The following is a 57,513-nucleotide window of genomic DNA, read 5'->3' as shown; positions in this document are numbered from 1 at the left end:
TCCGTCCCCAACCTCACCGTGATCCTCGGCGTGCTCGGCATTCCCGCCTTCATGCGCGTGGCTCGGGCGGCGACGCTGACGCTGGCGCGGCGGGAATTCGTGATCGCGGCCGAGGCGCTCGGCGCCAGCCATGCGCGTATCCTGCTGCGCGAGCTGTTGCCGAACGTGATCCTGCCGCTGCTCGCCTTCTTCCTGCTCGGCGTCGCCGTCACCATCGTGGTCGAGGGGGCGTTGTCCTTCCTCGGCCTCGGCGTGCCGCCGCCGATGGCGAGCTGGGGCAGCATGATCGGAGAGGGGCGCGACAGCCTCGACGTCGCGCCGCGGCTGGCGTTCCTGCCGGCGGCCGGACTTTTCGTGACCGTGCTGGCCTTCAATCTGGTCGGCGACACCTTGCGGGCGCTGACCGATCCGCGGCAGGGGGCGCTGTGAGCGCCCCGCTATTGACCATCGCGGACGTCACGGTCGAGCTGCCGACGCCGCGCGGCAATTTGCGCGCGGTGGATCATGTCGACCTGTCGCTGGAGGCGGGCCGCACGCTCGGCATCGTCGGCGAATCCGGTTGCGGCAAGACCATGCTGTCGCGCGCGGTCCTTCAGCTGCTGCCGAAGAAGGCAAAGCTCACGGGCCGGGTGATGTTCGACGGCCAGGATCTGGTGCGGCTCGCGCCGGAGAGCCTGCGGCGCCTGCGCGGCCGCGATCTCGCGGTCGTGTTCCAGGATCCCATGACCTCGCTCAATCCGGTGCTTACCATCGGCACGCAGTTGATGGAGACGATCCAGGAGCATCTCGAGCTCGATGCTCCTGAGGCACGGAAGCGCAGCATCGAGCTGCTGGCCGCCGTCGGCATTCCCGCGCCGGAGCAGCGGCTCGGGCAATATCCGCATCAATGCTCCGGCGGCATGCGCCAGCGCATCGCGATTGCGATCGCGCTGTCCTGCGAGCCGAAGCTCTTGATCGCGGACGAGCCGACGACCGCGCTCGACGTGACCATCCAGGCGCAGATCCTCGATCTGCTCGCGCGCGAACAACGCCGCCGTCACATGGCGATGATCATCATCACCCACGATCTCGGCGTCGTCGCCGGCCGTGCCGACGAGGTCGCGGTGATGTATGCGGGCAGGGTGGTGGAGCGCGCGCCGACCTCGGCGTTGTTCAAGCGCATGCACATGCCCTACACGGAGGCGTTGCTGGCAGCGATTCCCAAGCTAGATGCCGCGCCGCATGCGCCGCTGCCGGCCATCTCCGGCCGTCCGCCCGATCCGACGCGGCCGCTGCGTGGCTGCTCCTTCGCGCCGCGCTGCCGTTATGCCACCAGCCGCTGTCGTGAGGCCAAGCCGGCACTGACGAGCGCCGAGATGCCTGATCATCTCTATGCGTGCTTCCACCCGATCCAGATGGCGGAGGGAGTTGGCGCATGATGCAGCTTGCCGTGCGCGCCGAGCCGCTTCTGAACGTCGACAGTCTCGTCGTCGAATATGGCTTCGGCAACAAGACGGTGCATGCCGTCTCCGGCGTCAGTTTTCAGGTCGCGCGCGGCGAGACGCTGGGGCTGGTCGGCGAATCCGGCTGCGGCAAGTCGACGCTGGGGCGGGCGGTGCTGCAATTGCGCCGGGCCAAATCCGGCCGCGTGCTGTTCGACGGCGAGGATCTCACCGCGATGGAGGGCGAGGCGCTGCGCAGGATGCGCCGCCGGGTGCAGCTGATCTTCCAGGATCCGATCGCGTCCCTCAACCCGCGCCGTCGCATCGGCGACATCGTGGCCGAGCCGCTGATCATCGCCGGCGTCAAGGATGCGGCCGAGCGCAAGCGCCGCGTCCATGAGGTGCTGTCGGCGGTCGGGCTTGATCCCGACCTCGTCGCAGGGCGATTGCCGCATGAGTTCTCCGGCGGGCAGTGCCAGCGCATCTGCATCGCACGGTCGCTCGTGCTCAATCCCGAGTTCATCGTCTGCGACGAACCGGTCTCGGCGCTCGACGTCTCCATTCGCGCGCAAATCCTCAACCTGCTCGAGGAGATGAAGGCGCGCTTCGGCCTGACGCTGCTGTTCATTGCGCATGATCTTGCGGTGGTCAAAGCGGTCAGCGACCGCGTCGCGGTGATGTATCTCGGCCGGCTTTGCGAGGTCGGCCCCTCCGAGCAATTGTTCGCGCGGCCGGCGCATCCCTATACGGAGCTGTTGTTGCAGGCGATTCCGGTGCCCGATCCGGACGTTCGTCCCGCCGAGAGTGTAGCGGGCGGCGAGCCGCCATCGCCGATTGCACCGCCGTCCGGCTGCCGCTTCCGCACCCGCTGCCCGCGGGCCGATCAGCGATGCAGCGCGGAGATACCGGAGTTGCGTCAAGTCGCACCCGGCCAGTTCGCGGCTTGCCATCATCCGCTGGCCTGAACTAAGACCGGTTTGTCTCGCCTTGCCGGCCATGGCATGGTGGCGCGGCGACAAGAAGCATGCGGGAGGACGCCGATGAAGAGTTTCAAGGTTGCCGATTTCAAGGCGCCGCTGCAGGAGTTCGACGAGGCGACGCCGCAGCCGTCGGGCACGCAGGTGCTGATCAAGGTGAAGGCCGCCGGCGTCTGCCACAGCGATCTCCACATCTGGGAGGGCGGTTACGATCTCGGCCACGGCCGCAAGCCGCTCTCGCTGAAGGACCGCGGCATCAGCCTGCCGCTGACCATGGGCCACGAGACCGTCGGTGAAATCCTGGCGTTCGGCCCCGACGTGAAGCCGACCGACCAGGGCGAGCTGAAGATCGGCGATGTCGGGCTGGTCTATCCCTGGATCGGCTGCGGCAAGTGTGCCACCTGCCTTGCCGGTGACGAGAACATGTGCCTGACGCCGCGCTCGCTCGGCGTCTATTGCGACGGCGGCTATTCCGATCACATGCTGGTGCCGCACCCGCGCTATCTGCTCAATCTGAGAGGGCTCGACCCGGCGACGACCGCGCCCTATGCCTGCTCGGGCGTCACCACCTACAGCGCGCTGAAGAAGGTCGAGCAGCATTTCGACACGCCGATCGTGATGTTCGGCGCGGGCGGTCTCGGCCTGATGGCGCTGTCCCTGTTGAAGGCGATGGGCGGCAAGGGCGCGATCATGGTCGATATCGACGCCAGGAAGCGCGAGGCGGCGGAGAAGGCCGGCGCGCTCGCCACCGTCGACCCCAAGGCACCGGATGCGCTGGAACAGCTTGCCAGGAAGGCGGGCGGGCCGATCCGCGCCGTGATCGACCTTGTCGGCAACGCAGCGACGACGCAGCTCGGCTTCGACTGCCTGACCAAGGGTGGCAAGCTCGTCATCGTCGGTCTGTTCGGCGGCGGCGCGACCTGGGCACTGCCGCTGATTCCGATCAAGGCGATCACGATCCAGGGCAGCTATGTCGGAAACTTGCGCGAGACGCAGGAGCTGCTTGAGCTCGTGCGCACCAAGAAGGTGCCGCCGATCCCCGTGACGACGGCCCCGCTCGCCAAGGCCAATGACGCGCTGCTGCAATTGCAGCAGGGCGCGGTGGTCGGGCGCACGGTGCTGACGCCGTAATCCCTCTGTCATTCCGGGGCGGTCCGTAAGGACCGAACCCGGAATCTCGAGATCCCGGGTTCGGTCCTGCGGACCGCCCCGGGATGACGCATCCCTACAGGAACCCCCATGTCCGCAAATAACGCCTTCCACATTGCCGTGCTCGCTGGGGACGGCATCGGTCCCGAAGTCATGGCGCCCGCACTCGAGGTGCTGCGCAAGGTCGGCGAGAAATCAGGCCTCGGCTTCCGTTTCACCGAGGCACCGGCAGGGGCGACCAATTATCTCGCGACCGGCAAGTCGATGCCGGATTCGACGATCAAGCTGTGCGAGGAGGCCGATGCGATCCTGCTCGGCGCCTGCGGCCTGCCGTCGGTGCGCTACCCCGACAATACCGAGATCGCGCCGCAGATCGAGCTGCGCTTCATCTTCGATCTCTATGCCGGCGTGCGGCCCGCGCGCCTCATTCCCGGCGTGCCTAGCCCGATCGTCGGTGCCGACCAGCGCGGCATCGATCTCGTCGTGATTCGCGAATCCACGGAAGGGCTGTTCGCGTCGATGGGCAAGGGCGTCGTCACCCACGAGGACGCGCGCGAGACCATGGTGATCACGCGTCGGACCTCCGAGCGTCTGTTCGAGTTTTCGTTTCGCCTGGCCGAGCGGCGCAAGGCGCGCGGCAAGCCGGGGATGCTGACCTGCGTCGACAAGGCGAACGTGTTCAAGGCGTTTGCATTCTTCCGCGGCATCTTCGACGAGATCGAGAAAAAGCATCCTGACGTGAAGACCGACCGGCTCTATGTCGATGCCTGCTCGGCGATGCTGGTGAAGCGCCCCTGGGATTTCGACGTGATGGTGATGGAGAACATGTTCGGCGACATCGTCTCCGACATCACGGCGAGCTTGATCGGCGGCCTCGGCATGGCGCCCTCGGCTGACATCGGCGACAAGTACGCCGTGTTCCAGCCGTGCCATGGCACCGCGCCCGACATCATGGGGCAGGGCAAGGCAAATCCCACCGGCATGATCCTGTCGGCGGCGATGATGCTGGACTGGCTGGCGGACAGGCACGGCGTCGAGAGCGCCGCGGAAGCGGGCGAGACGATCGAGCGGGCGGTGGACAAGATCTATGCCGGCGGCATCAAGCCGATGGAGTTTGGCGGCAGCAACGGCACGGCCGACATCACCAAGGCGGTGCTCGCGGCGCTGTAGTCTGCGCGTTTCACCTCTCTCCGCTTGCGGGGAGAGGTCGGATTGCATCGAAGATGCAAGAGCAGACCGCCGCCACTGCGGCTCGAGTTGATCGAAAGAAAAGGGGCCCGCGGGCCCGCAGCAAGCTGCACGAGGAATTTAATCTTCCTGGACAGAGGTTCGGCTATTTGCCCTGGAACTTGGGCTTGCGCTTCTCCATGAAGGCCTGCCGGCCCTCGCGGAAATCGGCGCTGTCCATGCAGGCATGGCCGATCGCCTTGATGGCGTCCATGTCGCGCTGGCTTTCGTCCTTCAGCACCTGCGCGATCGTGATCTTCGCGGCCTTGATCGCGAGCGGGGCGTTCTCGGAGATGGCCTGCGCGATCGTCATCGTCTCACCCCACAGCTCATCGATCGGGAACAAGCGCTCGACGAGGCCGATACGCAGCGCCTCCGCGGACTCGATGCGCATGCCCGTATACATCAGCAGCCGGGCCCAGGACGGGCCGACCAGCGACACCAGGTGCTTCAAGCCGTCATAACCATAGGCGATGCCGAGCCGGGCTGCGGGAATGCCGAACTGGCTGCCGTGTGCGGCGAGGCGGATATCGGCGAGCATCGCGATCTGCATGCCGCCGCCGAGACAGAAGCCCTCGATGCAGGCGATGGTCGGCTTGGGAAAGTCGGCGAGCAGGGCGCGCTGGGCCGCGCTGCGCTTGGCGTATTCCTCGGACGCCGCCGCGTTATGGCGGGTCTTCTCGAACTGGCTGATGTCGGCGCCGGAGACGAAAGCCTGGCCGCCGGCACCGCGCAGGATCACGACGCGCACCGTCTCGTCGTCGCGCAAGGCCGTCAGCGCCCCGCCAAATCCCTCCCACATCTCCAGCGACATCGCGTTGCGCTTGTCGGGATTGTTGAAGGTGATCACGCCGACGCCGTCAGTGACGTGCTTGAGGATCTTGCCGTCGGCGTAGGATTTCTCACTGGAAGTGTCGGGCATCGCGCGCTCGCTTGTCATTGACAAGATGCAATGTGCTGCGGCGGCACCGCCGCGGTCAACGGCAACAGGCGAGGCAGCTTGCATCCGCCTGTGCCGCCATTGCATGACGGCGGTGCCGCTGCGTTCGCAAGACAGGACGAGCGACAGGGAAATCGACAACAAAAAGAGGCGGTCAGGCCGCCCCGAGAAGCGAAGGCCGCACGCGGAGAGCGCGCGGGCCAAGACGGACGCAAGGACATGCGATCCGGGTCTCGTTCAATCCGGCCGCGCCCCCTGGCGCGGCGGATTGAAGATCGGCCGTAAAGGCAGATCGTCGGTCGATCTCAGCTTTCGTTCGCTGCGATCGATTCCATCAACGAGACGAGCTGACGCTGCACCGTCTGGTCCTTGATCTTGCTGTAGGCGCGCAGCAGGCGAAGGCTGAAGGCCGAATCGAGGAAGAGCAGGCTCTCGACTTCGCGCGCCTTGTTGTCGCCGTCGTAGAAGAAGGTCACCGGTACGTCGAGCGCGGAGGCGATCTGCTGAAGCCGAGCCGCGCCCACGCGATTGACGCCCTTCTCGTACTTCTGCACTTGCTGGAAGCTGACGCCGAGCTTCTCGCCGAGCTCGGCCTGCGAGATCTTCATCTCGACGCGCCGCAGGCGGATCCGCTTGCCAAGCTCGATATCCGGCTTGCCGGCACTACGCTGCTTCATCCTCTTTGCCGCTGCTTTCATGTTCGTTCTCACCTTTGTTCTTCGGTAGAAAATCCCCCGAAGAGCTGGGTCAGGGGTTCGCCCATATACGAGTCCTTGAATTCATGCGGGTGCACGAACTCTTCCTTAAACCACGGGAAACGAGCTGGACTGAAAGCTTCGATCAGCCAGTCGATCATGTGCCGCACGCGCGGAATACGGCCGCTACCGGGATGGTAGGACAGCCAGATATCCAGCGGCCGGTTCAGCTCGACCTCCAGTGGAATCAACTTCCCCCCAAGCGCAATGGCGTAGCTGGGGAAGACGCCGATGCCGGCGCCATTCGCGACCGCCCAATAGTTGGCGCTCGAGACATTGGTCTTCATGACCAGAAGGTCCCGTTCCGAAACGCCCGGGAAGAAGCTCTCGAAAGATTCCTTGGCGGCGAGCTGATCGGCGAATTGCAGCACCAGGCGATGCTTGATCAATTCCGCGGCCGTACGCGGCGCGCCATGTTTTGCGATGTATTTCTCGGAGGCCCAGAACATCAGGTGCATGCGGCCGAGCCGCACCAGCTTGATGTCGAGGGCCGAGGGACGCGACAGATGGATGGCGACGTCTGCCTCGTGGCGCGAGACATCGGCCGAGCGCATCGCGCAATGCAGGTCGACCAGGATCTTCGGATAGGCCTGCTGGAACTCAACCAGGCGCGGGGCGAGCCAGAACGTGCCGAGCCCCTCGGTGACGGCGACCCGGACCTCGCCGGACAGCGCGTTGGCCATCGAATCGCTGGCCCGCAGCACGTCGAAGGTGGCAGCCTCCATGCGCTCGACGGCGGACACCACCAGCGCGCCTTCATCGGTCAGATGGGTGCCGTGGACGTCGCGGGTGAATAGCGTGGTGCCGGTCTGGCGTTCGAAATCGTCGATGCGCCGGCGCACGGCGTTGATCGACAACGACAGGCGTTCGGCCGCCGACCGGAAGCTTCCGCATCGGACGACTTCAAGAAATATGCGGGCCGCATCCCAATCCGAGAGGCCGCTGAGATTTGTCTTTTGGCGTTCCGTCAGAGGAACGCCCCTTTCCGCCAAGGAGTGCATACAAGTCCTTTCGGACTGCTAAACTGGCAGAATCCAGCGCAAACCACAACCACTGCGGGTTGGGGATGATGAGTTTTGAACTGTCATCCTTACTATCTAGTGGGGTGGTATTTAGATGCTGGCATGGGCTGGGAATTTGGGTGGATTTGTCGCCCGCATAAGGGGTGTGGCGTGAGTTCCGTTGCAAGCCGTGAAAGGGCTGCGGGATTGCAGGCGCAGTCCGCAATGACTGTCTTTGCGCGCAAGCCGGCGTCGTTTCCTTCAGTGGATCAATTGCAGCGCGCCAAGCGTTCGCTTCCGAACTGCCTCGCGCATCGTCAACAGCGCGACGCGGCGATGGTGGCCGGAGCCGCAGTTCCGCGACAGAAACCCACCGAAATCAGGTTCAGAGGCGCGGTGGCCTCATGCTATCCTCGGTATTCCAGGGGTGCCGAGGGGGTCGTCACAATCACGTCTCGCAGGCCGAATTAACGGAAAGAACGCCGGTGTCGCATTCAGACGAACAGTTGCAGTCGGTGCTGGAAACGCTCGAGGAGTGCCGCAAGGTTCTCAATGCGTGCAACAGCCGGGAGTCGGCCGATCTGCTGTCCATAGTCATCCTCGACGTCAGGATGAAGCTCAAAGGAATAGACAGTGCCGATCTCAAGGCATTGTGCGACGAAATGCTGCGGAGCGCTGCGAGCGCGCCGCCGCCCCCTTCCAAGCAGACGCAGGACCAGCCCCGGCGTCCGCTGCTCCGCGTGGTGAAGTAGCCGCGCCGCCGAACCTCGCTTTTTGGCGAGATTTGTGCGCGTCTCGATGCCGCACCTGTGATCGCAGACGGCATCGAGAGGAGCCCTGGTTTCGTGCGCCTCTGTTGCGCATTCTCCGGCATCGGCTACACCAGAGCCGGTTCGGCTCCGGCCGGGCGCATTTCCCGCGCGCCGTACCGGTACCTGAGATGGCTCAGACGGCATCATGCAAAATGTTTCGATCCCGGCGGCGCTGATTGCCGGCCTCGTCAGCTTCCTTTCGCCTTGCGTCCTGCCGCTGGTCCCGCCCTATCTGATCTACCTCACCGGCGCCACGATCGAGCACGTCGAGAGCGACGAGCCGCCCTCGGCCTCCAAGCGCGCAATCCTGATGTCGGCGCTGCTGTTCGTGCTGGGCTTCTCCACGGTGTTCGTCGCGCTCGGCGCCAGCGCCTCGCTGATCGGCGGGCTGATCCGGGCCTGGTCGGCGGAGCTGTCGATCCTCGCCGGCATCGTCATCATCGTCATGGGCCTTCACTTCCTCGGGCTGACGCGCATCGGCCTGTTGATGCGCGAGGGACGGCTGCCGATCCCGAAGCCGGTCGGCCTGTGGGGCGCCTATATCATGGGGCTCGCGTTCGCCTTCGGCTGGACGCCCTGTATCGGCCCGATCCTCGCCGCGATTCTGTCGATCGCTGCGGCTGAAACCACGGTGACGAAGGGCGCGGGCCTGCTCGCGGTCTATTCCGCGGGCCTCGGCATTCCCTTCCTGATCGCCGCCCTGATGATCGAGCAGTTCTCGGCGCTGTTCGCGCGCATGAAGGGCCATCTCGTCAATGTCGAGCGCGCCATGGGTGTCCTGATGGTGATCACCGGCATCGGCTTTCTCACCGGCGCGGTCTCGAATGTGAGCATCTGGCTGCTGGAGACCTTTCCAGCGCTGCAGACGATCGGCTAGCTCCCATGGGAACCGGGTTTTCACGGATGGAACCGCTGAGAACCGTCAGGCATGCTGCCTGAGAGCGGCAGGCTCCCCAAACCTTTCCGATCCCGAGGCGTTGGAGCAGGGACAGCCGCATGGTGGGAGATCACGTGACCAAGACGGTGCGCCTAGAGCCCATATCGGGCAACGTGGCCCTGGTGGCCTGGCAGTTCGTGGGACAGCCCTTGCAGGAGTGGCCGAGCTGGGTTCAGTCGAGTTGCTCGCTTCAGAAGGATGCCGAGGGAAAATTCGAGCTTCGGCACGAGCGGCGTAGCGGCACCCAGATCGTCTATCTCGGCGAGTGGCTGGTGCGAGATCTAGATGGCGGCGTCGACTTCTACACCGACACCGAGATCTGGGCGCGGTTCGCCGCGAAACGCTGAAGCGCGACGAGATCGCCGCGCATCGTGCGTCGCGCCTTAGTCTCACTTGCTCGAGCTTCGGGCGATCAAAAGCCTGTGTCGTCAGTGGGGCAAATAGCCTCGCCGGTAGGACTCACCCATGAAATGCAATCTGTGGTAATATTTCCTTGTACTGCACCCTGAGGGGCAATTTTCAAAAGCCTATACTGAAACGGGAATTTCAACCCAATCGACAACTTCGTCGCCCCTCTCCCCGCAGCATTTTAAGGTAGGAGCAAGCGATGGGAACCGAGGTCAACGTTCATCCCGGTCACGGCAAGGCCGGACGTCAGCCGACACGACAATTCCTCGATACGCTTTCCGGGCACGATGACCCGGGCATGTTTGGTCGGATGTTTCCGACCCTGGAGCCGCTGGCCGTCGACGACGGTCCGCTCCATGAACTCGCCGATGCGATGAAGGACCCCAACCCGGGCGATCCCGCGGGAAACAATGCCAACGTACCGGCCGGCTTCACCTATCTCGGCCAATTCGTCGACCACGACATCACGCTCGACCTGACCTCCTTTGGCGAGAAGGAAGCCGATCCGACGGCGGTCACGAATTTTCGCACGCCCGCCCTCGACCTCGACAGCGTCTACGGTCTCGGGCCGGACGGAAGCCGCCATTTGTACGCGCGCAATTCGGCTAGCGACACCGGCAAGACTCCGGGTCCCAAGCTCCTGATCGGCAAGACCGTCAACGTCGATGACATCACCGGGGACCATCGCAACGACCTACCGCGCAATCCCGAGGGGTTTGCCCTCATCGGCGATCATCGTAACGACGAGAATTTGCTGGTCGCGCAAACCCATCTTGCGATGCTGAAGTTTCACAACAAGGTCTGCGACCAGCTCGCGGCGTCGGGCAAGCCGCAGGGCGAGATCTTCGAGGAAGCGCGCCGGATCGTGACCTGGCACTATCAGTGGATGGTTCTGCACGATTTCGTGGAGCGGATCACCGAAAAGGGGATCGTCGCGAAGATTCTCGAGCAGGGGCGGCGCTTCTACCGCTTCAAGAAGACACCCTACATGCCCGTCGAGTTTTCCGCGGCGGTCTACCGTCTCGGCCACAGCATGGTTCGCCAGGTCTATAGCCACAACCGGATCTTCACGCCGGGCGGCCTCGCTCCAGCGACGCTCGACCTGCTGTTCAGGTTTACCGGGCTCTCGGGCGGAATCATCGGCGATCTCGCGCCTAATCCGATCCAGCCACCGCTCCCGCTTCCGGTGCTCTCAAGCAACTGGATCATCGACTGGCGGCGCTTCTACCAGATCCTGCCGAACAATCCTCCGGGCGTGGGGTTCAATCCGTCGCGCAAGATCGATCCGTTCGTCGTGCCGCAGCTCCACACCTTGCCGGGCGATGGCGGCAGCCTGCCGTTCCGCAACCTCAAGCGCGGCGTGCTGTTGGGATTGCCGTCCGGACAGGACGTCGCCAAGGCCATGAAGATCAAAAATCCTCTGACCCCGGCCGAGATCTCCAAGGGGACCGACGGTGCCGTGGCGAAGAAGCATGGTTTGCACGAGCACACCCCGCTCTGGTACTACATCCTCAAGGAAGCGGAGCAGCGGGGCGGCGGCGAAAGGCTCGGACCGGTCGGGGCGACGCTGCTTGCCGAGGTCTTTGTCGGCCTCGTCCATGGCGATCACCAATCGTACCTCTGGCTCAAGGCCAAGAGCTGGAAGCCGACGCTTCCATCGCAAGTGCCGGGCGAGTTCACGATGGCCGACCTGCTGCGCTTCGTCGGTGATATCAGCCCGATCGACGGCATCTCGACCGTGTAGAACGTGATCCGGAACGCGTGAAGCGATTTCTCCGGAATGCCCGAACGATGAGCTCAAGCGCGATGACGATTTGTTTCAGTCTCATCGCGCTTGGGACGTTCGGCGATGTCCTTTCGTTCACCGTGCCTCGTCCAGCGTGCAGACCACCGTGCAGACCACGCCGCGCGGCAGGAAGTCGACGGTTGCTTCGCCGTCGAGCTGGTCGCGGGCGCTGCGCTCGATCAGGCGCGAGCCGAAGCCGCGCCGCACCGGCGCCGTCACCGGCGGTCCGCCGATCTCGGTCCAGATCAGCCGGAGCCGCGGCTTCGGCGCATCGGTGACGACCTCCCAGTCCAGCGTCACCCGCCCGGTTTCGTTGGACAGCGCTCCATACTTCGCGGCGTTGGTGGCGATCTCGTGCACGATCATCGACAGCACCACGGCAAGCCGCGGCGACAACGGCACGGCGGGACCGGCCATGCGGATGCGGTCGGGGCTGCTCAGCAGGAACGGCTGAAGCGCGCGGGCGATCACGTCGCGGAGCTCGGAGCCCGCCCATTTCTCCTGGCTCAGCAGGTTGTGCGCTTCGGCCAGCGCGCCGAGCCGGCCCTCGAACTTGATCCGCTCGTCCCGGCTGGCGCTGCGGAAGGTCTGCACCGCGATCGCCTGCATCAAGGCCAGCGTGTTCTTGACGCGATGGTTGAGCTCGTCGATCAACAGATCGTGCAGCATCTCGCCGCGTGCGATCGTGGTCGCCATCCTGACGGCGAAGGTCAGGCCGGTCAGCAGCAGGATGCCGCCGATCAGGCTGGTGATCGCGATGTTGCGCCAGAGCGGCGCGATCAGCGAGCTCTCGGCGACGCCTGCCACGACGGTCCAGCCGGTCAGGGGCGACTTGGTAAAGGCAGAGGATAGCGCCACCCCGTCGAGCGAGACGGTCGAAAGGGCGGCCTCCGAGGTGCGGGACATCGCATCGTAGAGCGCCCCGGAAGCCTGCTTGCCGACCGTCTCGCTCGGGTTCGGTGCGCGCGCGAAGACGATGCCCTTGGTGTCGAGCAGGGATACGGTCCAGAGCTGGTCGGGCCGTTGCTTTTCCACCAGCTCCTGGAAGATGCCGATCGGCGGGCTGAAGCAGAGGTCGTAGATCACCTCGCCGTCGCGGAACACCGGAACCTCGACGGTGAGCACCTGCCGCCCGTTGATCGCGCTGATGAACAGGTCGGAATATTGGGGCGACCTGTTTGTAAACACTCTCTCGATCGTCTCGAGATGGCTGCGCGGCGGCAGGCTTGCGGTGTCCTCCGTCGCGGAGGAAAACAACAGCCGGCCCTTGCGGTCGGAGATCAGCACCAGACCGCCCTTGCCATATTGCTCGACGAAACCGAGCGCGATGCGGCGGAAGGTCTGGAAATCGTCGTGGCGCAGGGAATTGGTCAACGCGAGCACCTGCAGGCCGCCGGTCATGCGCTGAACCTCGGAGTCCAGGACGAGGCGCATGCTGCGCACGTTCGCCACCACCCGGCGCGTCGCGTCGCTGCGGTCCTGCTTGTAATTATAAACGGCAATACCGACCGCAAAGACGATCAGCGGCAACATCGTTCCCGTGACCAGAAGAGCGAGCCGGACCGGCAGGGTAAGCTTTGACAAGCGCGGGCGTCCCGGTTCCAGCGCAGCGGCGCCGGATTATGATTTTGGGAGGACCATACGGGCGCGACTTGCGCGGCGCCACGATTTTCACATCCGGCGGCATTGATCTGATCGGCCATATGCACCAGGCCGCGTGCCCGCAGAGGCGCGAGTTGCAGTGCAGCAGGTCGTGGCGGGGAGCCCTGCGACGAAGGAGTACCCCCAGCGCAGGCGAAATGACTTCCGTCCCGCCGAGGTTTTTCATACGCTTCCTCTCGCAAGCCGCATACCGGCTGCACTCACGGCCCGGCGACAGGGTCGGAGCATCAAAGGGAGGGGAGACGATGAGGCGAAGGTCATTTCTCGCGGGTATCGGCGCGACCACTGCGGCGGCTACGATTGGCTTGCCGTCGATCCTCAGGGCGCAAACGCCGATCACGCTGAACGGCGCCGTGCAGTTCAACGACGACCACGCCTTCAACCGGGCTCTGCTCCGGTTCGAGGAGCTGGTGAAGAAGTATTACGGCAAGCCCGTCAATTTCACCCTGCACAGGAACTCTTCCCTCGGCCTCGAGAAGCAGTATTTCGAGTACATGTCGCAGGGCAAGGCGGTGGATTACGGCATCGTTTCGCCGGCGCACATGTCGACCTTCGCCAAGGCGGCCCCGTTCATCGACGCGCCCTTCGTGTTCAAGGGCATCGAGCACATGAACAAGGTGGTCGAAGCCAATATCCTGGCGCCGGTCGCCGACGAGGTCGCGGCGAAAGCCGAGGTCGTTCTCATCGGTTACGCTGGCGGCGGCATCCGCAACATCTTCGCCAACAAGCCGCTCAAGAACCTTGCCGACCTCAAGGGGCTCAAGGTCCGCGTGCAGGGTGCACCGATCTGGTCGAAGACCTTCGCGGCGGTCGGCATGAGCCCGACGGTGATCGCCTATAACGAGATCTACAACGCGATCCAGAACGGTGTGATCTCGGCCGGCGAAAACGAGGCGGCCGGCGTCGAGGCCATGAAGTTCTACGAAGTGGCCCCGCATCTCAACCTCACCCAGCACGCGGTGTCGATCCGGCCGATCTGCTTCTCGGTAAAGACGCTGAAGACCTTGCCGAAGGATCTGCAGGACGCGATCATGAAGGCCGGCAAGGAGGCCGGCGATTACGGCCGTCAGCTCGAGTCGAGCGAGGAGGTCGTCAAGCTCGACACGCTCGAGAAGGCCGGCAAGCTCAAGCGCGTCCCCTTCGAGGAGCGGGACGCCATGAAGAAACTCGCCGACCCCGTGATGGCCACCTACGCCAAGGAAATCGGCGCGGAAGGCATTTTCGAGAAGATCAACGCCGTCTGAGGTCTTTGCGTCCGCCGACAGCAGCCCCGGGCAGGCCCCGCTTCCTGCCCGGATGTGGCGGATGTTCTGCCGCTGGGAGTCCCAATGCCTGAAATGCCCGTCCCGTCCACACCGTCGCTGTGGCGCCGCGTCACGGCGGCCTATGCCAAATTGCTGGAATTCCTGCTGGCCGCCTGCGTCGGCATCCTCGTTATTCCGGTCACGCTGCAAATCATCTCACGCTACACGCCGTTCATTCCGTCCTACATCTGGACCGAGGAAATGGCGCGCTTCATGTTCATCTGGACGATCATGATCGGTGCGATGGTCGGCGTGCGCGAAGCGCAGCATTTCGAGGTTGACGTGTGGCCCGACCTGTCGCGGCGGTCGGAAGCCGCAGTGCGGATACTGGCGCGTCTCGGCATATTGGCGCTGGCGCTGGTGTTCGTAACGGCGGGCCTCGAGTTCACCCGCTTTGCCTGGAACAGAACGTCGGAGCTAGCGGATCTGCCGCTTTGGCTGATTCACGTGGCCTGGCCTGTTGCCGGCGTAACGTGGATCGTCTTCGCGGGCGAACAGATCATCGATGAAATGCGTGTTGTGGTCGGGGCAAGGCAATGAGCGGCAATGTACTCTCCGCCGGACAGGCCGCGATGGTGCTGTTCGGGGTCTTCGTCGGCCTGCTCATCGTGCGCGTGCCGGTCGCTTTCGCGCTCGGCCTTGCCTGCGTGCCGATCCTGCTGATCGAGCCGCATCTATCCTTGATGACGCTCGCGCAGGAAACCTTCAATGCCTACAATTCATTCATCCTGCTGGCGGTGCCGTTCTTCCTGCTGACGGCGAACCTGATGAGCATCGGTGGCATCACCGACCGCCTGGTGACGTTGTCGCGCTCGATGGTCGGGCACTGGCCGGGATCGCTGGCACAGATCAACGTCGTGCTGTCGGTGTTCTTTGCCGGTATATCGGGCTCCTCGACGGCCGATGCGGCGAGCCAGTCCAAGATATTCATCGATGCGCAGAACAAGGAGGGCTACGACCTTTCGTTCTCCATCGCCATCACCGCGGTCTCGGCGGTGCTTGCAGTCATCATTCCGCCGTCGATCCTCATGATCGTGTGGGGTGGGCTGATCTCGACCTCGATTGCGGCGATGTATCTGGCCGGCATCGTTCCGGGCCTGCTGATCGCTGGCGCGCAGATGGTGACGGTGCACATCTATGCCGTGCGCCGGGGCTACCCCACCTATCCGAAATCGACCTGGGTCGAGATGGGATCCGCTGTCTGGCGGTCGATACCGGCGCTGATGACGCCGTTCATCGTCGTCGGAGGTATTCTGCTCGGCTGGTTCACCGCGACCGAGTCGGCCTGCGTCGCCGTGCTCTATTCCGTGGTGCTCTCGGCGTTCTTTTACCGTGAGACGGGGATCCGCGAGTTGTACAGGGCCTTGCTCGACACCGGGAGGCTTGCCGGCGTGGCGCTGTTTTGTGTCGGCACCGCGAGTGCGTTCGGCTGGCTGCTCGCCTATTACAAGATCCCGCAGGAGCTGCTGGCCAACGTCTCGACATGGGGCATGGGCGCCGTTGCAGCCGGCTTCTTCATTTCCTTCTGCTTCCTGGTGGTGGGCTGCTTCCTCGACGCCATCCCGGCCATCATCATCGTCGGCACAGTGCTGGAGCCGCTCGCCAAGTCGGTCGATCTCCATCCGGTCCAGTTCGCGATCATTTCCATCGTGTCGCTGGCCTTCGGACTGGTGACGCCACCCTATGGCCTGTGTCTGATGATCGCCTGTTCGATCGCGGGCGTACGGCTGCGCTATGCGCTGAAGGACACAGTGATCATGCTGATCCCGATGCTGCTGGTGCTCGCGGCCGTCATCGTCTGGCCGAGCGTGTCGCTGTTCCTGCCGCGTCTGATCGTGCCGGAGATGCTCAAATGAGCCTCGGCAAATGAGCTTCCGAGAGTGCGATCCCGCGGACGACGGCCGCGGGACCTGGGCCATTGGCTACAGATTGCTCTCGGTGATGGCGGCGTAGACCATGCTGCGCAGCTCGCGCCGGATCGGATAGGCGCTCGACGGCAGCACCTGCGTCATGAAGATCGCAATCAGCTCCTCGGCCGGATCGATCCAGAACGAGGTGGTGGCGGCGCCGCCCCAATTGTATTCGCCGGGGCTGCCGGCGATCAGCGTCTCGGCCGGGCGCATCGTCACGGCAAAGCCGAGGCCAAAGCCGATGCCATTATAGGTCGCTTCGGAGAACAGCGAGCGGGATACCTCCGGCAGCGCATGGCCGCCCGGAATGTGGTTGGTCGTCATCAACGCCAGCGTCTTCGGTCCGATCAGCCTGACACCGCCGAGCTCGCCGCCGTTGAGCAGGGCGCGGCAGAAGGTGAGATAGTCGGCAACCGTCGAGCACAGCCCGCCGCCGCCGGAGATGAAGGAGGGCGGGGTGAGGAACGAGCTCGTCGCCGGATCGTCCTGGAGCGTCAGGCCCTCGCGCCGCTGGCCGGCGTGGAAGGTCATGCCGCCGCCGGGATCGGCGGAATAGCAGGCGGCAAACCGATGCGCCTTGGAGGCCGGCACATGGAAATCGGTGTCGGTCATGCCAAGCGGGTCGAGGATGCGTGATTTAAGGAACTGCTCGAAAGGCACCCCGGAGATCTTGCCGATGAGATAGCCGAGCACGTCGGTCGAGACCGAATAGTTCCAGGATTCACCGGGGGAGAATTCCAGCGGGATCTTGGCAAGGCCCTCGATCATGGTCTGCAGCGTGCCCGACTTCTCGACCTCGCCGATCTTTTCAGTGCGGTAGGCGGCATCGACATTCGAGCGCTGCTGGAAGCCGTAGGTCAGGCCGGAGGTGTGGCGCAGAAGGTCGACGATCAGCATCGGCCGGGACGGCGGCCGGGTCAGGAAGGCCGGGTAGGTGCCGGCAACGAAGACGCCGAGATCCTTCCATTCCGGAATGTACTTGGCGACGGGCTCGTCGATCGCGACGAGGCCTTGCTCGACCAGCATCATGAAGGCGACGCTGGTGAGCGGCTTGGTCATGGAATAGATGCGGTAGATGGTGTCATCCTTCACCGGCAGCTTGCGCTCGACATCGGCAAGGCCCTGGACCGAGCTGTGCGCGACCTTGCCGCGGCGGTAGACCAGAAGATGCGTGCCCGGGAAGCGGCCGGCATCGATGTACCGGCTCTTCAGATGCGCATCGATGCGGTCGAGCGCGGCCTTGGACATGCCGACGGATTCGGGCGAGGCGGGGGTGGGCGCGAGCATCAGTTTCCTCCGGGCGATTTTGTCGCTCCGTTGATAGCGAAATGACGGCTGCATTCCAAGCCGCTCGCGCTTAACGCACGGGTGCCAGCTGGTGTAGGCTGTCCCTGGAACGCCGCCAAGGAGCCCCCGGGGGCGAACGAGAAGAACACAGGGCAAGCCATCATGACCCAGTTCAACGAGACCGATCTTACCGAAGCCGTCGTCAAGAGCTTCGACAGCACCCCCAATCCCCGCGCGAAATTCCTGCTCCAGGAATTGGTGAAGTCGCTGCACGATTACGTGAGCAAGACCGGCCTGACTTTCGAGGAATGGGACTACGCCATCGATTTCCTGACCCGCACCGGGCAGAAATGCACCGACACGCGCCAGGAATTCATTCTCCTGTCTGACGTGCTCGGCGTGTCCATGCTGGTCGACGCGGTCAACCATCGCGACCGCGAGGGCGCGACACAGACCACCGTGCTCGGCCCGTTCTATGTCGGCGAGCACAAGGTGACCGCGCACGGCACCGACATCTCGCCGCACAACCAGACCGGCGAGAAGATGTTCGTGCAAAGCCGCGTTACGGATCTGAAGGGCAAGCCGCTCGCCAACGTCCCCGTCGACGTCTGGCATGCCGATGATGACGGCTTCTACGATTCACAGAAACCGAACTATGACGAAGTCGGCGCCTCGGCGCGGGCGCGCTTCATCACCGACAATGACGGCCGTTTCTTCTTCCGCACCATCCTGCCTTGCAGCTATCCGATTCCGACCGACGGCCCGGTCGGCGAGATGATCGTGCAGACGGGCCGCCATCCGATGCGCCCCGCGCATGTGCACTTCCTGGTCGATGCCAAGGGCTTTGAGCCGCTGATCACCCACGTCTTCATCGGCGGCGACAAATATCTGGATTCCGACGTGGTGTTCGGCGTGAAGGACGATCTCATCGCCAAAGTCGAGCCGCGCAACGACCCTGAAATGCCGGACGGCACGAAGGCGAGCGGGACGTGGCACCTGATGACTTACGAATTCCACCTCAAGCCCGGCGGCGGCATGGCGCCGAAGCCGCTGGGGGTGAGGGCCGAGGAGCCGGCGTGACGGCCAGCTGGAAAGCGCGGCAGCCTTGGCGCGGAGGACGGCCGCTGTGCTCTTGAAAGCGGTGCAATCACGGAGCTCGATCAATCTCCTGCCAGCGACCACACTTGGTAGGCTGATCCCGATTCACCAGCCCGAGTCTAACTGAGCCCAAGTCAACTTAAGTATGGCCACTTGATACCTGCGTGCGATGGCGCCGACCAAGTGCTTGGTGCTACCGATATATCCAGAGTGAAAAGCAACGGAACCGGCCCTGCGAGCCGGCATTTGCGGGACAAGGCCGGCGGCGTAGTGCCCGCCGGCCCTTCTTCCGATCCAGCGGCGCTTTGCCGCTCAACCAATGCTACCGCCCTGGTTGGTGCAGAGGGTACGCCATGAGAAACATCGCCGATCTTCTGATGCGGTTCTGGCAGCCGGCCCCCGCGTCCCAGACTCAGGTTGCGACTGCGGTTGCAAACCGAGATCGATCCAGTATGGCAGATTTTGTTCGGATCCTGCAGACCTACGATCAAGCCCAGTCGGGCAGGAATTAGGGGCGACCGCGTCGGTCCGTGATAACCGCCGTTCAGGGGCATTCGCGTCGACGCGACCGCATCGCTCGACAGGGCCCGTCAGGGAGAAATCTTGAAGGCTCGGATCTAGGCTGCGCAACGCACAATGCGTTGCACTATCATCGATCGCGATTGGGAACCCATTCCTCCGCGGTAACGTCCCAATGATGTGTGTCGTCGAAGTGCTTCCAGGGTGGCCGCCTTCGCTTGGTTTCATCGTCCTGTCGGTTTGCATTCGACGTGCGGAGTCTGACGACCAGCGTTCCAGCCATCATCACCCATTCGCGAGTGCTATATCGGGAGTTCCATTTGATTGCCGCGAACATTGGATGCCTCCTTCAAATAAGAAGCTTTCGCCACATTAGCCCGGCCAAGAACACAGGAATGTAAACCACTTCACAGTCAGTCGGCATCTTCGACATGGCCGCGGGCGATCTCACTGAGCGATGGCCACACTATGTTCGCACGATATTGCGGCGTCCGGCTCGGGTCACGCTGCCGCGCGATCAAAACACACGCGACGAAACGTAGCATTGTACTTGTACGCGAAGACGCGTCCTTTTGACAGAGTGCATGTCAGCGCTGGTGAGCTGTGCGCTCGATAGAGGTCAGGGCATGCTTGAGCTTTGGAACAGCTGGTACGATACGCTGGTCTCGGTGGAGGCGCTTGCCACGGTCATCGTCATTGTCCTAGTGGCTGCGGGCGCCATTACGCTGGCGGAGAGCCGGCGGCGATAAACGCGTCCGACAAAAGATTGATTTGGGAGACCCTGACCCTTCCGCCCTTAGGTCCTATCGCGCGTGCAGCAGCGCCAGCAGCACGACGACAGCGCAGGCAAGCGCGGCCGAGGTCAGCTTCCAGAACATCAGCGGGCTGCGCTCCAACAGCGGCGTGATCCGCGTGTCGAGATAGGCCGGATTGGGCGTGCGAAGCTCGAACACGAACTCGGAAAGATCCTCGTGCCGTTTGTAGGGATCGGGATGCAGAGCGCGCCGTCGACCCAGGCAGGCACGTTGCGGTCATCGTCGGCCGGGCGGTATTTGAGCCGCCGCACGTCCGCCTTGCGGCGGATCCTGGCGATCTGGGCGCCGTAGGGCAGCTTTCCCGTCAGCATCTGGTAGCAGATCACGGCCAGCGAAAACATGTCGGAGCGCGGCGAGCCGCCTTGCCCGAGAAAATACTCCGGCGCCGTGTACTGCATCGTTCCCAGGATTTCGTCGGCCTCGTCCGGCGGCGCGGCCTCGGCGACGCCGGCGACCCTGACCGATCCGAAGTCGATGATCTTTGCGGTGCCGGTCTTGTCGATCAGGATGTTGTCGGGCCTGAGGTCCTGGTGAAGCATCTCCATGCGGTGGAAGGCGCGCAGGCCCGCGGCGATCTGCTCAATGATGTCGCGCACGGTTTCGAGATCGGGGCGCGGATTGTCGGTCATCCACTGCTTCAATGTCTGCCCCTCGACGAATTCCGTCGCGACGTAGAGATAGCTGCGACGACGCGATTGCGACAGCGGCTTCAGCACATGCGGGCTGTCGATCCGGCGCGCGATCCATTCCTCCATCAGAAAGCGCTTGAGATAGGCGGCGTTGTCGCGCAGATCGACCGAGGGCAGCTTGAGCGCGACCGGCTGCTCGGTCTCGGTATCGACCGCAAGGTAGATATGGCTGCGGCTGCTGCCGTGGATCTCGCGGACGATCCGGTAGCCGTCGAAGACCGCCCGCGGCTCCGGCAGCGCGGGAAGCGGCAATTCCGCGGTCTGATTGAAGATGCCGGCCGGCTCGCGTTGCGGCACCGCATCGATGCGAATGATCTGGACGGTGATGTTGTCGTCGCTGCCGCGCCGGTAGGCTTCCTCGACGATCGCCCTGGCCGCTCCGTCGAGCTCGGCGGCATGCTCGCTCAGCGCGCTCGTGACGAAACGCGCGTCGACGAATTCGTAGGCGCCGTCGGTTGCCAGCAGGAAGGTGTCGCCGGCCTCGACCTCGAACGCCTGGTAGTCGATCTCGAGCTGCGGATTGATGCCGAGCGCACGGCCGAGATAGGTCTGCTCGGACGAGACGATGATGCGGTGATCGTCGGTCAGCTGCTCCAGCGCCTTGCCGGCGACGCGGTAGATGCGGCAATCGCCGACATGGAAGATGTGCGCGGTGGTCGCCTTGACGACCATCGCGCTGAGCGTGCAGACATAGCCCTTGTCGCGGTCATAGGCGTATTGGCTCTTGCGCGTCTGCGCGTGCAGCCAGGAATTGGTGGCATTCAGCACGCGGCGGGCGGACGTCTTCACCGTCCAGGATTCCGACGTGCAATAATAGTCCATCAGGAAGCTCTTGACCGCCGACTCGCTGGCGATCTGGCTCACGCTGCTGCTCGAGATGCCGTCGGCGAGGACCGCGGCGATGCCCTTCAGGCTGAGCAGCGGCTCCTGCGGAATCAGGACGCCGTGAAAATCCTGGTTGACGGGCTTGCGGCCCTTGTCGGAGTGCTGGCCGACCGAAATCAGGAGTCCGCGGGTCATCGTCGTCACCAGGAGAGGGGAGCCTCACCCTGATCGGGCGAGGCTTCCCTGTCGAGATGGATCTGATCAGGCCGCAACGCGGGGCTTCGCAGCCTTGGCGGCCTGGCGCTTCGGCAGGGTCATGACGTGCGTGGCATAGAGGGTCATGCCGGTGAAGGCGAGGCCGCCGACGAGGTTGCCGAGCACGGTCGGGATCTCGTTCCAGATCAGATAGTCCATGATCGAGAACTTTGCGCCGAGCAGCAGCCCGGACGGGAACAGGAACATGTTCACGACGGAATGCTCGAACACCATGTAGAAGAACACCAGGATCGGCATCCACATCGCGATGACCTTGCCGGGCACCGAGGTCGAGATCATGGCGCCGACGACGCCGGTCGAGACCATCCAGTTGCAGAGCATGCCGCGCAAGAACAGCGTCGCCATGCCTGCCGCGCCGTGCGCCGCATAGCCGAGCGTCCGGCCCTCGCCGATGTTGCCGATCGCCGCGCCGACCTTGTCGGGGCCCTGGGTGAAGCCGAACGTCGTCACGAAGGCCATCATGAAGGCCACGGTGAAGGCGCCGGCGAAGTTGCCGACGAAGACGAGACCCCAATTGCGCAGCACGCCGCCAAGCGTCACGCCCGGGCGCTTGTCGATCAGGGCGAGTGGCGAGAGCACGAACACGCCGGTCAGAAGGTCGAAGCCCAGCAGATAAAGCATGACGAAACCGACCGGAAACAGCAGCGCACCGACCAGCGGCTGCCCGGTGTTGACGTTGATCGTGACGGCGAACCACGCCGCCAGTGCCAGGATGGCGCCGGCCATGTAGGCCCGGATGATGGTATCCCGGGTGGACATGAAGATCTTGGACTCGCCGGCATCCACCATCTTGGTGACGAATTCCGAAGGCGCGAGATACGACATCAATGGTTCCTTTGCTTCGTAAGTGAGATCGACACGCCCTCTGCGAGAGCGCGGCTGAACGTCCTGGGTCGTGCGGGCGGCCGGCCGCGCACGAGGGCTATGGAAAGTTTGGAAGCCTTGGGAATCGCGTCACGAGGATTGAGCCGGCGAGGGCCGCGAAGCAGGTGAGCTTCCGGATGCAGCCGCCACAGGCTGCAGCAATGCGGCAAGCCGCAGTCTTCGTTGACGCCAATGGAAATGCAAGTTGCGTGCCGTGGGAGCGCGTCGGAAAGACGTAGCGATATCAATGCGATGGGTCTTTGCTCAGGCACCCATCGACGCGATCCCGGGCCTCTTGCATGAGCTACTGCACAAGCTTTGTGCGACGCACAAGAATTGAGCAGGCCGCAAGTTTCGCAAGCGGGACGAACCTGCGACAGACTGGCGCGGCCTTATTAATCTACTGATTATTCAATCTTTTTCGAAATGTCGGCCTTGGCATGAAGCTTGAATGGTTCCAAGCCGACGCCATTGAAGCCGTCCCGCGAGACTTCTCATCCGACTTGCCGACGCCACCAGACGGGGGTCTCCCCCGTCGCGCGTTCGCATGCGCCAAAGATGGCGCCGCCGGACGGACGGGCTGCTCGTGTGCACAGATGCCAATCAATTCTGCAACGACGCAAAGGACGACACTGCCTATGACTAAGCGCACCCGCCGGCCCGTGGAGACGGGCCTCAGCCGCCGTCAATTGTTGAAAGCCACCGGTTCCACCGCCGCACTTCTCGCCGCAGCAAAACTGAATTTCCCCGCCGGCGCCTTCGCGCAGGACGCGGGCCCCGAAGTCAAGGGGGCCAAGCTCGGCTTTATCGCGCTCTCCGATGCCGGCCCGCTCTTCGTTGCGAAGGACAAGGGCCTGTTCGCCAAATACGGCATGCCCGACACCGAGGTGCTGAAGCAGGCCTCCTGGGGCACCACGCGCGACAATCTCGTGCTGGGCTCTGAAGGCAACGGCATCGACGGCGCGCATATCCTCACCCCGATGCCGTATCTGATCTCGGCCGGCAAGGTGACGCAGAACAACCAGCCGACGCCGATGTACATCCTGGCGCGGCTCAATCTCGATGCTCAGTGCATTTCGGTCGCCAAGGAATATGCCGACCTCAAGGTCGGCGCGGATGCCTCGGCGCTCAAGGCGGCCTTCGAGAAGAAGAAGGCCGAGGGCAAGTCGGTGAAAGTCGCGATGACCTTTCCGGGCGGCACGCATGACCTCTGGATCCGCTATTGGCTCGCCGCAGGCGGGATCGATCCCGACAAGGACGTCGAGACCATCACGGTGCCGCCGCCCCAGATGGTGGCCAACATGAAGGTCGGCACCATGGACGCCTTCTGCGTCGGCGAACCATGGCCCGGGCAGCTCGTCCATCAGGGCATCGGCTACACCGCCGTCAACACCGGCGAAATCTGGAGCAAGCATCCTGAGAAGTCGCTCGGCATGCGCGCGGCCTGGGTCGACAAGAATCCCAAGGCTGCGAAAGCGATCCTCATGGCCGTGATGGAGGCTCAACAATGGGCCGACAAGATGGAGAACAAGGCAGAACTCGCCGCCATCATGGCGAAGCGCCAGTGGATCAACTGTCCGGTCGAAGACATTGCCGACCGCGCCAAAGGCAAGTTCGACTACGGCATTCCCGGCAAGGTGGTCGAGAACTCGCCGCATATCATGAAGTACTGGCGTGACCATGCCTCCTATCCGTTCCGGAGCCATGACCTCTGGTTCATGACCGAGGACATCCGCTGGGGCAAATATGAAGCCGGCTTCGACAGCAAGGCACTGATCGGCAAGGTCAATCGTGAGGACATGTGGCGCGACGCCGCCAAGACCCTCGGCGTCGCGGCTGCCGACATTCCGGCCTCAACCTCGCGCGGCAAGGAGACCTTCTTCGACGGCAAAGTGTTCGATCCGGAGAATCCGGCCGCCTATCTGAAGTCGCTCGCGATCAAGCGCGTCGAAGTCTGATGGAGCCAGCGGCCGCCCTTGGGCGGCCGCATCGTCCCTTGAAGCCGGAGAGAGATTGCGATGAACATGTCTGCCGCCAAAATCGAGATTGAAACCGCGACGCCTGCGGCCAGCTCCGCGCCGGTCGTCGCGATGACGCCGAGGCGTCCCCCGCGCGCCGAAGTTTACGCACGCATGGCACGAGAGACGGCCGTGCGCGTGATCCCGCCGCTGGTCGTGATCGCGCTGCTGACGCTGGTCTGGGAACTGATCTGCCGCCGCGCCGGCTCGGCGCTGCCGCCGCCGTCGAGAGTGTTCACGGACACAAAGGAGCTGATCCTCGATCCGTTCTTCGACCATGGCGGCATCGACAAGGGCCTGTTCTGGCATCTGTCCGCCAGCCTCCAGCGCGTCGCCTTCGGCTACTCGCTCTCCGCCATTGCCGGCATCGGGCTCGGCGTGCTGGTCGGACAGTCGGTCTGGGCGATGCGCGGCCTGGATCCGCTGTTCCAGGTGCTGCGCACGATTCCGCCGCTGGCCTGGCTTCCGCTGTCGCTCGCCGCGTTCCGCGACGGTCAGCCCTCGGCGATCTTCGTCATCTTCATCACTTCGATCTGGCCGATCATCATCAACACTGCGGTCGGCATCCGCAACATCCCGCAGGATTATCGCAACGTCGCCGCGGTGGTGCAGCTCAATCCGCTCGAGTTCTTCTCCAAGATCATGATCCCGGCGGCCGCGCCCTACATCTTCACCGGCCTTCGCATCGGCATCGGCCTGTCGTGGCTTGCGATCGTCGCGGCGGAAATGCTGATCGGCGGCGTCGGCATCGGCTTCTTCATCTGGGACGCCTGGAACTCCTCGCATATCAGCGAGATCGTCCTGGCGCTGTTCTATGTCGGCATCGTCGGCTTCGTGCTGGACCGCCTGATCGCGGGTCTCGGCAAGGTCGTCACCCGCGGCACCGCGCAGAACTGAGAGGAGAGAGGCCCATGACCGCCTATCTGAAGCTCGACCACATCGACAAGATCTTTACCCGCGGTGCCGCCACAACCGAGGTGCTGAAGGATATCAACCTCACGATCGAGAAGGGCGAATACGTCTCGATCATCGGCCATTCCGGCTGCGGCAAGTCGACCTTGCTCAACATCATCGCAGGTCTGACCGGCGCCACCACGGGTGGCGTGCTGCTGGAGAACCGCGAGGTCAACTCGCCGGGGCCCGACCGTGCCGTGGTGTTCCAGAACCACAGCCTGTTGCCGTGGCTCACCGTCTACGAGAACGTCAGGCTCGGCGTCGACAAGGTCTTCGCCAGGACCAAGTCCCGCGCCGAGCGCGCCGCCTGGGTGATGCACAATCTCAACCTGGTGCAGATGGCCCACGCCAGAGACAAGCGCCCGTCCGAGATCTCAGGCGGCATGAAACAGCGCGTCGGTATCGCCCGGGCGCTGGCGATGGAGCCGAAGGTGCTGCTGCTGGATGAGCCGTTCGGCGCGCTCGACGCGCTGACCCGCGCGCACTTGCAGGACTCGGTGATGGCGCTGCATCAGAAGCTAGGCAACACCATCCTGATGATCACCCACGACGTCGACGAGGCCGTGCTTTTATCCGACCGCATCGTGATGATGACGAACGGGCCGAGCGCGCGCATCGGCGAGGTGCTGGAGGTGCCGCTGTCGCGGCCGCGCAAGCGGCTCGAGCTTGCCACCAACGCCACCTATTTGAAGTGTCGCCAGCGCGTGCTCGAATTCCTCTACGAGCGTCATCGCTTCGTCGAGGCCGCGTAAATCAGAAGTTGGCGCGAACGATGCGCGCGCCCAATTAATCGACATCAAGCTCAATCCTTGTGCGTCGCACAAGGATTGAGCGAATCGCAAATTTAGCGTGCGAAAAAGCCTTGCGAAAGATTCGGGCAACACGAATAACGTTCTGAAATCCCTGCGTTTCCAGCGTGCGCGCAACTGGCACGGAAATTGAAACGTCTTTGCGCGACGCCAACGACGACGTCCCTCAACATCATCAATAAGCATCGTGAACTCGCCACCGGGGGTGAAGCCTCGGAGCGCGCCTCCGTGGCCGGAGGCTGAGCCTGCAACGACGCAGCGGTGAGCCTGGAAGGGATAACTCAATGACGAAGAATCCGACTTGGATTTCAGATTGGCGCCCCGAAGACGAGGCGTTCTGGAACGCGACTGGCAAGACCATCGCGCGACGCAACCTGATCTGGTCGATCGTGGCCGAGCATATCGGCTTCTCGGTCTGGCTGATCTGGAGCATCGTCACCACCAAGCTGCCGCAGGCCGGCTTCCACTACACCACCGACCAGCTGTTCCAGCTGGTCGCGGTGCCGGGCCTGATCGGCGCATTGATGCGCTTTCCCTATACATTCGCAGTGACGACGTTCGGCGGCCGCAACTGGACCATCTTCAGTGCGGCGATCCTGTTCATTCCGACCTTGTCGCTTGCCTATTTCGTGAGCCAGCCCGACACGCCGTTCTGGCTGATGCTGCTGATCGCCTCGACCGCGGGTCTCGGCGGCGGCAATTTCGCCTCCAGCATGACCAATATCTCCTTCTTCTTCCCCGATAGGATGAAGGGGTGGGCGCTCGGCCTGAATGCGGCCGGCGGCAATATCGGCGTCTCCAGCGTGCAGCTCCTGACCCCGATCCTGATGACGCTGGCGGTCTTCAACCTGTATCAGGCAACGCCCGTCGACGGCATCTTCCTCCAGAATGCCGGCCTGATGTGGGTACTGCCGATCGCGATCGCGGTGCTCGGCGCGGTGTTCTTCATGAACAACCTCACCACCGCGAAATCGTCGGTGAAGAACCAGCTCGCGATCGTCAAGCGCAAGCACACTTGGATCATGGCGTACCTCTATATCGGCACGTTCGGCTCCTTCATCGGCTATTCCGCGGCGTTTCCGCTGCTGATCAAGACGCAATTCCCGTCGATCTCGATCTCGATCGCGTTCCTCGGGCCGCTGGTCGGCTCGCTGTCGCGTCCCTTCGGCGGCTGGCTCGCCGACAAGGTCGGCGGCTCCATCATCACCTTCTGGAACTTCATCCTGATGGCGGCGGCCACCGTCGGCGTGCTCTACTTCGTCGGACAGAAGGACTTCATCGGCTTCCTGTCGATGTTCCTGATTCTGTTCGTGACGACGGGCATCGGCAACGGCTCGACCTACCGCATGATCCCTTCGATCTTCCGCGAGCAGAACCTGTTCAAGGTTCGCGGCAAGGGCGAAGCGGAGCGCGCGGCCGCCTTGAAGACGGCGAGCATCGAAAGCGGCGCGGCGGTCGGTTTCATCGGCGCGGTCGGTGCGGTCGGCGGCTATCTGATCCCCAGCGGCTTCGGCAAGTCGATCGCCTTGACCGGCGGTCCGCAGCTCGCGCTTGCGATCTATCTGGCCTTCTACGCCTCCTGCCTGGCTCTGACCTGGTGGTTCTACCTGCGTCGCAGCCCGCAGGGTGAAGGCGCGCCAAGCCTCGCCGAGGCTCGCGTGTAGCACTTGGTACAAATCTCGCTTCTCCCCGTACGCGGGGAGAAGTCCCTCTGATGACGTTTGATCCATGAACTTTTTCCGCAACGGCGCGGACGAAGGCAGACCGAAACAGACAGGAGAACATCATGACGCCAGAACAGATCGCCCTCATTCAGCAGAGCTTCGCCAAGGTCGCGCCGATATCGGAGCAGGCCGCGGTGCTGTTCTACGATCGTCTGTTCGAGGTGGCGCCGTCCGTGCGCGCGATGTTTCCCGAGGACATGACCGAGCAGCGCAAGAAGCTGATGGGCATGCTCGCCGCCGTCGTCGGCGGCCTGTCGAATCTGGACTCGATTCTTCCCGCGGCCTCTGCGCTCGCCAAGCGTCACGTCGCTTACGGTGCGGTGGCCGAGCACTATCCGGTGGTCGGCGCGACCCTGCTGTGGACCCTGGAGAAGGGTCTTGGCGAAGCCTGGACGCCCGAACTGGCAAAGGCCTGGACCGACGCCTACGGCGTGCTGTCCGGCTACATGATGTCCGAGGCCTACGGCGCGCAGCCGCAGGCCGCTGAATAGGAGATGTCTCGTGAGTGAACCGCTGGTCATCGTCGGTAACGGTATGGCGGCCGCGCGTCTGGTCGACGAGCTCGCCAAGACTTCGCTCGGCCGCTACGCGGTCGCCGTTATCGGCGAGGAGCCGCGGCTCGCTTACAATCGCGTGCTGCTCTCATCGGTGCTGGCCGGCGAGACCGGTTCGCACGAGATCGAGCTCCGGCCGGCGGACTGGTGGCGCCATCGCGGCGTCACCGTGCGCTACGGCTATCGCGTCACCGAAATCGATGTCGGCCGCCGCGAGTTGAAGATCGAGGGCGAGGAGAGCATGGAATATTCCAAGCTCGTGCTCGCCACCGGCTCGACGCCGCTTCGCCTCAATTTGCCGGGCGCTGACCTCGCCGGCGTGCACACCTTTCGCGATACGCGCGACGTCGACCTCTTGCTGACGCTGGCCGCGGCCAGGAAGCGCGTCGTCGTCGTCGGCGGCGGCCTGCTCGGACTTGAAGCAGCCTACGGCCTCGCTAAGGCGGGCGCGCCGGTGACGCTGCTGCATCTGATGGACCGGCTGATGGAGCGCCAGCTCGATGGGCCGGCCGCCGATCTGCTCAAGACGCTGGTCGAGCGCAAGGGTATCCGCATCCTGCTCAACGCCTCGACCGCCCGCATCCATGGCGATGGACATGTCGAAGCCGTCGAGCTTGCCGATGGCAGCCGTATCGAGGCCGACGCCGTGATCTTCGCTGCCGGCATCAAGCCGAACGTCGCGCTGGCAAAGGAGGCGGGGATCGCCGTCAACCGCGGCGTCGTCGTCAACGACGTGATGCAGACCTCCTCCTCCGACATTTTCGCGCTCGGCGAATGTGCCGAGCATCGCGGCACCTGCTACGGCCTGGTCGAGCCCGCCTATGAGCAGGCGCGGGTGCTGGCGCGGCACCTGGCCGGCCGGCCCGCCGCCTATCAGGGCAGCGTCGTCTCGACCAACCTCAAGGTCTCCGGCGTCAGCGTGTTCTCCGCCGGCGACTTCATGGGCGGGGAGGGCAGTGAGAGCCTGGTGCTGACCGACCGCAGGCGCGGCACCTACAAGAAGCTCGTGATCGCGGACGGCCGGCTCACCGGTGCGGTGCTGATCGGCGATAACGTCGATGCGCTCTGGTATCTCGAGCTGATCCGCAATGGCGACAAGGTGGCGGCGATCCGCACCGACATGATGTTCGGCCGCGCGCTCGCGCGTCCCTCCAAGGCAGCGTGACCGGCCAGCTTGACAAGGCAGTTCGACATGACGGCAATTGATCCCTCGCTCCGCGCCACCAAGACGACCTGTCCTTATTGCGGCGTCGGTTGCGGCGTGCTGGCGACGCCCGACGGCAAGGGTGGCGCGGCGATCGCGGGCGATCCTGATCATCCCGCCAATTTCGGCCGGCTCTGCTCCAAGGGCTCGGCGCTCGGCGAGACCGTCGGGCTGGAAAACCGGCTGCTCTATCCGATGATCCGCTGCAAGGGCGTGCTGGAGCGTGTCGCCTGGAGCGATGCGCTCGATCACGTCGCCCATCGCATGCAGCACATCGTGGCCCGCGACGGCGCCGACGCGGTCGCGTTCTATCTCTCCGGCCAACTCCTTACCGAGGACTATTACGTCGCCAACAAGCTGATGAAGGGCTTTGTCGGCACGGCGAATGTCGACACCAATTCGCGGCTCTGCATGTCCTCCTCCGTCGCCGGTCATCGCCGCGCCTTCGGCGCCGACACCGTGCCCGGCTGCTACGAGGATCTCGACCAGGCCGATCTGCTCGTCTTCGTCGGCTCGAATGCGGCCTGGTGCCATCCCGTCCTGTTTCAGCGCATGCTGAAGAACCGGCAGGAGCGCGGCGCGCGCATGGTCGTGATCGACCCGCGCCGTACCGACACCGCCGGCGATGTCGATCTCTTCCTCGGCCTCAAGCCCGGCACCGACACGGCGCTGTTCTCCGGCCTCTTCGTTCATCTTGCCGACAATGGTGCGTTGGATCGGGACTACATCGCCACCAACACGTCGGGATTCGATGACGCGCTGGCACGCGCGCGCAACATCGCCGGCAGTGTCACTGCAACGGCGCTTGCCACGGGCCTCTCCGAGCAGGACGTCGCGACCTTCTTCAAGATGTTCCGCGACACCGAGAAGGTCGTCACGCTCTATTCGCAGGGCGTCAACCAGTCGGCGCAGGGCACCGACAAGGTCAACGCGATCCTGAACTGCCATCTCGCGACGGGGCGCATCGGCAAGCCGGGCGCCTCGCCGTTCTCGCTCACCGGTCAGCCCAATGCGATGGGCGGCCGCGAGGTCGGCGGCCTCGCCAATATGCTGGCCGCCCACATGGGCTTCACGCCGCCGGACATCGATCGTGTCAGGCGGTTCTGGAAGGCGCCGCGCATCGCCACCCATGAGGGCCTGAAGGCGGTGCAGTTGTTCGAGGCCATCAATCGCGGTGAGGTCAAGGCGCTCTGGGTGATGGGCACCAATCCCGCGGTGTCGCTGCCCGATGCGGACTTCGTGCGCGAGGCGTTGAAGAAGCTCGAGTTGTTCGTGGTCTCCGAGAACGTGCTGTCCAACGACACCGTCGAGGCGGGTCCGCACGTGCTGCTGCCGGCGCTGGCCTGGGGCGAGAAGTCGGGCACGGTGACCAATTCCGAACGCCGCATCTCGCGCCAGCGCTCGTTCCTGCCCGCGCCGGGCGAGGCGCGCCCCGATTGGTGGATCCTGAGCGAGACCGCAAGGCGTCTCGGCTTCGGCGGCAGTTTCAACTACAAATCCGCCGCCGAGATTTTCCGCGAGCACGCCGCGCTCTCGGCGTTCGAGAACGACGGCAGCCGCGATTTCGACATTGGCGCGCTGACCGCGCTGTCCGACGAAGCCTTCGACGCCCTGAAGCCGGTGCAATGGCCGGTGCGCGAAGGCGGCGTGCCCGGAGAGCGCTTCTTCGCGAGCGGCGGCTTCTTCACCAATGACGGCAAGGGCCGCTTCGTTGCCCCGGAGGTGCCGTCGCTGCGCAGCGAGACCGGTCCGTCGCGCCCCCTCAGGCTCAACACCGGGCGTATCCGCGATCAGTGGCACACCATGACGCGCACCGGCCTCAGCCAGCGGCTCGGCGCGCATCTGCCCGAGCCGTTCGTCGAGATCCACCCCGATGACGCCAGCAAATATGGCATCGTCCATGACGGCTATGCCCGCCTCACCACCGACTACGGCCAATGCATCCTGAAAGTTGTTGTGAGCGATCGCCAGCAGCGCGGCGCGCTGTTCGTGCCGATCCACTGGAGCGCGATGAATGCCTCGCAGGGCCGCGTCGGAGCGCTGGTGCAGTCGTTCACCGATCCGTTCTCCGGACAGCCCGAGTCCAAGGCGACGCCGGCCGCGATCGCGCCGTATGAATTCGTCTTCCGCGGCTTTGCGCTGTCGCGACAGCAGCTCGACCTTCCCTCAAACCTGTTGTGGACCCGCGTCACGGTCGCCGGCGGCTTCGGCTATCTGTTCGCCGACAATGCGGATCTGTCGCGCTGGCCGGCCTGGCTCGATGGCGTCGCCGGCGAGGACGTCGCCGAATATCGCGATTTTGGCGGCGGCATCTATCGCGCCGCCTCCTTCGCCGGAGATCGCATCGAGACCTGCCTGTTCGTCGGCCCCGGGCACGACGCCGGCGATTGGGAGGCGGTCAGAACTGCCTTTGCGGCCGATTGCGTCACCGACGAGCAGCGCCGCATGCTGCTGTCGGGCAGATCGACGGAGGGGGCGGCCTCGACCGGGCCGATCGTCTGCGCCTGTTTCGGCGTCGGCCGCGGCACCATCTGCGACACCATCGCCGCCGGCGCGCGCACGGCGGCCGAGATCGGTACCAAGCTCAAGGCCGGCACCAATTGCGGCTCCTGCATCCCCGAGCTGAAGCGGCTGATTGCGACGACGGACGTGCCGGTGAAAGAAGCCAAGCTCGCGGGCGCGGCGGGGTAAGCGAGCTCGCTCTCGCCCCCGGACGCAGCGCAGCGTCTCGTCGACGATGCGGCTGCAGAGCCGGGGCCCATTTGACAGCGGAGTGCTTGGCTTTTCTGGGTCCGGCTCTGCGCCGCAACGCTTGCGCGTTGCAGCGCGTCCGGGACACGAGAGCGGTATGCCTCCGTCCCAATCGACGCGCCCTCGATAGTGCCCTATGCTGCCGCGCGCTCTCTCAACAGTCGCAACAACAATGATGTACCTGGAAACGCCGCCGCGGCCGATCGAAACCACGCTGTTCTCCGCCATGCCTGACAAGTTCCGCCGCAAGGGGGTGCGGAGCGATTGGGCCGATGCCAACCGGCCACATGTGCCGACCGACAGTTTCATCGAAGGGCCATCCTTCGACATGGACGGCAACCTCTACATCGTCGACATTCCCTTCGGCCGCATCTTTCGCATCGCGCCTGATGGCGAGTGGTCGCTGGTGATCGAGTACGAGGGATGGCCGAACGGGCTGAAGATCGCCGCCGACGGTCGCATTCTGGTTGCCGATTACATGCACGGCATCATGGAGCTCGATGTCAAAGCCGGCCGCATGACACCGGTCCTGACCGCACGCAATTCTGAATCGTTTCGCGGCTGCAACGATCTGCATCTGGCCTCCAACGGCGATATCTATTTCACCGATCAGGGCCAGACCGGGCTGCATGATCCGAGTGGCCGGGTCTATCGGCTGGCATCGAACGGCCGGCTCGATTGCCTGATCAACAGCGGCATCAGCCCCAACGGCCTGGTGCTCGACCCAACCGAGACCGTGCTGTTCGTGGCGATGACGCGCGACAATGCGGTGTGGCGGCTGCCGTTCATGAAGGACGGCAGCGTGTCCAAGGTCGGCCGCTTCTGCTCGCTGTTCGGCACCAGCGGTCCCGATGGCGTGACGATGGATGCGCAGGGCCGCTTGTTCGTCGGCCACGCCTCGCTCGGCCATGTCTTCGTGTTCGCGCCAAACGGCGAGTTGATCGCGCGGATCAAGTCGTGCGCGGGGCCGAACTGCACCAACGTCGCAATCGGTGGCGCCAGGAAAGACAGGCTCTATATCACGGAGTCGTCGACCGGCAGCATTCTGGTCGCCGACATCGGCGGATTGAACCTCTGAGCTTGGTAGCGGTTGGCTGAGCGGAAGGACGACAGCGGAGCGAGCATGGACACAAAACCCTTCGGCCAAACCGGCGCCAACGTCTCCGTCGTCGGGCAGGGCACCTGGTATCTCGACCACGGCGACCGCAAGCGTGCGGTTGCCGCGCTTCAGCGCGGGCTCGATCTCGGCATGACGCATATCGACACCGCCGAGATGTATGGCGATGCGGAGCTCGTCATTGCCGATGCCATCGCGGGACGTCGCGATGAGGTGTTCCTGGTCTCCAAGGTGCTGCCGAGCAATGCCTCGCGCCGCGGAACCATCACTGCCTGCGAGCGCTCGCTGAAGCGGCTCAAGACCGACCGTCTCGACTGCTACCTCCTGCACTGGCGCGGTTCCTATCCGCTGCAAGATACGGTGGCGGCGTTCGAGGAGCTGGTGAAGGCAGGCAAGATCAAGTCCTGGGGTGTCTCCAATTTCGACGCCGACGATCTCGACGAGATTCTCGATGTCTCCGGGAAGGGCCGGATCGCCTGCAATCAGGTGCTCTATCATCTGAAGGAGCGCGCGATCGAGCATGCGGTGATCCCCTGGTGCGAGAAACATGGCGTCGCGGTGGTCGCCTATTCGCCGTTCGGCCACGATGATTTTCCGGATGCGCGCAGCAAGGGCGGCGCCGTGCTGGCGCGCATCGCAGAGGCGCGACGCGCGACGCCGCGTCAGGTCGCGCTGAGCTTCCTCACCCGTGCGACTACGGTGTTCGCGATCCCGAAGGCGTCATCGCCGGAACATGCCGGCGAGAATGCGGCGGCCGGCGACCTCGTGCTGACGAAAGACGAGATTGCGGCGCTCGATGTCGCGTTTCCGCGCGGTCCGAAGCCGCGCGGCCTGCCCATGCTGTAATGCACAAACGCCCATTATTAACGGAGCATTGACGCGCGCGGCGGCCCGCGCATATCGGCATCCTGTTTTCGGAAGTTGTGAACACGGCGCAATTGGCGTTTTTTACAACGTCCCTCGATTCGCATTTTGCCCGGGTTCCTGCCGTGACACCGCCGCCTGCCGCAGCCGCAAGGCTCGACAATATTCCCATGCCTGTGCCGGAGAAGAAGCAGAAGGCCCGCCGCGCGCCCGCGCGCGTCGACCATCCCTTCAAGGGCATCGCGCTGGTGCTGTTGTCGACGGTATTCCTCGGCACTTCCGACGTCACCGCGAAATATCTCTCGACCAGCCTGCCGTCGATCGAGATTACCTGGATCCGCTTCGTCACCTTCGCCCTGATGTTCACGCCGGTGATGCTGCCCGGCTCGCCGCTCCATGCGATGCGCACCGAGCGGCTCGGCCTGCAGTTGATGCGCGGTGCCGCGCTGCTCGGCTCCTCACTGTTCTTCATCACCGGCCTGAGCTTCCTTCCGATTGCGGAGGCTTCCGCCACCGGCTTCGTCTCGCCGCTGTTCGTCACCGCACTGTCGATCATCTTCCTGAGCGAGAAGGTCGGCATGCGGCGCTGGATCGCGACCGCGATCGGCCTGACGGGCGTCTTGATCATCCTGCGGCCGGGCACGAGCGCATTTCATGCCGCCGCGTTCTTCCCGATCATCTCGGCATTCTGCTGGGCGGCCGCGCTGATCCTGACGCGCATGATGAGCGGCCGCGAGGCCGTGCTCACCACCATGGCCTATTCCGCGCTGACCGGCGTTGCCATGCTGTCCCTGATGGTGCCGTTCGTCTGGGTCACGCCGAGCTGGACGGGAATCGGCCTCGGCATCCTGATCGGAGTTGCCTCGACCGTCGGCCAGTGGATCATCGTGCTGGCCTATCGCTACGGCGATGCCTCGGTGCTGGCGCCGTTCTCCTACACGCAATTGCTCTGGGTCAGCATTTTGGGCTTCTTCATCTTCGGCGAAGTCCCGGACGTCTGGACCGTCGTCGGCGCCGCCTTCATCGTCGCCAGCGGCCTCTACATCGCCCATCGCGAGCGCGTCCGGCGGGCCCAATTGCTGGTCTTGGAAGAGCGTTCCCCGAACCCCTGACGCAAGTCACTGCGTCCCGCTTCGTGCTATCAACGGCTCCAACAACAAGGGGAGGAGCCGGATGCGCGCTGCGATTTTCAGGAACGGTGAGATTGTCGTTGGCGAGATGGCCGAGCCCAAGCCCGGCGCTGGCCAGGTGCTGGTCAAGACGCTCGCCTGCGGCATCTGCGGCTCCGACCTGCACGCGCGCGAGCACGCCCATCGCATGGTGGAGATGGCGCAGAAGACCGGCCGCAGGCCGATGGACCTCTCCCGCGACGTCGTGTTCGGCCACGAGTTCTGCTGCGAGATCGTCGACTACGGAGACGGCACCGCGCGCAAGTTCAAGCCGGGCACACGCGTCTGCTCGCTGCCGGCGCTGGTGACGCCCGGGGGGATCGAAGGCATCGGCTATTCCAACGACAATATTGGCGGCTATGCCGAGGCGATGCTGCTCAGCGAAGCGCTGCTGCTCGAAGTGCCCAATGGTCTGGCGCCGGAACACGCCGCGCTGACCGAGCCGCTTGCCGTCGGCGTCCACGCCGTGGCGAAAGCCAATATTCGTGGCGACGAGGTGCCGCTGGTGATCGGCTGCGGCCCGGTCGGGCTTGCGGTGATCGCCGCGCTGAAGCTGAGAGGACTGCATCCGATCGTCGCCGCCGATTATTCGCCGGCACGGCGCGCGCTCGCAGCCAGGCTCGGCGCCGATATCGTCGTCGATCCCAAGGCGTCGCAACCCTATGCGACCTGGGCCGAGCACGCGCAGATGTCGGACGCGGAGAAAGCGGCACGGCCGCCGTTGCAGGCGATGCTGCCGGCGCTGAAGCCCGCGATCATTTTCGAATGCGTCGGCGTGCCCGGTCTGCTGCAGCAGGTGTTCGAAGGCGCGCCGCGTGACGCACGCATTGTTGTTGTCGGCGTCTGCATGGAGAGCGACAGAAACGAGCCGATGCTCGGCATCATGAAGGAGCTGAACGTCCAATACGTGCTCGGCTACACGCCGGAGGAGTTCGCTGCGTCACTGCGCCTGATCGCCGAAGGGCAGGTGGACGCCGCCGCCATGGTGACGGCCGAGGTCGGACTCGACGGCGTCACCAAGGCGTTCGCCGACCTCGCCAATCCCGAAGCGCACACCAAGATCATCGTGCAGCCGTGGCGGTGACTCCTGCTGCGTAGTTAGTGCCGTAGGGTGGGCAAAGGCGCAAAGCGCCGTGCCCCCTTCAGACGCCGTGCTCGTCATGGTGGGCACGCTACGCTTTGCCCACCCTACGAAACGCTTCGTCAATATTTCGCCGGCACGTACATCTCCGGCGGGACTGGGCCTCTCTGATAGTCGGGGTTGCGGACGCGCGGCGGCAGCGTCACCGGAGCCCGCGCGACCTCCTGGTACGGGATCTGAGTCAATAGATGTGCGATGCAGTTGAGCCGGGCGCGCTTCTTGTCCACGGCATCGACGATCCACCATGGGCTATCCGGCAGATGCGTGTGCTCCAGCATCGTCTCCTTGGCCTTGGTGTACGCCTCCCAGCGACTGCGGGACTCGACGTCCATCGGGCTCAGCTTCCATTGCTTCAGGGGATCCTTGATGCGCATGGTGAAGCGGAACTGCTGCTCGTCGTCGGTGATCGAGAACCAGTACTTGACCAGGATGATGCCGGAGCGGATCAGCATGCGCTCGAATTCCGGCACCGACTTGAAGAACTCCTGATATTCGTCCTCCGAGCAGAAGCCCATCACGCGCTCGACGCCGGCGCGGTTGTACCAGCTACGGTCGAACAGCACGATCTCGCCGCCGGCCGGCAGGTGCGCGACGTAGCGCTGGAAGTACCATTGCGTGCGCTCGCGCTCGTTTGGCGCCGGAAGCGCCGCGACGCGGCAGATGCGGGGATTGAGGCGCTGTGTGATGCGCTTGATCACGCCGCCCTTGCCGGCGGAGTCGCGGCCCTCGAACAGCACCACGACCTTCTTCTTCTCGCTCTGCACCCAGTCCTGGAGCTTGACGAGCTCGCCCTGGAGGCGAAGCAGTTCCCGGAAATAGAGCCTGCGATCGACCGTCGGTTTCAGCGTTCCGGCCTCGTCAAGGAGCTCGTCGAGACGGGTGTCATCCAGCTCCATCTCCAGTTCCTCGTCGAGATCGTCGGCCATTTCCTGGATGATGCGCTCGCGCTTGGAGATTTGGGATTTGCGATCGGATGCGGTCATGGGTCCTTCTCTCGGCTCGGATACCAGTCACCAACGACCATCGGCGGGGTTTGTTGCGACCATGTGACAACGTGCGGTCCCGCTGACGCAAGTCACACCGGCAGCGCGATCGAATACTTCACCTGGCTCAGCGCAAAGCTCGATTCTATCGAGGCGATGCCGTCGAGCCGAGTCAGCTTGGTCTTCAGGAAAGTCTCGTAGGAGGCGAGGTCGGCGGCGACGACGCGCAGGAGGTAGTCGCGGTTGCCGGTCATCAGATAGCATTCCAGCACCTCGTCCCATTTCGAGATCGCGCGGGCGAAGCGGTTGAGGTCTTCTTCCTTCTGCCGCGCCAGCTTGATCGAGATGAACACGCTGACATGCAGGCCGAGCGCCTTCTGGTCCACGGTCGCGATGTAGCGTGAGATCACGCCGCGCTCCTCCAGCAGCTTGACCCGGCGGTGGCAGGGCGAGACCGAGAGTCCGACCTTGTCGGCGAGCTCCTGCATGGTCATTCGGCTGTCGTTCTGGAGATGGCTGAGGATCTTGCGGTCGATGGCGTCGAGTTCTGGCATTGGGATGGAACCTGGGTCAGGAGGCGTCTGATTGGTAAAATATCCCAATATCGGCCGGTATGGCGCGAGAAATTGAGAAGTTTGGCGCCGCCTGCGGGCGTATCATCGCCCCACCTGTTTCCGGGAGCATTGCCATGCCCGTTGATTCCGACCGCCTGGACACATTGACCGCCCTTAGCCGCAAGGCGCTGTGGTTGTCGTCCTGGACCATCCATCATGCCAATCACATCCGCCCCAATGCGGACGGCCTCAAGGTCGGCGGGCATCAGGCTTCCTCCGCCTCGCTCGCCACCATCATGTCGGCGCTGTACTTCCACGTGCTGCGGCCCGAGGACCGCGTCGCGGTGAAGCCGCATGCGAGCCCGGTGTTCCACGCCATCCAATATCTGTTTGGCCGGCAGAGCCGCGAGAAGCTCGAGAATTTCCGCGGCTTCAAAGGCGCGCAGTCCTATCCCTCGCGCACCAAGGACGTCGACGACGTCGATTTCTCGACCGGCTCGGTCGGTCTCGGTGTCGCGCAGACGCTGTTTGCCTCGCTGGTGCAGGACTACGTCAAGGCGCATGGCTGGATGAAGGATCGCCGCGAAGGCCGGATGATTGCCCTCGTCGGCGACGCCGAGATGGACGAGGGCAACATCTTCGAAGCGCTTGCGGAGGGCTGGAAGCATGGCCTGCGCAACACCTGGTGGGTGGTGGATTATAACCGCCAGTCGCTCGACGCGGTCGTGCGCGAGGGACTCTGGGAAAAATTCGAGACCATGTTCCGCAATTTCGGCTGGGACGTCGTCATCGTCAAATACGGCCGCCTGATGCGCGAGGCTTTCGCCGAACCCGGCGGCGAGGCGCTGAAGCGCTGGATCGACAATTGCCCGAACGCGCTCTACGCCGCCCTGTGCTTCCAGGGCGGCGCGGCCTTCCGCAAGCATCTGCATGACGAGATCGGCGATCAGGGGCCGATTACAAAACTGATCGACAAGCGCAGCGACGAGGAACTGCTGGCGCTGATGTCGAATCTCGGCGGCCACGACATGGCGAGCATGCTGGAGGCGTTCGGGTCCATCGACCACGACCGCCCGGTCTGCTTCATCGCCTACACCATCAAGGGCGTCGGCCTGCCGTTCCAGGGCCACAAGGACAACCATGCCGGCCTGATGACGGTCGCGCAGATGGAGAAATATCGCGACAGCCAGAACATCCGGCCCGGCCATGAATGGGACAAGTACGAGGGCCTGTCGCAATCCGCCGCCGAGCTTGACGCATTCCTCGCGCGCGTGCCCTTCAACCAGGACGGCCGCCGCCTGACCGCTCCTGTGATCGAGGTGCCCGCCCAGCTCGCCTTCAAGCCGTCGCCGCAGATGTCGACCCAGCAGGGCTTTGGCCTCGTGCTGAACGAGATCGCCCGCGGGGACAGCGATCTGGCCAGGCGCATCGTCACGACCTCGCCCGACGTCACCGTCTCGACCAATCTCGGCCCCTGGGTGAACCGGCGCGGGCTGTTCGCCAGCGCCGAGAAGGCCGACTTATTCCGCAGCGAGAAAATTCCGTCCACCTACAATTGGGACGCCTCGCCCAAGGGCCAGCATCTGGAGCTCGGCATCGCCGAGATGAACCTGTTCATCATGCTCTCGGCGCTCGGCCTGTCGCACCAGATCAACGGCGAGCGGCTCTTGCCGGTCGGCACGCTCTACGATCCCTTCATCGAGCGCGGCCTCGATGCGCTGAACTACGCCTGCTACCAGGATGCACGCTTCATGGTGGCGGCGACGCCGTCGGGCATCACGCTCGCGCCCGAAGGCGGCGCGCACCAGTCGATCGCGACGCCCCTGATCGGCATGGCGCAGGACGGGCTCGCCTCGTTCGAGCCGGCCTTCGTCGACGAGCTCGCCGTGATCATGGGGTGGGGTTTCCAGCACATGCAGCGCGAGCCGGGCGAGGGTGGCTCGGTCTATCTGCGCCTCTCGACGCGCAGCATCGAGCAGGCGCAGCGGATCATGACACCGGAGTTGCAGCAGGGCATCACCGACGGCGCCTACTGGCTGCGCAAGCCGGGCCCGAATGCCGAGGTCGTGATCGCCTATACCGGCGCGGTCGCCCCCGAAGCGATCGAGGCCACCGGTTTCGTCGGCGAGAGCCGCCGCGATGTCGGCCTGCTCGCGATCACCTCGGCCGACCGGCTGCACGCAGGATGGACCGCCGCGCGGAAATTGCGCCGCGACCGCCGCGGCGTGCAGCATCTCAGCCACGTCGAGAAACTGCTGGCGCCGCTGCCGCGCGACTGCGGCATCGTGACCGTGATCGATGGTCATCCGTCCGCGCTCGGCTGGCTCGGCGGCGTCCGCGGCCATCGCGTCGAGGCGCTCGGCGTCGAGCAGTTCGGTCAGACCGGCAGCATCGCGGACCTTTATCGGCACTACGGCATCGACGCCAACGCCATCATCGATGCGGCCGAGAGCCTGACCACCGGCGCGCCGGTGCTGCACCGGAAGATGGCGGTGTAGGCGGGGTAACCATCCTGTCATTCCGGGGCGATGCGAAGCATCGAACCCGGAATCCATTGGGCGTCAGGGCAGGTGGTGAAATGGATTCCGGGCTCGCGCTCCGCGCGCCCCGGAATGACGGCTGATAGAACCTTGCCACGTTCCCGCCATCGGCTCATATACCTCCGTCCGCCGCAACGCTGGCCCGCATATGGCGGGTTCAATTGCCGGCGCTTTCGTGCAAGGATGCCGGCCGAAACGCCCCCACCATGCCCCCAAGAAGAGGTTAACGATGGTCAATCGCATGCAATTCTACATCGACGGCGCCTGGGTTGATCCCGTCGTCAAGAAGTCCACCGCCGTGGTCAATCCCGCGACGGAAGAGGCGATGTACGAGGTTGCGCTAGGCTCCAAGGCCGACGTGGACAAGGCGGTTGCTGCCGCCAAGCGCGCCTTCGCGACCTTCTCCCAGACCAGCCGCGAGGAGCGCGTCGCGCTGCTCAGCAAGGTCATCGAGGTCTACAAGGGCCGCCTCAAGGAGATCGGCGCCGCCGTTTCCGACGAGATGGGCGCGCCGCTGCCGATGGCGGAGAAGCTGCAGGCCGGCGCCGGCCTTGGCCATCTCATGACCACGCTCGACGTGCTCAAGAACTATCATTTCGAGGAGCCGGTCGGCACCGCCATGGTGCTGCGCGAGCCGATCGGCGTGGTCGGCATGATCACGCCCTGGAACTGGCCGCTCAATCAGATCGCCTGCAAGGTCGCGCCCGCGCTCGCCGCCGGCTGCACCATGATCCTGAAGCCATCCGAGTTCACCCCGACCTCGGCGCTGATCTTCGCGGAAATCCTCCATGAAGCCGGCGTGCCCAAGGGCGTGTTCAACCTCGTCAACGGCCTCGGCCCCGAGGTCGGCGCCGCCATGAGCGAGCACCCCGACATCGACATGATCTCCTTCACCGGCTCGACCCGCGCCGGCATCGACGTGGCCAAGCGCGCGGCACCGACCGTGAAGCGCGTCAGCCAGGAGCTGGGCGGCAAGTCGCCGAACGTCATCCTCGAAGGCGCCGACCTCACGAAGGCGGTGACCGGCGGCGTGATGCACATGTTCAACAATTCGGGCCAGTCCTGCAACGCGCCCTCGCGCATGATCGTGCCGCTGTCGAAGATGAAGGAAGTCGCCGCGATCGCGAAGGCGGTCGCCGACAAGACCAAGGCCGGTGATCCCCGCGCCGAAGGCACCACCATCGGCCCGGTCGTCAACCGCGGCCAGTGGGACAAGATCCAAGGCCTGATCAAGAAGGGCATCGACGAGGGCGCAACCCTCGTCGCCGGCGGCCCGGGCCTGCCCGAAGGCGTCAACAAGGGCTTCTATGTCCGTCCGACCATCTTCGCCGACGTCACGCCCGACATGACGATCGCGCGCGAAGAGATCTTCGGACCGGTGCTGACCATCATCGGCGCCAAGGACGAAGCCGACGCGGTCAAGATCGCGAACGACACGCCCTATGGCCTCGCGGGTTATGTCTACGGTCCGTCGGTCGAGGACGCCAAGCGCGTCGGCCGCCAGATCCGCGCCGGCAACGTCAACCTGCAGGGCGTGCCCAACGACCGCACCGCGCCGTTCGGCGGCTACAAGCAGTCGGGCAACGGCCGCGAGTGGGGCAAGTTCGGCCTCGAGGATTTCCTCGAAGTGAAGGCCGTCGCCGGCTTCAACGCGGCGTAAGCGTTCGCGACTGACGAACATGACGCCGGAGCGGGCAACCGCTCCGGCGCTTTCTGTTTTCGTCATTGCGAGGAGCGCAAGCGACGAAGCAATCCAGACTGCCTCCGCGGAACGATTCTGGATTGCTTCGCTTCGCTCGCAATGACGGAAGACGGTCTCGTTGGGTGGGCAAAGGCGCGCTCTTCGCGCGACGTGCCCACCATCAAGAAGTGGTGGGCACGCTTGCGCTTTGCCCACCCTACGAGACCGTCGCTGGCGGAAGAACCTATCCCCCTACCGCACCCTGCGTGTTCACATACAGCGCGTAGATCGACTGGCTCGCCGCCATGAACAGGCGGTTGCGCTTGAGCCCGCCGAAGCAGACGTTGGCGCAGCGCTCGGGCAGGGCGATACGGCCGATCATGACGCCGTCGGGCGCGAACACGACAACGCCGTCGAGCTCGGGGTCGCCCATGCCCCAGCCGCACCAGAGATTGCCGTCGATATCGCAGCGCATGCCGTCGGGCGTGCCCGGGCCGGCATCGATATGGACACGCTTGTTGGAGATCATGGTGCCGTCGGCCGAGACGTCGTAGGCGAGGATCTTGCGATTCGGCACGCCGCGTGATTCCACGACGTAGAGGATTGTCTCGTCCGGCGAGAAGCACAGCCCGTTCGGCCCGAGCACGCCCTCGGCGACGATGGTCGCCTTGCCGGTCGCGGGATCGAGCCGGTAGACGTTCGGCTCGATCTCGGGCTCGGCCTTGTAGCCCTCGTAATTGCCGAGCAGGCCGAAGGTCGGATCGGTGAACCAGATTGAGCCGTCCGATTTAACAACGACATCGTTCGGCGAGTTCAACCGCTTGCCGTTGAATTGATCCATCAGCACGGTGATGCTGCCGTCATGTTCGGTGCGCACCACGCGCCGTCCGCCGTGCTCGCAGGTGACGAGCCGGCCCTGCCGGTCGCGCGTGTTGCCGTTGGCGAAATTGGAGGGTTTGCGGAACCCGCTGACTGCGCCGGTCTCCTCCTCCCATTTGATGATGCGCTGGTTCGGGATGTCGCTGCAAAGAAGATAGCGTCCGTCGCCGAACCAGACCGGCCCTTCGGCCCAGCGCAGGCCGGTCGCGATCCGCTCCACCGCCGACAGCTTCAGCCAGTATTTCTCGAAACGGGGATCGAGTGCCTTGATCGCCGGGTCGGGATAATAGGTCGCCGGCCGCCAGCCTTGACGGCCATCAGAGGAGTGGGACGATGCCTCATTCATGTCGGTTCTCTCGTTTCGTTCCCTCTGGACAAACCTGCTATCATTAGAGACATGTGACCGCAAATCGGTCACCACAGGCGAGGAACGACAATGCCGCGTATTCTGATGACGGGAGCTTCGGGCGGAATCGGCACGAGCCTGCGAAAACTGCTGCCTCCGATCTATCCGGATCTCCTGCTCTCCGACATCAAGCCGCCGGCCGATCTCGGCGCCAACGAAAAGTTCAAGGCGGCGGACCTCGCCGATCTCGCACAATGCGAGGCGATCTGCGAGGGCGTCGACGGCATCATCCATTTCGGCGGCTATTCGGTCGAAGGCACCTGGGACCAGATCCTCCAGGCCAACATCATCGGCGGCTACAATCTGTTCGAGGCCGCCTACCGCAAGGGCGTCAAGCGCGTGGTGTTCGCCTCGTCGAACCACGCCGTCGGCTTTTATCCGCGCCACCACAAGATCGGCACCGACGTCACTCCGCGTCCCGACGGGCGCTATGGCGTCAGCAAGGTGTTCGGCGAAGCCGTCGGTGCGCTCTACGCCGACAAGCATGGGCTGAAGGTGACCTGCCTGCGCATCGGCAATTTCGGCGACATGCCGCTCGACCAGCGCCGGCTCTCGATCTGGCTCAAGCCCGACGATCTCGTGCAGCTCTGCCGCATCGGGCTCGAGCATCCAGACATCCATTTCGAAATCTTCTATGGCGCCTCCCACAACGAACGCGCCTGGTGGGACAACCACCGCGCCTACGAATTCGGCTATCGCCCCACCGGCCGCGCCGAAGATTTCCGCGAGCACGCCATGGCCGAGCAGGCCAAGCTGAAGCCGGATCCGGTCGGCGATTATTTCCAGGGCGGCACGTTCTGCAGCATGGAGTTCGACGCCGATCCGGGTCGGATTATTGATTGGAATAAGCGCTAGGCAACGCGTTCGACATGGTAAGAGCGGCCGGGCTCTGCCTGGCCGCTCTCACCGTACATTCGCGTTGGATCAGAACAGGCCCGGGATCAACATCGCCACCTTCTGCCGATAGTGGCGGTATTGGTCGCCGAACAGCGCAATCAGATCGCGCTCCTCCAGCCAGATGCCGACGAAGATGTAGGCCGTCGTCACCATCGCGAACAGCATGTGCCCGAACGTCATGATCGGCGTCGACCAGAATGCGATGATGAAGCCGAGGTAGATGGGATGCCGGATCAGGCGGTAGAGGCCGGGCGTCCTGAACTTCATCGGTTCGATGAGCCGCCCCGCAAAGTGGCTGACGACTTGCGTCAGTCCGAACAACTCGAAATGGCTGATTAGGAACGTGCTGTACACCACGATGAGCCAGCCGGCGAAGCTTCCGGCGACCGCGGCGTAAGCTGCCATCGGCATCTCGATCTCCCAAACGATGGCCGTGATGGGCCGCCATTGCCAGAACAGCAGGATCAGGCTCAGGCTTGCCAGCAGCACGTAGGTGCTGCGCTCGAGCGCGGGCGAGGCGAAGGCGGCGAACAGCTTCTTGAAGCCCTGGCGCGCCATGCCGCTGTGCTGGACGGCGAACAGCGACATCAGCGCGAGGTCGATCATGAGGGCCTGTCCGGTCGAGCCTGTCGCGCCGCTGTCGATTGTCTTGGGCACGACGAGCTGCGCAATGAAACCGACGGCGTAGAGAAAGGTCACGAAGAAGATGAGATAAGCGAGCACGCCGTAGCCGAGCACGAAGCTTCGGGCCGCCAGCGAGCTTACGGTCTGAACAGGTCCGTTATGCATGGTGATGGACATGATAGAGTTTCCGGTTTCGTGGTGAAGGATTCAATGGCTGATCAGTGGGCGTGCCACTGTTGCCTTCGTCACATTGCAAAGGTTGTCGGAACCGTCGCGGCCTTGCATCTGCCGGGGCTTTTCTGGACCGTTGCGCCGCCACTCGCGCCTTCGGTGCGACGGTCGTCGAACGTCGCTGCAGCCGACGCCAGAGCAAGCGAGATCAGGACGGCACCGGTCGTGCCGATCGCCAGCGCGGCGGTTCTGGACTTGAAGTTTCCAGGCCTGAAATTCCTGAAATCGGAGGCCTTGGCTTCGGGAGCGTCGGATTGGGAAAAAGAACTCATGACTATTTCCTCGAATTGAAACGGTTGCTGGGAATCAAATCCTCTGATGGTGATGCGTGTCTCGAACCGTGCTGCCATCGCTGGCCGTGGTGCCGCCGCAGCCCTTCGCGAACTGCATTGCGGCTTTCTCGCGGTTCGCCAGCATGCCGGCGACAGACCGATTGATGAGCCGGCGAAGCCGCAGCAGGATGCTGGCGAGATATCGCTGCGGGAGGCTCAGTGCGGGCGGCGCCTGAGACTGAATGGACATTTCCTAATCCTTTCACGAAGTCACGAGTCGAGGACGGCGCCCGCGCTGATCTGCTATTCGGCAGCCGCCGTCTGGGGGGTGGGATCGCCGCGAACGACCACGGTGGTGCCGACCTTGTAGAATTCCTCGCCGGGCATGCCGACGCGCCGCGCATGCTCGCGGATCGAATCCCCATCGCGCGCCTCGTAGATGCAGAAGGTGCCGATGCGGCCGTCCGCCTCATGGACCACATAGCTGCGGATCCAGCGGACGCGGTCAGACATTTGCTCGTTGCCGATCCGCGCGGACTTCGCGCCGGCGGCTTCCAGTTCGCTCAGGTTTGCCCAGGCGCTTGGGCGGCGAATGACATAGAGTTCCATCAATATCTCCTCGGGGGTGTTGCCTGCGGGTCGGGAGCAACCCGAGGCCGTGAGGAGCTATAGGCGTGGCCGGTGCTGACCGTCCTTACTGCGGCCTGATCATTGCCTGATCCTTGTCTGAACCTTTTCCGCCTTGCCCGGACTCAACGATATGACCCTCAGGTTTGGACCCTTCGAGCTGGATGAAGCGGGCCGTGCGCTGATGCACGCGCAGAAGGAAGTCGCGTTGCAGCCGCGTGTGTTCGATCTGCTGGTCTACCTGATGCGCAACCGGGATCGGGTCGTCACCAAGGACGAACTGCTCGAGGCTCTCTGGCCTGACGTAACGGTCACGGACAACTCGCTGCAGCGAGCGGTGAGCATGCTGCGCGGTGTGCTGCGCAAGGGCGGCATGGACAGCGCCATCCGGAATATGCCGGGCAGAGGATATCGTTTCTGCATCGAAGGCCCATCGGAGCTGCAGGTTGCCGCTCCTGGGACGACGGACGGGCAAGCCGCGGACGTGCGAGCACAGGCGCGAAGCGCTGCTGCCGCGCAGGCCTGGAACGAGGCCGCGGCGCTGTTCGAGACGGCCGATATCGCCGATTCCCTCGATGGCGCCGACTTGCACCAGTGGGCGCTGGCTCTGCAGTGCACGGGCAAGGCCCATGCAGCCGTTCCTGTTCTGGCTCGCGCGGTTGCCGCCCATATCAGGGCCGGCAACGTGCCGCCGGCTGTCGTCGACGCCGTCACACTCTCCGGCTTGCACTTCGAGCGCGGCCAGGCGGCGATTGCCAAGGGCTGGCTGGCCCGTGCTGAGGATTGGGCCTCCGAGATCGAAAATCCGGCCACGACTGCGTTGACACTCTGGATGAAGTCGAAGGTCGCCGCGTTCGACGGCGAGCCTGAACAGGCGCTTTCTCTTGCCGACATCGCGTACAGCACGGTCCGGCACAAGGACGCTGTTGGCATCGAGGCGCTGAGTCTTGCTTATCGCGGGTTCTACCGGCTGTGTCTGGGCGATACACGCGCAGGACTGGCGGACCAGGATCTCGCCGCTGCGATGGCGCTCTCCAGCGGCGATATTGATCCCATTGTCGGAGGCATCCTCTACTGCAACATCTTGTGGGCGGCGCGGATGTTCTGCGATTGGGCGAGGGCCGACCAGTGGACGCTGGGCTATCAGAAATACTGCACTGAGAGCGGGATGGAATTGACCGGCTCCTGCCAGCTTCATCGGTCCGAGGTTCTCGGCGTCAGGGGCTCGCTCGGCGAAGCCTTGTCCCGCATTCAGGACTCGCTGGCACGGCTCACCGGCGATGCGCCTTGGGCGATCGGCGACGCCAACCGCGTGCTTGGCGACGTTCACGCGGCGATCGGTAACGACGAGGACGCGCTCGAAGCCTATGAGAAGGCTTACGCGCACGGCTGGTGCCCGGAACCAGGCCGCGCCATGCTGCTGCTGGAACGTGGTGAGGCTGAAGCCGCCTACGCCAGTCTCGAGCGTAGTTTGATCGGAAAGACCTGGTGGACCCTACAACGGCGAGGAATGCTGTTCGCGCATCTTGCGCTTGCCGCCGCGCACACGGGCCGTCGTGAGCAGGCATTGGAGCTGATCGAGGAACTCTCCGGAAGTCCCGACCGATGGCCGATGCCGTCGATCCGGGCATTGACGAACGAGGCGCAATCGGTCCTCGCCCATGCGCGCGACGATTACGACTCTGCGCTGCGGCATCTTCATCTGGCCCGGCAGCTATGGTCGAGCATCGACGGGCGAGTGCAGGCCGTCAGGCTGAGGCTCCGCATCGCGAAGCTGCAATTGGCGCATGATGACGTTCGAGGCGCTTCAGCGGAAATCCACGCAGCCCAGCTTCTGGCAAGCGAACTCGGCTCGCGGAAGTATGGGGCTGAATGCGCGGGTTTGCGGCGCGAGGCTGATATCCGAACGAGCGGACGCGCTGCCTAGCGACCGTCCACGCCGTTTGTGCAGCCCGACATCAAAAATGCAAGTTGAGGCGCAACAGCGCCTGGTGTCGCTCGAACTGCTCCAGGTTGAGGCTGCGATTGTCGCCGATCGCCTTGCCGGCAACTTGCATCTGCCATGTCCCGGAGATGCCGACTTCCTTCGAGATGCTGTAGGAGAAGGTCGGGCCCGCGAACACGGCATCGCCGAGGAAGCGGTCGAGTGCGCCGCCGTCATAGGCCCGCGCGTAGCGTACGCCGAGGCCGAACACGAGTTCGGGCTGCACCGCGTACGAGATCGCTGCCTGGAGCTGCATCTCGGAATCGTGTCGCCAAAGATTGGTGGCGATCTCGCGGGTTCCGCCGGTCCCGTACCAGACGTTGAAGGCCGCAAACAGCCTGTCCTTGACCAGCTCGCGATCGAACAGCGCGGCAAACTCCGCGCCATATTGCTGGATATGCAGGCCGGTGGCGTCGTCGATCCGGCTCCAGCCGGGCTGTGCGTGGAGGGTCAGCCCAAAGGGCGCGACGGCGCGATCGACCAGCTTGTAGCGCAGTTCGAGCGCGGCGCCTCCGAAAGAGACGTCCGAATGATCGGCAAGTCCCGGAACGCCGTTGATGCGCTGTCCGCTCAGTGCAAATCCGGGTGCGATCCGGAAATTATCCGAGACCGTGTATTTGACCTGATTGAGATTGGCCCAGGCCGCGTAGGTGCCGGAGCGCTTGCCGAACGCGCCGACATTCTCGAACTCGACCTCGATTTCGCCGGGCTTGCCGATGTCGGAGCCCATGCTGAAGCCGAAAATGTGCTCGGTGTCGATCTCCGCGTGAGCTGACGGCAACCCGCCTGCCAGCTTGTTGACGCCGAGGCCGGGTGCGGAGCCGGGCCAGGGAGCCGCATATGCGAGGCCGCGTGCGCCCTCATCAGCGGAGGCAGAGACGCTGCTCGCCAGACCGACGATGGTTGCTGCCGCTAATGCGCCCGGGAAGCTCGATCTTCTCACCACAACAATCCCACCAACCCACGCAAACCAGGGCACCGATCGACGGAGGGGCTCGGGTTCGCGCGCAAGCCCCTTGCGACTGCAAGTCATTCGCAAAAGGATCCCATAGAATGGCCGGGAATGCAACTACTTGCTAATCATTCTTAGTTGCGTTCAAGTCCATGCTCCGCGCCGCGGGGTGAAGAGCGAAGGAAGTCTGATGGTGGCGCACCGGTGCTGGGTCCACGAGGTTCAGCTGCTCGCACCATGACAGTTGGCGTTCCACCGAACCTCGCCGGAGAAGCTGGAAAGCTGGAAGCACTCGGCGCTCGTTGGGGCGCGTCGAGATCGGCAAACCGGATGCAGGATCACCTTGGAGTTGAAACTGCGACGAGCCGTGAGATGCTCGCTCAAGAAGGGCCCCGGCCACCAAGCGTCAGGCCTGCAACTCGGCTTATTGACAATCAGGGGGCTGGCCTTACCACGACTTCAAAGCTGAAGGAGCGACCTGATGACGAGTGGCTTGCGCAAGGGTCTGACGAGCTATGGCGATGCCGGCTTCTCGCTGTTCCTGCGCAAGGCGTTCATCAAGGCGATGGGCTATTCCGACGACGCGCTGGAGCGCCCGATCGTCGGCATCACCAACACTTATAGCGACTACAATCCCTGCCACGGCAACGTCCCGCAGATCATCGAAGCCGCCAAGCGTGGCGTGATGCTGTCCGGCGCGATGCCATTCGTGTTCCCGACCATCTCGATCGCCGAGAGCTTCGCGCATCCGACCTCGATGTATCTGCGCAACCTGATGGCAATGGACACGGAAGAAATGATCCGCGCCCAGCCGATGGATTCGGTGATCGTGATCGGCGGCTGCGACAAGACGCTGCCGGCGCAGGTCATGGCCGCGATCAGCGCCGACCTTCCGACCGTGGTGATTCCGGTCGGCCCCATGGTGGTCGGCCATCACAAGGGCGAAGTGCTGGGCGCCTGCACCGACTGCCGCCGTCTCTGGGCGAAATATCGTGCCGGCGAGATGGACGATGCCGAGATCGAGGCGGTGAACGGGCGTCTGGCGCCGTCGGTCGGCACCTGCATGGTGATGGGCACGGCCTCGACCATGGCCTGCATGATCGAAGCCATGGGCCTGTCGCTGCCGATGAGCGCGACGATTCCTGCACCGCACGCCGAACGCTTCCGCTTGGCGGAGGCCAGCGGGCGGGTTGCCGCCGAGATGGCCAAGACCAAGGGGCCGAAGCCGAGCGAGCTGCTGACGCCGGCCTCCTTCAGGAATGCGCAGGTGGTGCTTCAGGCGATCGGCGGCTCGACCAACGGCCTGATCCATCTGACCGCGATGGCGCATCGCTCGCCGCACCGGCTCGACCTCGAGGTCTTCGACCAGATCGGCCGCGAGGTGCCGGTGCTGGTCGACCTCAAGCCGTCCGGCGAGCACTATATGGAGCATTTCCATCACGCCGGCGGCGTGCCGAAGCTGCTGGCGCAGCTCGGCGACCTCGTCGATCTCGATGCCAAGACGATCAGCGGCCAGACGCTGCGCGATGTCGTGGCCAATGCGGAAGACGTGCCCGGCCAGGACGCGATCCGCTCGCGCGACAATCCGATCAAGAAGGAAGGCGGCCTTGCCGTGCTGCACGGCAACATCGCGCCGCGCGGCGCCGTCATCAAGCAATCGGCGGCGAGCCCGAAGCTGCTCAGGCACACCGGACGCGCGGTGGTGTTCGAATCCGTCGAGGACATGACCTTGCGGGTCGACGATCCCGATCTCGACGTGACTGCCGACGACGTGCTGGTGCTGCGCAATGCCGGCCCGAAGGGTGCGCCGGGCATGCCGGAGGCGGGCTATCTGCCGATCCCGAAGAAGCTCGCGCGCGGCGGCACCAAGGACATGGTGCGCATTTCGGATGCGCGCATGAGCGGCACCGCGTTCGGCACGATCGTTCTGCATATCGCCCCGGAATCCGCTGTGGGCGGGCCGCTGGCACTGGTGCAGAACGGCGACATGATCAGCCTGGATGTGGCCAGGCGCAGCATCGAGCTGCTGGTCGATGCGGCCGAGCTCGAGCGCCGCCGTGCCGCCCTGAAGCCGACTGCTGCGCCGGAGGAAGCACGCCGCGGCTACGCCTGGCTGTTCAACGAGACCATCATGCAGGCCGACGAGGGCTGCGATTTCGATTTCATGCAGAGGACTGGGAAGACCGAGACAAGCTGACCGAAAGACGAACGCTCAGACCGCTGGAGTGGCGGGCAGCTTGGGAGAGCCGCAATTCGCCCGCGTCAGCTTTGCGAAGGCGCTACGCGAGGCTGCCGATCTATCTGTCCGCAATAGCGACCTGCTCGACCCGCCATTGTCCGGCCTCGTGCAGGTAACGGAATGGGATGCCCTGGCTGTTCTTGAAATAGCTTCCGCAGAGCGCGTTGGCCATGCCCTGCATCACCGCGTCATGGCAGACGAACAGAAAATTGTCGTCGGGGTGACGGTCGAGCCAGGCGGAGACACAACGCAGCGACCGTTCAGTCATGGCGTGCCAGCTTTCGCCGTCCTCAGGCAGGATCGCGACGAGATCCGTCGCCGACTTGACACCGTGCCTGATCATGAGATCGCGGACGGGCAGGCCCTCCAAGCTTCCGAAGTCGAACTCGATGATGCCGTCATCGATCGCGAGCGGCACCGCGATCGCGGCCGCGATGACCTCGGCCGTTCGCGCCGCACGGACCAGGGCTCGCGACGATGCTGTTGATGCCGGCCCTGCGCAACATGTCCACGGCCGCGTGCGCCTGCCGCAGGCCGTCCTCGTTCAGCGGATTATCGGTTCGTCCCTGGAATAGCCCGTCACGATTCCATTCGGTGGCGCCGTGGCGGAGACCGTAGAATGAACGCGCGGGTGTCACTTCGACTTGCTCGTGAACTTCTTCACGGCAACGCGGAAATCCTCCGTGTTCATCGCCATGATGATCTTGTGCTCCTCGGCATCGAGCTGCTGCTTCACCGGCGCGGTCGCGGCCTGATAGACCAGCTGCTTGGTGCCGGCGATGGCCGCCGGCGGATTCTGCGCCAGGCGTTCGGCGAGCTTTCGCGTCGCCGCCTTCAGGTCCTCGGCGGCAACGACCTTCACGACCAGGCCCCATTCATAGGCCTGCTGCGCGCTAAAATTGTCCTCGGCGAGAAAAATCTGCAGCGCGCGGCGCGAGCCCACCGTGCCGACGATGCCGACCGTGGAGCCGCCGTCCGGCGACACGCCGATCTTGGCATAGGCCGGCGTGAACTTGGCATCATCAGCGGCGATGCAGAGGTCCGTGACGAAGGCGAGGCCCATGCCGGCGCCGGCGGCCGAGCCGTGCACGCTCGACAGCGAGATTTTCGGCATGCGCCTGACGATCTCGATGAAGGCATGATAGTGCTTCAAGAGCTCGCCGACGACCGGCGTTACAGTGCCTGCTTCGGCGGCCGCCCCGATCGTCTGCAGATCGCCGCCGGCCGAGAAGGCGCGGCCTTCGCCCTCGATCACCAAGACCTTGATGGCGTCGTCGCCCTCGATATACGCCGCGAGCTGTTCGAGCTTCTGCGCAATCGCAAGGTTGATCGAGTTGAACGCGGCGGGGCGGTTGAGCGTGATGGTCGCGATCGGGCCGTCGATCCGCAGCAAGGCGGGATCGTCGGGCTGGGAGATGGGAGCTGGCATCCTGGATATCCCCGGCATGAGGTCCTGGGGAGCGACTAAATCGCAGAAGCGCGGGGGAGACAATCCCTGCGCTGCACCCTTGCACTGGAGGGAACGATAGGCTCAAATGGACAGGCCTTTTCCAAGGGACGGACACGAGCGCCGGCTCCTCGTAAGGTCAGCAACCAAAATCAGCGAGAGGAGATGGCATGGGTCACGCTCGTGTCTTCCGGAAATGGGCTGTCCAATGAGCGACGGTCCGGTGATCATCGTCGGTGCCGGCCATGGCGGCTACCAGGTCGCGGCATCGCTGCGCCAGGCCGGCTTTGCAGGCCGCGTCTGCCTGATCAACGACGAGGCGCATCTGCCCTATCAGCGGCCGCCGCTGTCCAAGGCCTACATCAAGGGCTCGGCCGGTCCCGAGAGCCTGATGTTCCGCCCCGAAAAGTTCTACCACGACCAGAAAATCGAGCTGATCGCCGGCCGTGCGGCGTCGATCGACCGCGCGGGGCGCAAAGTGCATCTCGCCTCCGGCGAAACGCTTGGCTACGGCCATCTCGTGCTGGCGACGGGCGCGCGCAACCGGCTGCTCGATCTGCCCAATGCCAACCTGCCCGACGTGAAATATTTGCGCATCCTCGACGAGAGCGAGGCGCTGCGCCAGATCATGCCCTCGAAGACGCGCGCCGTGATCATCGGCGCCGGCTTCATCGGCCTCGAATTCGCCGCCACCGCGCGCATCAAGGGCCTCGAGGTCGATGTGCTCGAGCTCGCCCCGCGCGTGATGGCGCGGGCGGTGACGGCGGAGGTGTCGGAATATTTCCAGGCGCGGCATCGCGAGGCCGGCATCCGCGTCCACCTCGGCGTGCAGGCGACCTCGATCGAAGCCGAGAACGGCAAGGTCACCGGCGTGTCCTTGAGCGACGGACGGCATCTGCCCGCCGACCTCGTCGTGGTCGGCGTCGGCGTGCTGCCGAACATTGAGCTCGCGGCGGAGGCGGGGCTGCCGGTCGCCGCCGGCATCATCGTCGACGAATATCTTTCGACGGCCGATCCCGACATCTCCGCGATCGGCGATTGCGCGCTGTTCGCCAGCCCGCGTTTCGGCGGATCGCTGCGGCTGGAATCGGTGCAGAACGCGACCGACCACGCCCGCTGCCTCGCGGCGCGGCTGACCGGCGACAAGAAGCCTTATGACGGCCATCCCTGGTTCTGGAGCGACCAGGGCGACGACAAGCTCCAGATCGCAGGGCTGACCACCGGCTACGACCGCGTCGTGCTGCGCGGCAGCCCTGCGAACAAGGCGTTCTCGGCGTTCTGCTACAAGGGCGACAGGCTGCTCGGCATCGAGTCCATCAACCGCGCCGGCGACCACATGTTCGGCCGCCGCCTGCAGGCCATGGACCGCTCGATCACGCCGGAGCAGGCCGCGGACGAAAGCTTCGACCTGAAGAGCGCGCTGGCGTAATCAAGAGGCACCGAGAACAGCCTTGACCTCCGCGGCCGTCGGCATCGACGGTCCCGCGCCCATCCGCTGCACGCTGATCGAGGCGGCGGCGTTGGCGAAGGCGAGCGCGGTGCGCAACGGCGCATCGTCAGCAATTTGCGCGGCGAGCGCGCCGACAAAGCAGTCGCCGGCGCCGGTGGTGTCGATCGCCTTCACGGCGCGCCCCGGCACGGTGATCTCCTCACGCCCGGCAAGCGCAAGCACGCCGCGCTTGCCGAGCGTGACGCAGATGGTCTGGTCCTCGCGCACCTGAAGCTGTCGCGCGGCGCCGATAATCCTTGCGGCCTCGTCGCTGTCGGACAGGTCCACGCCGGCGAGGAAGCCGAGCTCGGTCTCGTTCAGCACGAGGATGTCGACCAGCGCGAGCAGCTCACCGGACATCTTCTGCGCCGGTGCGGGGTTGAGCACGGTGACGGCGCCAGCTGCGCGCGCCCGCTGGAAGAACGCGGCAATGCTGGGCAGCGGAATCTCGAATTGGCTCACTGCGACGTCGCCCGCCAGAAGCGGCACGACCTCGACGTCATCCGCGCCGACCAGCCCGTTTGCCCCTGGAATGACGACGATGGTGTTGTCGGCCTCGGCGACCGTGATGATGGCCGTGCCGGTGTGCGCCTCGGCCGTCTCCACGACATAGCCGAGATCGATGCCTTGGTCGCCGAGAAATGTCCTCAGCTCGGCCCCGAACGAATCCTTCCCCAGCCGTCCGATCAACGTCGTCCCGGCGCCGAGGCGTGACGCCGCCACCGCCTGGTTCGCCCCCTTGCCGCCCGGAAAATACAGCACCTGCCGGCCCGCGACGGTCTCGCCGACCTTCGGATGGCGATCGGCCGTCGCCACCACATCCATGTTGATGCTGCCCGCGACGAAGACGCGCCCCATCTGGGTCTAGACCCTGACTTCGAACTCGTGCCTGACCTTGGCGATGTCGACCAGCGTCGGCAGGCCGGCCTCGTTGCCGAGGCGCTGGATCTTGAAGGTGGAGGCGGCCCTCGCGAAATCAAAATGCTCGCGCCAGCTTTTGCCGGGATGAGCGAGGTAGGAATAGACATAGGCGCCGTGGAAGACGTCGCCGGCGCCGTTGGTGTCGATCACGCGCTCGCGCGGGATCGGCATCGCCGGCATCACCTGCACCGTTCCGGTCTCGTCGTACCAGAACAGGCCCTTCTCGCCCATGGTGACGCCGCCGATCTTGCAGCCGCGGCCCTTGAGGTAGTCGAGCATCTTCTCGGGCGTCAGGTCCATCTGCTCGCACAGGCGCTCGGCGACGATGGCGACGTCGATGAATTCCAGGAGCTCATGGGTGTTGGTGCGCAGACCGCCGCCGTCGAGCGAGGTCAGAATGCCGGCCTCGCGGCAGACTTTTGCGTAGTGGATCGCCGCATCCGGCTGGTGGCCGTCGACATGGAGCGCGCGGCAGCCGCCGAGATTGAGCATCGGAAAGGGATGGATGTGCTCGTCGTCGCGGCAGCGGACGATGGCGCGCTTGCCGTCCTTGGGCATGATGAAGGAGAGCGAGGACTGGTTGACCTTCCGTCCGTGCAGCGAGATCGCGTATTTCGCGCACATGTCCTGGAACATGCGTCCCAGCCAGTCATTGGCCACGGTCGCGATGAGATCCGGCACGATGCCGAGCTTGGCGCAGCAGAACGCCGCCGTCACGGCGTTGCCGCCGAAGGAGACGGCGTAATCCGAGGCGACGTGCTTTTCGTCGCCGCTCGGCATGTGGTCGGTGATGAAGACGACGTCGATATAGGTCTGTCCGATGAAGAGAGCCTGCATTGCCTGTCCGTCATGCGCTTGTGGTCCCGGCCGGTGCGCTTACTGTAGCACCGGTTCCGCTCCGGCGGGACGCTGAAATTATTCGCAAATCTGCCGCCCGAAGCGCTTGAGGTCAGCATGGTCAGGGAATACGACCATCACCGGGAAATGCCAAGTCCGGACAAACGCCGTGTTTCGGCCCATGGGTTCCAGGGCCATGAAAGGGGCGATCAAAAGGGGGAAGAATGATCACGGGCCTCGATCATGTCGTCGTTCTGGTGAGGGACATCGGGGCGGCCAAGGCGGCCTACCAGACGCTGCTCGCCCGCGCGCCGGCCTGGCAGAACTCGGGCGAGGGCGCCGATCGCGTGCTGTTCACCCTCGCAAACATGACGATCGAGTTGATGGCGCCGAGCGGCTTCAGCGTGACCGCGGATCGCATGCGGGCACTGCTCGATGACCACGAGGGGGTGCTCGCCAGCCTGTGCTTTCGTGTCGCGGACATGAGCCGGATGCACCGGCGGCTGGAGCGGGTGGCCCTGAACCCCGATCCGGTCGCCGAGGTCGAAAGCAGCGACACGGAAACAGGCAACGTCCTGCACTGGAAGCGCACACGCGCCGCCACGGAACTCACGCGCGGCGTGCGCATGTTCTTCCTCGAGCTGGCCGACGAGCGCCCGCTCTCGGTCGCCACCGACATCGCGCCGATCGACGCGCTCGATCACGTCGTGGTCACCACCGAGGATTCCGAACGTGCCGCCGCGCTCTACGGCGCGCGGCTCGGCCTCGATCTGGCGCTCGACCGCTCGCACCAGGATTGGGGTCAGCTGATGTTCTTCCGCTGCGGCGACCTCATCGTCGAGGTGGTCCGCCGGCCGGTCGCCGGCAGTGATCTCGCGCATGACCGTCTGTGGGGCCTGAGCTGGCGCGTCGCCGACATCGACGCCACCCGCGCCCGCCTGATCGCTGCCGGCCTCGACGTCAGCGAAGTGCGCAAGGGCCGC

49 protein-coding genes and 2 pseudogenes (2 of these 51 cut by a window edge) are annotated in these 57,513 nt (G+C 64.4%); 32 read left to right on the top strand and 19 right to left on the bottom strand.

Translation table 11 applies throughout. The annotated features are described in order from the left end of the window. The 5 genes from D6B98_RS08455 to D6B98_RS08435 form a co-directional block, all read left to right on the top strand. A protein-coding gene (locus tag D6B98_RS08455) for an ABC transporter permease (RefSeq protein ID WP_126256541.1) crosses the window boundary here: on the top strand, positions 1–429 show its 3' portion. It extends 444 nt beyond the left edge of the window; 429 of the gene's 873 nt are visible here — the last part of the coding sequence; its start codon lies beyond the left edge, outside the window; its stop codon occupies positions 427–429. Further along, entirely contained in the window at positions 426–1,418 is a 993-nt protein-coding gene (locus D6B98_RS08450; RefSeq protein WP_126256540.1) for an ABC transporter ATP-binding protein, read from the top strand. Before D6B98_RS08455 ends, D6B98_RS08450 begins: the two co-directional genes overlap by 4 nt. Next, positions 1,415–2,386: an ABC transporter ATP-binding protein gene (locus D6B98_RS08445; protein WP_126256539.1), complete on the top strand. Its 972-nt coding sequence runs from the start codon at positions 1,415–1,417 to the stop codon at positions 2,384–2,386. The genes D6B98_RS08450 and D6B98_RS08445 overlap by 4 nt, the downstream gene beginning before the upstream one ends. Positions 2,387–2,461: 75 nt before the next feature. Next, positions 2,462–3,529, top strand: coding sequence for an alcohol dehydrogenase (locus tag D6B98_RS08440; protein WP_126256538.1), 1,068 nt, complete (start codon positions 2,462–2,464; stop codon positions 3,527–3,529). Positions 3,530–3,637: 108 nt separating this feature from the next. Continuing rightward, positions 3,638–4,717, top strand: coding sequence for an isocitrate/isopropylmalate dehydrogenase family protein (locus tag D6B98_RS08435; protein ID WP_126256537.1), 1,080 nt, complete (start codon positions 3,638–3,640; stop codon positions 4,715–4,717). A gap of 163 nt (positions 4,718–4,880) precedes the next feature. Here the strand turns inward: D6B98_RS08435 and D6B98_RS08430 are convergent, their stop codons facing one another. The 3 genes from D6B98_RS08430 to D6B98_RS08420 form a co-directional block, all read right to left on the bottom strand. Further along, a complete protein-coding gene (locus D6B98_RS08430; RefSeq protein WP_126256536.1) occupies positions 4,881–5,696 on the bottom strand; it encodes an enoyl-CoA hydratase in 816 nt (271 codons plus the stop codon). 323 nt (positions 5,697–6,019) lie between these two features. Then, entirely contained in the window at positions 6,020–6,391 is a 372-nt protein-coding gene (locus tag D6B98_RS08425) for a helix-turn-helix domain-containing protein (RefSeq protein WP_020608151.1), read from the bottom strand. Between the two features lie 29 nt (positions 6,392–6,420). After that, entirely contained in the window at positions 6,421–7,470 is a 1,050-nt protein-coding gene (locus D6B98_RS08420) for a LysR family transcriptional regulator (protein ID WP_126256534.1), read from the bottom strand. Between the two features lie 485 nt (positions 7,471–7,955). Here D6B98_RS08420 and D6B98_RS08410 point away from each other — a divergent pair, with 485 nt between their 5' ends. The 4 genes from D6B98_RS08410 (at position 7,956) to D6B98_RS08395 (ending at position 11,371) form a co-directional block, all read left to right on the top strand. Continuing rightward, positions 7,956–8,222 carry a hypothetical protein gene (locus D6B98_RS08410; RefSeq protein WP_126256533.1) on the top strand — a complete coding sequence of 89 codons (267 nt, stop codon included), beginning with the start codon at positions 7,956–7,958 and terminating at the stop codon, positions 8,220–8,222. Positions 8,223–8,427: 205 nt separating this feature from the next. Next, positions 8,428–9,159, top strand: coding sequence for a cytochrome c biogenesis CcdA family protein (locus D6B98_RS08405; RefSeq protein ID WP_126256532.1), 732 nt, complete (start codon positions 8,428–8,430; stop codon positions 9,157–9,159). 119 nt (positions 9,160–9,278) lie between these two features. Next, positions 9,279–9,566 (top strand): hypothetical protein, encoded by a 288-nt coding sequence (locus D6B98_RS08400; RefSeq protein WP_245481293.1) that lies wholly within the window; start codon positions 9,279–9,281, stop codon positions 9,564–9,566. Positions 9,567–9,826: 260 nt separating this feature from the next. Then, on the top strand, positions 9,827–11,371 hold the full coding sequence (locus D6B98_RS08395; protein ID WP_126256531.1) for a peroxidase family protein: 1,545 nt from the start codon (positions 9,827–9,829) through the stop codon (positions 11,369–11,371). Between the two features lie 117 nt (positions 11,372–11,488). On the opposite strand, the gene D6B98_RS08390 is transcribed toward D6B98_RS08395, so the two are convergent. Further along, entirely contained in the window at positions 11,489–12,946 is a 1,458-nt protein-coding gene (locus D6B98_RS08390; RefSeq protein ID WP_126256758.1) for a sensor histidine kinase, read from the bottom strand. Positions 12,947–13,320: 374 nt separating this feature from the next. Here D6B98_RS08390 and D6B98_RS08385 point away from each other — a divergent pair, with 374 nt between their 5' ends. The 3 genes from D6B98_RS08385 (at position 13,321) to D6B98_RS08375 (ending at position 16,235) form a co-directional block, all read left to right on the top strand. Further along, entirely contained in the window at positions 13,321–14,319 is a 999-nt protein-coding gene (locus D6B98_RS08385) for a TRAP transporter substrate-binding protein (RefSeq protein WP_126256530.1), read from the top strand. An 84-nt stretch (positions 14,320–14,403) separates the two neighbouring features. Beyond that, positions 14,404–14,919: a TRAP transporter small permease gene (locus D6B98_RS08380; RefSeq protein ID WP_126256529.1), complete on the top strand. Its 516-nt coding sequence runs from the start codon at positions 14,404–14,406 to the stop codon at positions 14,917–14,919. After that, positions 14,916–16,235, top strand: a complete 1,320-nt coding sequence (locus D6B98_RS08375; RefSeq protein ID WP_126256528.1) for a TRAP transporter large permease — start codon at positions 14,916–14,918, stop codon at positions 16,233–16,235. The genes D6B98_RS08380 and D6B98_RS08375 overlap by 4 nt, the downstream gene beginning before the upstream one ends. Positions 16,236–16,301: 66 nt before the next feature. Here the strand turns inward: D6B98_RS08375 and D6B98_RS08370 are convergent, their stop codons facing one another. Continuing rightward, positions 16,302–17,576 (bottom strand): serine hydrolase domain-containing protein, encoded by a 1,275-nt coding sequence (locus tag D6B98_RS08370; RefSeq protein ID WP_126256527.1) that lies wholly within the window; start codon positions 17,574–17,576, stop codon positions 16,302–16,304. A gap of 162 nt (positions 17,577–17,738) precedes the next feature. Here D6B98_RS08370 and D6B98_RS08365 point away from each other — a divergent pair, with 162 nt between their 5' ends. Together D6B98_RS08365 and D6B98_RS41380 are read left to right on the top strand one after the other, a co-directional pair. Next, on the top strand, positions 17,739–18,656 hold the full coding sequence (locus tag D6B98_RS08365; RefSeq protein ID WP_126256526.1) for an intradiol ring-cleavage dioxygenase: 918 nt from the start codon (positions 17,739–17,741) through the stop codon (positions 18,654–18,656). Positions 18,657–19,819: 1,163 nt separating this feature from the next. Beyond that, complete coding sequence (locus D6B98_RS41380) at positions 19,820–19,942, top strand: hypothetical protein (protein ID WP_283810149.1); 123 nt, start codon at positions 19,820–19,822, stop codon at positions 19,940–19,942. Between the two features lie 54 nt (positions 19,943–19,996). Here D6B98_RS41380 and D6B98_RS08360 read toward each other — a convergent pair. Both D6B98_RS08360 and D6B98_RS08355 read right to left on the bottom strand, forming a co-directional pair. Further along, a pseudogene (locus D6B98_RS08360) lies at positions 19,997–21,717 on the bottom strand (bifunctional protein-serine/threonine kinase/phosphatase). Positions 21,718–21,783: 66 nt separating this feature from the next. Next, the gene (locus D6B98_RS08355; RefSeq protein WP_126256525.1) at positions 21,784–22,623 is read right to left on the bottom strand and encodes a formate/nitrite transporter family protein; all 840 of its coding nucleotides are present in this window, start codon (positions 22,621–22,623) and stop codon (positions 21,784–21,786) included. 677 nt (positions 22,624–23,300) lie between these two features. Here D6B98_RS08355 and D6B98_RS08345 point away from each other — a divergent pair. The 11 genes from D6B98_RS08345 to D6B98_RS08295 all read left to right on the top strand — a co-directional run bounded on the left by D6B98_RS08345 (position 23,301) and on the right by D6B98_RS08295 (position 36,910). After that, positions 23,301–24,620 (top strand): CmpA/NrtA family ABC transporter substrate-binding protein, encoded by a 1,320-nt coding sequence (locus D6B98_RS08345; RefSeq protein ID WP_126256524.1) that lies wholly within the window; start codon positions 23,301–23,303, stop codon positions 24,618–24,620. 60 nt (positions 24,621–24,680) lie between these two features. Continuing rightward, on the top strand, positions 24,681–25,577 hold the full coding sequence (ntrB, locus tag D6B98_RS08340) for a nitrate ABC transporter permease (protein ID WP_126256523.1): 897 nt from the start codon (positions 24,681–24,683) through the stop codon (positions 25,575–25,577). Between the two features lie 14 nt (positions 25,578–25,591). After that, positions 25,592–26,386, top strand: a complete 795-nt coding sequence (locus tag D6B98_RS08335) for an ABC transporter ATP-binding protein (protein ID WP_126256522.1) — start codon at positions 25,592–25,594, stop codon at positions 26,384–26,386. A 341-nt stretch (positions 26,387–26,727) separates the two neighbouring features. Next, on the top strand, positions 26,728–28,107 hold the full coding sequence (locus D6B98_RS08330; RefSeq protein WP_126256521.1) for an MFS transporter: 1,380 nt from the start codon (positions 26,728–26,730) through the stop codon (positions 28,105–28,107). Between the two features lie 122 nt (positions 28,108–28,229). Beyond that, a complete protein-coding gene (locus D6B98_RS08325; RefSeq protein ID WP_126256520.1) occupies positions 28,230–28,658 on the top strand; it encodes a globin family protein in 429 nt (142 codons plus the stop codon). A 10-nt stretch (positions 28,659–28,668) separates the two neighbouring features. Then, the gene (locus D6B98_RS08320; RefSeq protein ID WP_135162324.1) at positions 28,669–29,886 is read left to right on the top strand and encodes an NAD(P)/FAD-dependent oxidoreductase; all 1,218 of its coding nucleotides are present in this window, start codon (positions 28,669–28,671) and stop codon (positions 29,884–29,886) included. Positions 29,887–29,913: 27 nt separating this feature from the next. Further along, complete coding sequence (locus D6B98_RS08315; RefSeq protein ID WP_126256518.1) at positions 29,914–32,616, top strand: nitrate reductase; 2,703 nt, start codon at positions 29,914–29,916, stop codon at positions 32,614–32,616. 235 nt (positions 32,617–32,851) lie between these two features. After that, entirely contained in the window at positions 32,852–33,754 is a 903-nt protein-coding gene (locus tag D6B98_RS08310; protein ID WP_126256757.1) for an SMP-30/gluconolactonase/LRE family protein, read from the top strand. Positions 33,755–33,799: 45 nt separating this feature from the next. Next, complete coding sequence (locus D6B98_RS08305; RefSeq protein ID WP_126256517.1) at positions 33,800–34,639, top strand: aldo/keto reductase; 840 nt, start codon at positions 33,800–33,802, stop codon at positions 34,637–34,639. A gap of 188 nt (positions 34,640–34,827) precedes the next feature. Continuing rightward, entirely contained in the window at positions 34,828–35,769 is a 942-nt protein-coding gene (locus tag D6B98_RS08300) for a DMT family transporter (protein WP_164718494.1), read from the top strand. A 61-nt stretch (positions 35,770–35,830) separates the two neighbouring features. Beyond that, positions 35,831–36,910: a zinc-binding dehydrogenase gene (locus D6B98_RS08295; RefSeq protein WP_126256515.1), complete on the top strand. Its 1,080-nt coding sequence runs from the start codon at positions 35,831–35,833 to the stop codon at positions 36,908–36,910. 119 nt (positions 36,911–37,029) lie between these two features. Here D6B98_RS08295 and ppk2 read toward each other — a convergent pair whose 3' ends face one another. Continuing rightward, complete coding sequence (ppk2, locus tag D6B98_RS08290; RefSeq protein ID WP_126256514.1) at positions 37,030–37,950, bottom strand: polyphosphate kinase 2; 921 nt, start codon at positions 37,948–37,950, stop codon at positions 37,030–37,032. 92 nt (positions 37,951–38,042) lie between these two features. After that, the gene (locus D6B98_RS08285; RefSeq protein ID WP_028177825.1) at positions 38,043–38,504 is read right to left on the bottom strand and encodes an Lrp/AsnC family transcriptional regulator; all 462 of its coding nucleotides are present in this window, start codon (positions 38,502–38,504) and stop codon (positions 38,043–38,045) included. 134 nt (positions 38,505–38,638) lie between these two features. Between D6B98_RS08285 and D6B98_RS08280 the strand changes: the two genes are divergently transcribed. Both D6B98_RS08280 and D6B98_RS08275 read left to right on the top strand, forming a co-directional pair. After that, positions 38,639–41,002 carry a thiamine pyrophosphate-binding protein gene (locus D6B98_RS08280; protein WP_126256513.1) on the top strand — a complete coding sequence of 788 codons (2,364 nt, stop codon included), beginning with the start codon at positions 38,639–38,641 and terminating at the stop codon, positions 41,000–41,002. A gap of 271 nt (positions 41,003–41,273) precedes the next feature. Next, complete coding sequence (locus D6B98_RS08275) at positions 41,274–42,704, top strand: aldehyde dehydrogenase family protein (protein ID WP_126256512.1); 1,431 nt, start codon at positions 41,274–41,276, stop codon at positions 42,702–42,704. Positions 42,705–42,969: 265 nt separating this feature from the next. On the opposite strand, the gene D6B98_RS08270 is transcribed toward D6B98_RS08275, so the two are convergent. Further along, positions 42,970–43,950, bottom strand: a complete 981-nt coding sequence (locus tag D6B98_RS08270) for an SMP-30/gluconolactonase/LRE family protein (RefSeq protein WP_126256511.1) — start codon at positions 43,948–43,950, stop codon at positions 42,970–42,972. A 90-nt stretch (positions 43,951–44,040) separates the two neighbouring features. Between D6B98_RS08270 and D6B98_RS08265 the strand changes: the two genes are divergently transcribed. Next, positions 44,041–44,865: an NAD-dependent epimerase/dehydratase family protein gene (locus tag D6B98_RS08265; RefSeq protein ID WP_126256510.1), complete on the top strand. Its 825-nt coding sequence runs from the start codon at positions 44,041–44,043 to the stop codon at positions 44,863–44,865. A 69-nt stretch (positions 44,866–44,934) separates the two neighbouring features. Here D6B98_RS08265 and mddA read toward each other — a convergent pair whose 3' ends face one another. From mddA to D6B98_RS08245, 4 genes are all read right to left on the bottom strand, one after another. Then, positions 44,935–45,696 (bottom strand): methanethiol S-methyltransferase, encoded by a 762-nt coding sequence (gene mddA / locus D6B98_RS08260; protein WP_245481306.1) that lies wholly within the window; start codon positions 45,694–45,696, stop codon positions 44,935–44,937. 80 nt (positions 45,697–45,776) lie between these two features. Then, positions 45,777–46,034, bottom strand: coding sequence for a hypothetical protein (locus D6B98_RS08255; RefSeq protein ID WP_126256508.1), 258 nt, complete (start codon positions 46,032–46,034; stop codon positions 45,777–45,779). A 34-nt stretch (positions 46,035–46,068) separates the two neighbouring features. Continuing rightward, the gene (locus D6B98_RS08250) at positions 46,069–46,284 is read right to left on the bottom strand and encodes a hypothetical protein (RefSeq protein ID WP_126256507.1); all 216 of its coding nucleotides are present in this window, start codon (positions 46,282–46,284) and stop codon (positions 46,069–46,071) included. Positions 46,285–46,337: 53 nt separating this feature from the next. After that, complete coding sequence (locus tag D6B98_RS08245; protein WP_126256506.1) at positions 46,338–46,643, bottom strand: nickel-binding protein; 306 nt, start codon at positions 46,641–46,643, stop codon at positions 46,338–46,340. Positions 46,644–46,794: 151 nt separating this feature from the next. Between D6B98_RS08245 and D6B98_RS08240 the strand changes: the two genes are divergently transcribed. Beyond that, the gene (locus D6B98_RS08240; protein WP_126256505.1) at positions 46,795–48,588 is read left to right on the top strand and encodes a winged helix-turn-helix domain-containing protein; all 1,794 of its coding nucleotides are present in this window, start codon (positions 46,795–46,797) and stop codon (positions 48,586–48,588) included. 31 nt (positions 48,589–48,619) lie between these two features. Here D6B98_RS08240 and D6B98_RS08235 read toward each other — a convergent pair whose 3' ends face one another. Continuing rightward, a complete protein-coding gene (locus tag D6B98_RS08235) occupies positions 48,620–49,588 on the bottom strand; it encodes a DUF6662 family protein (protein ID WP_245481291.1) in 969 nt (322 codons plus the stop codon). A 490-nt stretch (positions 49,589–50,078) separates the two neighbouring features. Here D6B98_RS08235 and D6B98_RS08230 point away from each other — a divergent pair, with 490 nt between their 5' ends. Further along, the gene (locus D6B98_RS08230) at positions 50,079–51,794 is read left to right on the top strand and encodes an IlvD/Edd family dehydratase (RefSeq protein WP_164718469.1); all 1,716 of its coding nucleotides are present in this window, start codon (positions 50,079–50,081) and stop codon (positions 51,792–51,794) included. A gap of 100 nt (positions 51,795–51,894) precedes the next feature. Here the strand turns inward: D6B98_RS08230 and D6B98_RS08225 are convergent. After that, a pseudogene (locus tag D6B98_RS08225) lies at positions 51,895–52,474 on the bottom strand (histidine phosphatase family protein). Further along, the gene (locus D6B98_RS08220) at positions 52,471–53,265 is read right to left on the bottom strand and encodes an enoyl-CoA hydratase/isomerase family protein (protein ID WP_126256503.1); all 795 of its coding nucleotides are present in this window, start codon (positions 53,263–53,265) and stop codon (positions 52,471–52,473) included. Before D6B98_RS08220 ends, D6B98_RS08225 begins: the two are co-directional and overlap by 4 nt. A gap of 226 nt (positions 53,266–53,491) precedes the next feature. Here D6B98_RS08220 and D6B98_RS08215 point away from each other — a divergent pair, with 226 nt between their 5' ends. Then, entirely contained in the window at positions 53,492–54,712 is a 1,221-nt protein-coding gene (locus tag D6B98_RS08215; protein WP_126256502.1) for an NAD(P)/FAD-dependent oxidoreductase, read from the top strand. On the opposite strand, the gene D6B98_RS08210 is transcribed toward D6B98_RS08215, so the two are convergent. Then, positions 54,713–55,630, bottom strand: coding sequence for a ribokinase (locus D6B98_RS08210; RefSeq protein ID WP_126256501.1), 918 nt, complete (start codon positions 55,628–55,630; stop codon positions 54,713–54,715). A gap of 6 nt (positions 55,631–55,636) precedes the next feature. Then, complete coding sequence (locus D6B98_RS08205; RefSeq protein ID WP_126256500.1) at positions 55,637–56,530, bottom strand: sugar kinase; 894 nt, start codon at positions 56,528–56,530, stop codon at positions 55,637–55,639. Positions 56,531–56,754: 224 nt separating this feature from the next. On the opposite strand from D6B98_RS08205, the gene D6B98_RS08200 reads away from it, so the two are divergent. Beyond that, positions 56,755–57,513, top strand: partial view of a VOC family protein gene (locus D6B98_RS08200; protein WP_126256499.1) — the 5' portion only. The gene runs 90 nt beyond the window's last position; the window shows 759 of its 849 coding nt (coding positions 1–759); the start codon lies at positions 56,755–56,757; its stop codon lies beyond the right edge, outside the window.

The organism is Bradyrhizobium sp. LVM 105, from assembly GCF_003957705.1.
GTDB classification, from domain to species: domain Bacteria; phylum Pseudomonadota; class Alphaproteobacteria; order Rhizobiales; family Xanthobacteraceae; genus Bradyrhizobium; species Bradyrhizobium frederickii.
The sequence above is the reverse complement of the archived record's forward strand: the minus strand, read 5'-3'. Positions and strand labels throughout refer to the sequence as shown.

Bases quoted from the DNA above. Each gene is read 5' to 3' on its own strand.
- D6B98_RS08445 (WP_126256539.1), top strand. From the start codon at position 1,415: ATGATGCAGCTTGCCGTGCGCGCCGAGCCGCTTCTGAACGTCGACAGT.
- D6B98_RS08440 (WP_126256538.1), top strand. From the start codon at position 2,462: ATGAAGAGTTTCAAGGTTGCCGATTTCAAGGCGCCGCTGCAGGAGTTC.
- D6B98_RS08435 (WP_126256537.1), top strand. From the start codon at position 3,638: ATGTCCGCAAATAACGCCTTCCACATTGCCGTGCTCGCTGGGGACGGC.
- D6B98_RS08430 (WP_126256536.1), bottom strand. From the start codon at position 5,696: ATGCCCGACACTTCCAGTGAGAAATCCTACGCCGACGGCAAGATCCTC.
- D6B98_RS08425 (WP_020608151.1), bottom strand. From the start codon at position 6,391: ATGAAGCAGCGTAGTGCCGGCAAGCCGGATATCGAGCTTGGCAAGCGG.
- D6B98_RS08420 (WP_126256534.1), bottom strand. From the start codon at position 7,470: ATGCACTCCTTGGCGGAAAGGGGCGTTCCTCTGACGGAACGCCAAAAG.
- D6B98_RS08405 (WP_126256532.1), top strand. From the start codon at position 8,428: ATGCAAAATGTTTCGATCCCGGCGGCGCTGATTGCCGGCCTCGTCAGC.
- D6B98_RS08400 (WP_245481293.1), top strand. From the start codon at position 9,279: ATGGTGGGAGATCACGTGACCAAGACGGTGCGCCTAGAGCCCATATCG.
- D6B98_RS08395 (WP_126256531.1), top strand. From the start codon at position 9,827: ATGGGAACCGAGGTCAACGTTCATCCCGGTCACGGCAAGGCCGGACGT.
- D6B98_RS08390 (WP_126256758.1), bottom strand. From the start codon at position 12,946: ATGTTGCCGCTGATCGTCTTTGCGGTCGGTATTGCCGTTTATAATTAC.
- D6B98_RS08385 (WP_126256530.1), top strand. From the start codon at position 13,321: ATGAGGCGAAGGTCATTTCTCGCGGGTATCGGCGCGACCACTGCGGCG.
- D6B98_RS08380 (WP_126256529.1), top strand. From the start codon at position 14,404: ATGCCTGAAATGCCCGTCCCGTCCACACCGTCGCTGTGGCGCCGCGTC.
- D6B98_RS08375 (WP_126256528.1), top strand. From the start codon at position 14,916: ATGAGCGGCAATGTACTCTCCGCCGGACAGGCCGCGATGGTGCTGTTC.
- D6B98_RS08370 (WP_126256527.1), bottom strand. From the start codon at position 17,576: ATGCTCGCGCCCACCCCCGCCTCGCCCGAATCCGTCGGCATGTCCAAG.
- D6B98_RS08365 (WP_126256526.1), top strand. From the start codon at position 17,739: ATGACCCAGTTCAACGAGACCGATCTTACCGAAGCCGTCGTCAAGAGC.
- D6B98_RS41380 (WP_283810149.1), top strand. From the start codon at position 19,820: ATGCTTGAGCTTTGGAACAGCTGGTACGATACGCTGGTCTCGGTGGAG.
- D6B98_RS08355 (WP_126256525.1), bottom strand. From the start codon at position 22,623: ATGTCGTATCTCGCGCCTTCGGAATTCGTCACCAAGATGGTGGATGCC.
- D6B98_RS08345 (WP_126256524.1), top strand. From the start codon at position 23,301: ATGACTAAGCGCACCCGCCGGCCCGTGGAGACGGGCCTCAGCCGCCGT.
- ntrB (WP_126256523.1), top strand. From the start codon at position 24,681: ATGAACATGTCTGCCGCCAAAATCGAGATTGAAACCGCGACGCCTGCG.
- D6B98_RS08335 (WP_126256522.1), top strand. From the start codon at position 25,592: ATGACCGCCTATCTGAAGCTCGACCACATCGACAAGATCTTTACCCGC.
- D6B98_RS08330 (WP_126256521.1), top strand. From the start codon at position 26,728: ATGACGAAGAATCCGACTTGGATTTCAGATTGGCGCCCCGAAGACGAG.
- D6B98_RS08325 (WP_126256520.1), top strand. From the start codon at position 28,230: ATGACGCCAGAACAGATCGCCCTCATTCAGCAGAGCTTCGCCAAGGTC.
- D6B98_RS08315 (WP_126256518.1), top strand. From the start codon at position 29,914: ATGACGGCAATTGATCCCTCGCTCCGCGCCACCAAGACGACCTGTCCT.
- D6B98_RS08310 (WP_126256757.1), top strand. From the start codon at position 32,852: ATGTACCTGGAAACGCCGCCGCGGCCGATCGAAACCACGCTGTTCTCC.
- D6B98_RS08305 (WP_126256517.1), top strand. From the start codon at position 33,800: ATGGACACAAAACCCTTCGGCCAAACCGGCGCCAACGTCTCCGTCGTC.
- D6B98_RS08300 (WP_164718494.1), top strand. From the start codon at position 34,828: ATGCCTGTGCCGGAGAAGAAGCAGAAGGCCCGCCGCGCGCCCGCGCGC.
- D6B98_RS08295 (WP_126256515.1), top strand. From the start codon at position 35,831: ATGCGCGCTGCGATTTTCAGGAACGGTGAGATTGTCGTTGGCGAGATG.
- ppk2 (WP_126256514.1), bottom strand. From the start codon at position 37,950: ATGACCGCATCCGATCGCAAATCCCAAATCTCCAAGCGCGAGCGCATC.
- D6B98_RS08285 (WP_028177825.1), bottom strand. From the start codon at position 38,504: ATGCCAGAACTCGACGCCATCGACCGCAAGATCCTCAGCCATCTCCAG.
- D6B98_RS08280 (WP_126256513.1), top strand. From the start codon at position 38,639: ATGCCCGTTGATTCCGACCGCCTGGACACATTGACCGCCCTTAGCCGC.
- D6B98_RS08275 (WP_126256512.1), top strand. From the start codon at position 41,274: ATGGTCAATCGCATGCAATTCTACATCGACGGCGCCTGGGTTGATCCC.
- D6B98_RS08270 (WP_126256511.1), bottom strand. From the start codon at position 43,950: ATGAATGAGGCATCGTCCCACTCCTCTGATGGCCGTCAAGGCTGGCGG.
- D6B98_RS08265 (WP_126256510.1), top strand. From the start codon at position 44,041: ATGCCGCGTATTCTGATGACGGGAGCTTCGGGCGGAATCGGCACGAGC.
- mddA (WP_245481306.1), bottom strand. From the start codon at position 45,696: ATGCATAACGGACCTGTTCAGACCGTAAGCTCGCTGGCGGCCCGAAGC.
- D6B98_RS08255 (WP_126256508.1), bottom strand. From the start codon at position 46,034: ATGAGTTCTTTTTCCCAATCCGACGCTCCCGAAGCCAAGGCCTCCGAT.
- D6B98_RS08250 (WP_126256507.1), bottom strand. From the start codon at position 46,284: ATGTCCATTCAGTCTCAGGCGCCGCCCGCACTGAGCCTCCCGCAGCGA.
- D6B98_RS08245 (WP_126256506.1), bottom strand. From the start codon at position 46,643: ATGGAACTCTATGTCATTCGCCGCCCAAGCGCCTGGGCAAACCTGAGC.
- D6B98_RS08240 (WP_126256505.1), top strand. From the start codon at position 46,795: ATGACCCTCAGGTTTGGACCCTTCGAGCTGGATGAAGCGGGCCGTGCG.
- D6B98_RS08230 (WP_164718469.1), top strand. From the start codon at position 50,079: ATGACGAGTGGCTTGCGCAAGGGTCTGACGAGCTATGGCGATGCCGGC.
- D6B98_RS08220 (WP_126256503.1), bottom strand. From the start codon at position 53,265: ATGCCAGCTCCCATCTCCCAGCCCGACGATCCCGCCTTGCTGCGGATC.
- D6B98_RS08215 (WP_126256502.1), top strand. From the start codon at position 53,492: ATGAGCGACGGTCCGGTGATCATCGTCGGTGCCGGCCATGGCGGCTAC.
- D6B98_RS08210 (WP_126256501.1), bottom strand. From the start codon at position 55,630: ATGGGGCGCGTCTTCGTCGCGGGCAGCATCAACATGGATGTGGTGGCG.
- D6B98_RS08205 (WP_126256500.1), bottom strand. From the start codon at position 56,530: ATGCAGGCTCTCTTCATCGGACAGACCTATATCGACGTCGTCTTCATC.